Origin of the sequence: Mariniradius saccharolyticus AK6, from assembly GCF_000330725.2 — a bacterium.
In the GTDB taxonomy this organism is placed as follows: domain Bacteria; phylum Bacteroidota; class Bacteroidia; order Cytophagales; family Cyclobacteriaceae; genus Mariniradius; species Mariniradius saccharolyticus.
In genome coordinates this window covers 1-57,671 of sequence record NZ_AMZY02000003.1, presented here as the reverse complement: position 1 = coordinate 57,671, position 57,671 = coordinate 1, and the positions used below count along the sequence as shown (strand labels likewise).

50 protein-coding genes (1 of these 50 running past the window's edge) are annotated in these 57,671 nt (G+C 46.5%); 27 read left to right on the top strand and 23 right to left on the bottom strand.

Translation table 11 applies throughout. From position 1 onward, the window contains the following. The 3 genes from C943_RS01525 to C943_RS01515 all read left to right on the top strand — a co-directional run. Positions 1–1,827: the 3' portion of a cation-translocating P-type ATPase gene (locus C943_RS01525; RefSeq protein WP_008623590.1), read on the top strand. It extends 819 nt beyond the left edge of the window; 1,827 of the gene's 2,646 nt are visible here — the last part of the coding sequence; its start codon lies off the left edge, out of view; the stop codon is at positions 1,825–1,827. Between the two features lie 139 nt (positions 1,828–1,966). Beyond that, positions 1,967–4,105 (top strand): glycoside hydrolase family 97 protein, encoded by a 2,139-nt coding sequence (locus C943_RS01520; RefSeq protein WP_008623589.1) that lies wholly within the window; start codon positions 1,967–1,969, stop codon positions 4,103–4,105. Between the two features lie 175 nt (positions 4,106–4,280). Then, positions 4,281–5,795 (top strand): glycoside hydrolase family 32 protein, encoded by a 1,515-nt coding sequence (locus C943_RS01515; protein WP_008623587.1) that lies wholly within the window; start codon positions 4,281–4,283, stop codon positions 5,793–5,795. Positions 5,796–5,826: 31 nt separating this feature from the next. Here C943_RS01515 and C943_RS01510 read toward each other — a convergent pair whose 3' ends face one another. The 4 genes from C943_RS01510 to C943_RS01495 form a co-directional block, all read right to left on the bottom strand. After that, positions 5,827–8,676 carry a PD-(D/E)XK nuclease family protein gene (locus C943_RS01510; RefSeq protein WP_008623586.1) on the bottom strand — a complete coding sequence of 950 codons (2,850 nt, stop codon included), beginning with the start codon at positions 8,674–8,676 and terminating at the stop codon, positions 5,827–5,829. Positions 8,677–8,876: 200 nt separating this feature from the next. Continuing rightward, positions 8,877–9,383, bottom strand: coding sequence for a tellurite resistance TerB family protein (locus C943_RS01505; RefSeq protein ID WP_008623584.1), 507 nt, complete (start codon positions 9,381–9,383; stop codon positions 8,877–8,879). A 112-nt stretch (positions 9,384–9,495) separates the two neighbouring features. Next, positions 9,496–10,887: an MATE family efflux transporter gene (locus C943_RS01500; RefSeq protein WP_008623583.1), complete on the bottom strand. Its 1,392-nt coding sequence runs from the start codon at positions 10,885–10,887 to the stop codon at positions 9,496–9,498. A gap of 164 nt (positions 10,888–11,051) precedes the next feature. Then, positions 11,052–13,340 carry a patatin-like phospholipase family protein gene (locus tag C943_RS01495; protein WP_245545493.1) on the bottom strand — a complete coding sequence of 763 codons (2,289 nt, stop codon included), beginning with the start codon at positions 13,338–13,340 and terminating at the stop codon, positions 11,052–11,054. 189 nt (positions 13,341–13,529) lie between these two features. Here C943_RS01495 and C943_RS01490 point away from each other — a divergent pair, with 189 nt between their 5' ends. From C943_RS01490 to C943_RS01460, 7 genes are all read left to right on the top strand, one after another. Continuing rightward, positions 13,530–14,462 carry a cation diffusion facilitator family transporter gene (locus tag C943_RS01490; RefSeq protein WP_008623581.1) on the top strand — a complete coding sequence of 311 codons (933 nt, stop codon included), beginning with the start codon at positions 13,530–13,532 and terminating at the stop codon, positions 14,460–14,462. 216 nt (positions 14,463–14,678) lie between these two features. After that, complete coding sequence (locus C943_RS21230) at positions 14,679–15,290, top strand: LytR/AlgR family response regulator transcription factor (protein ID WP_008623580.1); 612 nt, start codon at positions 14,679–14,681, stop codon at positions 15,288–15,290. 66 nt (positions 15,291–15,356) lie between these two features. Further along, positions 15,357–16,568: a dioxygenase family protein gene (locus tag C943_RS01480; protein ID WP_008623579.1), complete on the top strand. Its 1,212-nt coding sequence runs from the start codon at positions 15,357–15,359 to the stop codon at positions 16,566–16,568. A gap of 144 nt (positions 16,569–16,712) precedes the next feature. Next, positions 16,713–17,435: a L,D-transpeptidase family protein gene (locus tag C943_RS01475; protein WP_008623577.1), complete on the top strand. Its 723-nt coding sequence runs from the start codon at positions 16,713–16,715 to the stop codon at positions 17,433–17,435. A 98-nt stretch (positions 17,436–17,533) separates the two neighbouring features. Next, complete coding sequence (locus C943_RS01470) at positions 17,534–19,600, top strand: M48 family metallopeptidase (RefSeq protein ID WP_008623575.1); 2,067 nt, start codon at positions 17,534–17,536, stop codon at positions 19,598–19,600. A 191-nt stretch (positions 19,601–19,791) separates the two neighbouring features. After that, complete coding sequence (locus tag C943_RS01465) at positions 19,792–20,346, top strand: hypothetical protein (RefSeq protein WP_008623574.1); 555 nt, start codon at positions 19,792–19,794, stop codon at positions 20,344–20,346. Positions 20,347–20,409: 63 nt separating this feature from the next. Beyond that, positions 20,410–20,907 (top strand): thermonuclease family protein, encoded by a 498-nt coding sequence (locus C943_RS01460; RefSeq protein ID WP_008623573.1) that lies wholly within the window; start codon positions 20,410–20,412, stop codon positions 20,905–20,907. 112 nt (positions 20,908–21,019) lie between these two features. On the opposite strand, the gene C943_RS01455 is transcribed toward C943_RS01460, so the two are convergent. After that, entirely contained in the window at positions 21,020–21,955 is a 936-nt protein-coding gene (locus tag C943_RS01455; protein WP_051069466.1) for a phytanoyl-CoA dioxygenase family protein, read from the bottom strand. A 60-nt stretch (positions 21,956–22,015) separates the two neighbouring features. On the opposite strand from C943_RS01455, the gene C943_RS01450 reads away from it, so the two are divergent. The 3 genes from C943_RS01450 to C943_RS01440 all read left to right on the top strand — a co-directional run bounded on the left by C943_RS01450 (position 22,016) and on the right by C943_RS01440 (position 25,452). Next, complete coding sequence (locus tag C943_RS01450) at positions 22,016–22,534, top strand: YdeI/OmpD-associated family protein (protein WP_008623571.1); 519 nt, start codon at positions 22,016–22,018, stop codon at positions 22,532–22,534. 21 nt (positions 22,535–22,555) lie between these two features. Further along, a complete protein-coding gene (locus tag C943_RS01445) occupies positions 22,556–23,818 on the top strand; it encodes a DUF819 family protein (protein WP_008623570.1) in 1,263 nt (420 codons plus the stop codon). A 74-nt stretch (positions 23,819–23,892) separates the two neighbouring features. Continuing rightward, positions 23,893–25,452 carry a glycoside hydrolase family 3 protein gene (locus tag C943_RS01440; RefSeq protein ID WP_008623569.1) on the top strand — a complete coding sequence of 520 codons (1,560 nt, stop codon included), beginning with the start codon at positions 23,893–23,895 and terminating at the stop codon, positions 25,450–25,452. Between the two features lie 59 nt (positions 25,453–25,511). Here the strand turns inward: C943_RS01440 and C943_RS01435 are convergent, their stop codons facing one another. Continuing rightward, a complete protein-coding gene (locus C943_RS01435) occupies positions 25,512–26,090 on the bottom strand; it encodes a DUF4136 domain-containing protein (RefSeq protein ID WP_040478706.1) in 579 nt (192 codons plus the stop codon). Positions 26,091–26,317: 227 nt separating this feature from the next. Between C943_RS01435 and C943_RS01430 the strand changes: the two genes are divergently transcribed. The 6 genes from C943_RS01430 to C943_RS01405 all read left to right on the top strand — a co-directional run bounded on the left by C943_RS01430 (position 26,318) and on the right by C943_RS01405 (position 31,995). Next, the gene (locus C943_RS01430; RefSeq protein WP_008623565.1) at positions 26,318–26,971 is read left to right on the top strand and encodes a metallophosphoesterase; all 654 of its coding nucleotides are present in this window, start codon (positions 26,318–26,320) and stop codon (positions 26,969–26,971) included. A gap of 161 nt (positions 26,972–27,132) precedes the next feature. Next, positions 27,133–27,897, top strand: a complete 765-nt coding sequence (locus C943_RS01425; RefSeq protein WP_008623563.1) for a sensor histidine kinase — start codon at positions 27,133–27,135, stop codon at positions 27,895–27,897. Next, positions 27,863–28,588, top strand: coding sequence for a LytR/AlgR family response regulator transcription factor (locus tag C943_RS01420; RefSeq protein ID WP_008623562.1), 726 nt, complete (start codon positions 27,863–27,865; stop codon positions 28,586–28,588). Before C943_RS01425 ends, C943_RS01420 begins: the two co-directional genes overlap by 35 nt. An 84-nt stretch (positions 28,589–28,672) precedes the next feature. After that, positions 28,673–29,101, top strand: coding sequence for a hypothetical protein (locus C943_RS01415; protein ID WP_051069460.1), 429 nt, complete (start codon positions 28,673–28,675; stop codon positions 29,099–29,101). A 204-nt stretch (positions 29,102–29,305) separates the two neighbouring features. Continuing rightward, positions 29,306–29,713 (top strand): hypothetical protein, encoded by a 408-nt coding sequence (locus C943_RS01410; protein ID WP_008623558.1) that lies wholly within the window; start codon positions 29,306–29,308, stop codon positions 29,711–29,713. Between the two features lie 5 nt (positions 29,714–29,718). Next, entirely contained in the window at positions 29,719–31,995 is a 2,277-nt protein-coding gene (locus tag C943_RS01405; RefSeq protein WP_008623557.1) for a cation:proton antiporter domain-containing protein, read from the top strand. A 9-nt stretch (positions 31,996–32,004) separates the two neighbouring features. Here the strand turns inward: C943_RS01405 and C943_RS21225 are convergent, their stop codons facing one another. The 7 genes from C943_RS21225 to C943_RS01365 form a co-directional block, all read right to left on the bottom strand. Next, complete coding sequence (locus tag C943_RS21225) at positions 32,005–32,511, bottom strand: DUF6609 family protein (RefSeq protein WP_008623555.1); 507 nt, start codon at positions 32,509–32,511, stop codon at positions 32,005–32,007. A gap of 1,152 nt (positions 32,512–33,663) precedes the next feature. Next, entirely contained in the window at positions 33,664–33,921 is a 258-nt protein-coding gene (locus C943_RS01390; protein WP_157198389.1) for a hypothetical protein, read from the bottom strand. A 308-nt stretch (positions 33,922–34,229) separates the two neighbouring features. Further along, positions 34,230–35,792, bottom strand: coding sequence for an ATP-binding cassette domain-containing protein (locus C943_RS01385; RefSeq protein WP_008623554.1), 1,563 nt, complete (start codon positions 35,790–35,792; stop codon positions 34,230–34,232). A 37-nt stretch (positions 35,793–35,829) separates the two neighbouring features. After that, a complete protein-coding gene (gene dtd, locus C943_RS01380) occupies positions 35,830–36,282 on the bottom strand; it encodes a D-aminoacyl-tRNA deacylase (RefSeq protein WP_008623553.1) in 453 nt (150 codons plus the stop codon). Between the two features lie 2 nt (positions 36,283–36,284). Further along, positions 36,285–37,001 (bottom strand): Rossmann-fold NAD(P)-binding domain-containing protein, encoded by a 717-nt coding sequence (locus tag C943_RS01375; protein WP_008623551.1) that lies wholly within the window; start codon positions 36,999–37,001, stop codon positions 36,285–36,287. Between the two features lie 20 nt (positions 37,002–37,021). Next, positions 37,022–37,438 (bottom strand): YkvA family protein, encoded by a 417-nt coding sequence (locus C943_RS01370; RefSeq protein WP_008623549.1) that lies wholly within the window; start codon positions 37,436–37,438, stop codon positions 37,022–37,024. Positions 37,439–37,444: 6 nt separating this feature from the next. Further along, entirely contained in the window at positions 37,445–37,966 is a 522-nt protein-coding gene (locus tag C943_RS01365; RefSeq protein ID WP_040478702.1) for a DUF7935 family protein, read from the bottom strand. 113 nt (positions 37,967–38,079) lie between these two features. Between C943_RS01365 and C943_RS01360 the strand changes: the two genes are divergently transcribed. Next, on the top strand, positions 38,080–38,409 hold the full coding sequence (locus tag C943_RS01360) for a HesB/IscA family protein (RefSeq protein ID WP_085988925.1): 330 nt from the start codon (positions 38,080–38,082) through the stop codon (positions 38,407–38,409). Between the two features lie 236 nt (positions 38,410–38,645). Here C943_RS01360 and C943_RS01355 read toward each other — a convergent pair whose 3' ends face one another. Together C943_RS01355 and C943_RS01350 are read right to left on the bottom strand one after the other, a co-directional pair. Continuing rightward, positions 38,646–39,101 carry a hypothetical protein gene (locus C943_RS01355; RefSeq protein WP_051069459.1) on the bottom strand — a complete coding sequence of 152 codons (456 nt, stop codon included), beginning with the start codon at positions 39,099–39,101 and terminating at the stop codon, positions 38,646–38,648. 40 nt (positions 39,102–39,141) lie between these two features. Further along, on the bottom strand, positions 39,142–40,248 hold the full coding sequence (locus C943_RS01350) for a ferredoxin--NADP reductase (protein ID WP_008623545.1): 1,107 nt from the start codon (positions 40,246–40,248) through the stop codon (positions 39,142–39,144). Positions 40,249–40,500: 252 nt separating this feature from the next. On the opposite strand from C943_RS01350, the gene purB reads away from it, so the two are divergent. Continuing rightward, positions 40,501–41,844: an adenylosuccinate lyase gene (purB, locus tag C943_RS01345; RefSeq protein WP_008623544.1), complete on the top strand. Its 1,344-nt coding sequence runs from the start codon at positions 40,501–40,503 to the stop codon at positions 41,842–41,844. Between the two features lie 159 nt (positions 41,845–42,003). Further along, positions 42,004–43,560, top strand: a complete 1,557-nt coding sequence (locus C943_RS01340) for a SulP family inorganic anion transporter (protein ID WP_008623541.1) — start codon at positions 42,004–42,006, stop codon at positions 43,558–43,560. Here C943_RS01340 and ctlX read toward each other — a convergent pair. The 7 genes from ctlX to C943_RS01305 form a co-directional block, all read right to left on the bottom strand. Beyond that, the gene (ctlX, locus tag C943_RS01335; RefSeq protein WP_008623539.1) at positions 43,552–44,487 is read right to left on the bottom strand and encodes a citrulline utilization hydrolase CtlX; all 936 of its coding nucleotides are present in this window, start codon (positions 44,485–44,487) and stop codon (positions 43,552–43,554) included. The two genes, C943_RS01340 and ctlX, sit on opposite strands and share 9 nt — an antisense overlap. Before the next feature lie 29 nt (positions 44,488–44,516). After that, the gene (locus C943_RS01330) at positions 44,517–45,422 is read right to left on the bottom strand and encodes a hypothetical protein (protein ID WP_008623538.1); all 906 of its coding nucleotides are present in this window, start codon (positions 45,420–45,422) and stop codon (positions 44,517–44,519) included. Between the two features lie 163 nt (positions 45,423–45,585). Beyond that, positions 45,586–46,584 carry a hypothetical protein gene (locus C943_RS01325; RefSeq protein WP_157198387.1) on the bottom strand — a complete coding sequence of 333 codons (999 nt, stop codon included), beginning with the start codon at positions 46,582–46,584 and terminating at the stop codon, positions 45,586–45,588. Between the two features lie 53 nt (positions 46,585–46,637). Next, a complete protein-coding gene (locus tag C943_RS01320) occupies positions 46,638–49,169 on the bottom strand; it encodes an ATP-dependent Clp protease ATP-binding subunit (protein ID WP_008623534.1) in 2,532 nt (843 codons plus the stop codon). Between the two features lie 66 nt (positions 49,170–49,235). Beyond that, the gene (locus tag C943_RS01315) at positions 49,236–49,877 is read right to left on the bottom strand and encodes a WbqC family protein (protein ID WP_008623533.1); all 642 of its coding nucleotides are present in this window, start codon (positions 49,875–49,877) and stop codon (positions 49,236–49,238) included. A gap of 28 nt (positions 49,878–49,905) precedes the next feature. Continuing rightward, the gene (locus C943_RS01310; RefSeq protein ID WP_040478591.1) at positions 49,906–50,535 is read right to left on the bottom strand and encodes an L-threonylcarbamoyladenylate synthase; all 630 of its coding nucleotides are present in this window, start codon (positions 50,533–50,535) and stop codon (positions 49,906–49,908) included. Between the two features lie 25 nt (positions 50,536–50,560). Continuing rightward, positions 50,561–50,974 (bottom strand): (deoxy)nucleoside triphosphate pyrophosphohydrolase, encoded by a 414-nt coding sequence (locus tag C943_RS01305; protein WP_040478588.1) that lies wholly within the window; start codon positions 50,972–50,974, stop codon positions 50,561–50,563. Positions 50,975–51,050: 76 nt separating this feature from the next. On the opposite strand from C943_RS01305, the gene mltG reads away from it, so the two are divergent. The 4 genes from mltG (at position 51,051) to pta (ending at position 55,646) form a co-directional block, all read left to right on the top strand. After that, a complete protein-coding gene (gene mltG, locus C943_RS01300) occupies positions 51,051–52,094 on the top strand; it encodes an endolytic transglycosylase MltG (protein ID WP_008623528.1) in 1,044 nt (347 codons plus the stop codon). A gap of 1 nt (position 52,095) precedes the next feature. Beyond that, positions 52,096–52,503, top strand: coding sequence for an acyl-CoA thioesterase (locus tag C943_RS01295; protein WP_008623527.1), 408 nt, complete (start codon positions 52,096–52,098; stop codon positions 52,501–52,503). Between the two features lie 13 nt (positions 52,504–52,516). Continuing rightward, positions 52,517–53,467 carry a YihY/virulence factor BrkB family protein gene (locus tag C943_RS01290; protein ID WP_008623526.1) on the top strand — a complete coding sequence of 317 codons (951 nt, stop codon included), beginning with the start codon at positions 52,517–52,519 and terminating at the stop codon, positions 53,465–53,467. Positions 53,468–53,549: 82 nt separating this feature from the next. Beyond that, a complete protein-coding gene (gene pta, locus C943_RS01285; protein ID WP_008623525.1) occupies positions 53,550–55,646 on the top strand; it encodes a phosphate acetyltransferase in 2,097 nt (698 codons plus the stop codon). Here the strand turns inward: pta and C943_RS01280 are convergent, their stop codons facing one another. Further along, positions 55,647–56,540 carry a flavin reductase family protein gene (locus C943_RS01280; protein WP_008623524.1) on the bottom strand — a complete coding sequence of 298 codons (894 nt, stop codon included), beginning with the start codon at positions 56,538–56,540 and terminating at the stop codon, positions 55,647–55,649. A 93-nt stretch (positions 56,541–56,633) separates the two neighbouring features. On the opposite strand from C943_RS01280, the gene C943_RS01275 reads away from it, so the two are divergent. Next, positions 56,634–57,494, top strand: coding sequence for an endonuclease/exonuclease/phosphatase family protein (locus tag C943_RS01275; protein WP_008623523.1), 861 nt, complete (start codon positions 56,634–56,636; stop codon positions 57,492–57,494). Positions 57,495–57,671 lie beyond the last annotated feature (177 nt).

Here is a 57,671-nt window from a genome sequence, read left to right as displayed (position 1 = left end):
TTGATGATATCCATCGCAGCCCTTGTCTCTGCGATTCCCGAGGGACTTCCCGCAGTCCTTTCCATCGTATTGGCGGTTGGATCCTTCAGAATGTCTAAGAAAAACGCCATCGTCCGCGAAATGACTGCTACGGAAACGCTAGGTTCGGTCACCACCATCGTCACGGACAAGACCGGTACCCTAACCCAAAATACGATGACAATCCGAAAGATTTGGGTTCCGGGCATCGAGGACATCGAGGTCGAGGGCGAAGGCTGGGAAAGCATCGGGGACTTCAGGGGCGAGGAAAAGGACATACTTGCACTGGAATCACTTTTTGAAATTGCTGCACATTGCCATAGTGCTTCGGTGCAACAACCTGAAGTCGGAACCTACCAAGTCACTGGAGATCCAACTGAGGCTGCCTTTTTGGTATTGGGAAACAAAGCAGGCAAAGACAAATTCCTTGAGATAATAGAAGATGTGGCTTTTAGCTCGGAGCTAAAATTTCGCTCTACCTTGGTGAAAAAGGAAGGTGAATCTCTGAGGTTTTATCTTGGAGCACCGGAGGCAATACTCGAAAGATGTACCCGCTCATTACAGCATGACGAAAGCTATCTGCCGCTTGAAGGGAAAGAGAAAGCGTCCATTTTGTCCAAAATCCAGTCCTGGTCAAAGGAAAGCTTCCGGGTACTTGCTTTGGCCAGAAAATCCGAAACAGAAAGGAATGTGGCACACCAGGGCTTGGACTTCGTAGGCTTGGCGGGTATGATTGATCCTCCAAGACCAGGCGTGCTGGAGGCGGTACAATCCTGCCATCGCGCAGGAATCCGGGTCATCATGGCCACAGGAGACCATGCCGACACCGCATTGGCCATCGGAAAAAAAGTCGGAATCGTACTGCCAGGCCGGGAACGGGTTTATTCGGAGTTGGAACTGGCGTCAATGGAAGGGGAAAATTTTGATATGGCTGTCAGCGAGGCTGATGTGTTTTCCCGCCTTTCCCCCAACATGAAGCTGCGGATCGCAAGGTCCCTACAAAAACAAGGTGAGCTTTTGGCGATGACCGGAGACGGAGTCAACGATGCCCCCGCACTCAAACAGGCAGATATAGGAATAGCCATGGGAATCATGGGTACGGATGTGGCCAAAGACGCCTCGATGATGGTGCTGGCGGATGACAATTTTTCCACCATTGTAAAAGCGGTGGAGCAAGGGCGAATCGTTTTCAACAATGCACGCAGAACCTCGTTTTTCCTTGCCTCTACCAATTTCGCGGAAATCTCCACCCTTATTTTGGCGATTTTGATGGGATTCCCCATGCCCCTGACAGCTACCCAAATCCTTTGGATCAATTTGGTGACGGACGGGTTCTGCGATAAGGCATTGGCCGCAGAACAGGGCCATGGAGCTGAACTCACTTCACCTCCGATCCCCCAAAGCGAGAAAATACTAAACCGCACCGTTTTGCCTTTTTTGATTATTAATGTGGTGATGATGACGGGCTTGGCACTCGCTGCGTTTTACATTTATTTCCCAATCAGTTTGGAAAAGGCCAGAACCATGGCATTCATTACGCTTGCATTCAGCCAACTTTTTAATGTCTTCAACATGCGGAACCTTACAGGCTCATCATTCAAGATTGGGCTATTTAGCAACAAATGGGTTAACTATGCACTTGCAATTTCGGTGTTGATACAAATCGTCATCATTGAAACGCCTTTGTCTTCGTTTTTTTCCTTCGAACCCGTAAATCTTTTTGATTTCCTTCTTTGGGTTGGCCTGTCGTCGTCAATATTCTGGGTGACAGAATTGTACAAACTCATCAGATTCAAAAAGGGCACGTAAAAATCCATCAGTTTGCGGCAAATCTTCTGCAATCCTGAATTTGTTGGTTTAAAAAGTGGATCATGGCAGGATTTGGAGGATAATGGCTTATTTTTGAAAGAACAATTCTTGCCAATTATTCAAACCAAAAGTTATAGAAATGAGAAGATATCTTTTTTTGACAGCCTTAGCTGTGTTTTTCAGTTGGACATTGATCGCCCAAACGCTCCTATCCCCAAACGGCAATCAAAAACTCACCTTCGAGCTTCAGAACGGGAAAGCGCTATACAGCCTTGAATACAAGGGAAAATCCGTTATCAAACCCAGTCTTTTGGGCTTTGAAATCAAAAACCAGCCAAGCCTTGCTGATGGATTTTCGGTCACGAAAACAGAACAATCGACTTTTGACGAGACTTGGGAGCCAGTATGGGGCGAAGAAAAAACCATCCGCAACCATTACAACGAAATGGCCGTGACGCTCACCCAAGCCTCTACAGGACGGGTACTTTTGGTACGGTTCAGACTTTTTGACGAAGGCTTGGGATTCAGGTACGAGTTTCCCTCTCAGGCTAAATTGGCGCATTTCGTCATTAGTGACGAGCTCACCCAATTTGCCATGACAGGCGACCACAAGGCTTTTTGGATCGCGGGGGATTATGATACGCAGGAATACGACTATACGGAATCTCGGCTTTCGGAAATCCGCGGATTGATGGAAAAAGCGGTCACCGCGAACCTGGCGCAGCTTCCTTTTTCCAACACCGGGGTACAAACTTCCCTCCAAATGAAAACCGATGAGGGACTTTATATCAATCTCCACGAGGCCGCATTGATCAACTATTCGACAATGCACCTTAATCTCGATGACAAGAATTTCATCTTCCAATCCTGGCTGACACCGGGCGCCAACGGTGAAAAAGTCTATCTCCAAACGCCCGCCAAAACCCCTTGGCGCACCATCATCGTCAGTGATGACGCTCGTGATATCCTTGCTTCCCGCATGACTTACAACCTCAACGATCCGAGCAAAATAGAAGACACCTCTTGGATAAAGCCGATGAAATACGTCGGCGTTTGGTGGGAAATGATCACTGGGAAAAGTTCTTGGGCATACACAGATGAATTTCCGGCGGTGGAAATCGGCGTGACCGACTTCTCCAAAGCCAAACCCAACGGCAAGCATGGCGCCAATACCGCCAATGTCAAGCGACATATTGATTTCGCAGCCAAGCATGGATTTGACGGCGTTTTGGTCGAAGGTTGGAATGTGGGATGGGAAGACTGGTTTGGCAATTCCAAGGATTTTGTCTTCGACTTCCTCACACCCTATCCCGACTTTGACCTTGAGGGAATCCGCGACTACGCCAAAAGCAAAGGCGTGCAAATGATCATGCACCACGAAACCTCGTCCTCGGTTCGCAATTATGAAAGACACATGGATCGGGCTTATCAATTTATGAATGAGCACGGCTATCCGGCGGTGAAGAGTGGCTATGTGGGCTCCATTTTGCCCCGTGGCGACAACCACTACAGCCAGTGGATTGTCAACCATTATCAATATGCGATCGAAAAAGCCGCCGAGTATAAGATCATGGTCAATGCCCATGAAGCCGTCAGACCAACGGGAATCGCGAGAACCTGGCCAAACCTCATCGCCAACGAATCCGCCCGTGGAACCGAATACCAGGCTTTTGGTGGCAGCAAGGCAAACCACGTGACGGTGCTTCCCTTTACCCGCCAACTCGGGGGGCCGATGGACTACACACCGGGTATCTTTGAAATGGATATCAGCAAGATCAATCCGAATAACAATTCTTGGGTCAATTCCACAATTGCCAATCAGCTAGCACTTTATGTGACGATGTACAGCCCCTTGCAAATGGCTGCCGATTTACCCGAACATTATGAGCGATTCTCCGATGCCTTCCAATTTATCAAGGACGTAGCCATCGATTGGGAAATCAGCAAATACCTCGAGGCCGAACCGGGCTATTATTTGACCATTGCCCGGAAAGCCAAGGGAACCGGGGAATGGTTTGTCGGCAATGTCAATGGCTATGAGAAGCGGAATTCTACTATAGGTTTCGACTTTTTGGAAGCTGGAAAGACTTATGTCGCGACCATTTATGCGGATGCTGCAGACGCACATTTCCGCAACAATCCCCAAGCCTATACCATCCGCAAAGTTGTGGTAACTTCCAAATCCAAGCTTTCCCAGGCTTCCGCACCGGGCGGTGGCTACGCCATCAGCATCCGCGAAGCCAGCAAGGAAGAGACCAAGGGACTGAAGAAGTTGTGATTCAATTGGAGGAAAATGACTTAGAATCTCTGCTTGGAGGATAGATATTAAAGAAGATGATAGAACCACAAAAGGAACAAAAGACCTGAGTCATCGAAATTCATTTGTTTTCTTTTGCCTCTTTTGTGGTTGAAAAAAAATGGAATCGAACTGAATAACACTCAAATCATTTCAAATGGCACGTTGTAACTTTATGGGTACGCTGTTGGTGGGCATTGCCATGCTTTTTTCTTTTTCATGTTCCGAAAAGCCAACTGAACAAACAGATACGTCTGCCGCATACTCCGAGCTATTTCGCCCGCAGTTCCATTTTTCGCCACCTGCCAATTGGATGAATGACCCCAATGGCATGGTGTATTGGGACGGAGAGTACCATCTCTTCTACCAGTACTACCCCGACAGCACTGTTTGGGGACCGATGCATTGGGGACACGCGGTTTCCAAGGACTTGGTCCATTGGGAAAACTTGCCGGTGGCCTTGGTGCCGGATTCCTTGGGATACATATTCTCCGGTTCGGCTGTGATGGATTTGGAAAATACGAGCGGGCTCGGTAGCAAGGAGAATCCGGCGATGGTTGCCTTGTACACCTACCACGATCCGATTGGGGAGAAAAACGGCACTATCGACTTCCAGACCCAAGGCCTTGCCTACAGCCTCGACCGGGGAAGGACATGGACCAAGTATGCAGGCAATCCCGTCTTGAAAAACCCCGGCATCAGGGATTTCCGCGATCCAAAAGTCACTTGGTACCAGCCCGCCACAGGTCCCGGAAAATGGATCATGGCTTTGGCTGCACAGGACCGTATCCAATTCTATTCCTCGCCAAACCTGCTGGATTGGTCGCTCGAAAGTGAATTCAATCCCCCTTGGGCAGCCTACGGCGGCGTTTGGGAATGCCCTGACCTTTTCCCAATCCGGAGTGATGCTGGAAAAGACAAATGGATTTTGTTGGTTTCGATCAATCCCGGCGGACCGCAAGGAGGATCGGCAACGCAGTATTTTGTGGGGGATTTTGATGGGAAGAATTTCAATCCGAACACGGACAAAACACTTTGGCTTGACCACGGTGCAGACAATTACGCCGGCGTCACTTGGTCCAATATCCCTGAATCCGATGGACGACGGCTGTTTATCGGCTGGATGAGCAATTGGCAATACGCCCAAATCGTCCCGACACATCCTTGGCGCTCGGCGATGACGCTGCCAAGAAGCTTGGTTTTGGCCGAGAAAGAGGGAAATTTCCAACTACACTCCCAGCCTGCCCAAGAACTGGAATCACTGAGAACCAAAACGACAAAAATTTCCGGGCCACAAATAACATTTGAGGAGCCCTTGGTCGAACTTGAACTTAATCCCGAAGCGGGCGATTTCACAGTTACCTTCAGCAACCAAGCCGGGGAATCGGTCAAATTGGGAAAAAGTGGCGACAACTTTTTCTTCGACCGCTCAGCTTCTGGAAAGACGGATTTCCATGCCGAATTTGGCAAGGTGCATCAATTGCCACTGGAAGGAATCCAAATCCAATCCTTACGAGTCTTTATCGATCAATCTTCGATTGAAGTATTTATCAACGGTGGAGAGCGGGTGATTACGGAATTGGTATTTCCCAAGGAACCCTACACCCAATTGGCGCTTGAGGGATTCAAAGCGGATCAGGAAATTCATTACTTGAGTCGAATTTGGAAGTAATCAAAGAGGCAACCGCCTGAATGATAGTTTTCTATCTCCCACAAATCACCTTATAAGGACAGTATTCACACTTTTTCACGATTTCGGTTTGGGAAAATGGAACGGACGGATCAAACAATTCCTCGAGTGTTTCCCTTAGCCCTATCTCATATTCTTGCGAAAAACCGCTGTAATCTTGGACTTCCTCGTATTGAGCGCGACCAATCTTTAGCTGCAGGTATGGATTAAAGTTCTCTTCAAAAATCTGCCGAAAATTGAAGAGCGCGGGTTTGAGTGGAGAGGTGTTTTCCGAATTGGTGGATTGGTACAGGAGCCCATAAAACAGCGTTTGGAATGCCGCTTTGTTGCGCTTTTCCGCTCCTCGGTCAAAGAGACTCTCGATACCCGAAAATGATTTCTCGTCGTTTCCTGACTTGTAATCGATCAAACGAATGATCTCCCCTTTCCGGTCCACCCGGTCGATGAAGCCTTTGAGTGCAACGAACCTCCCATCCTCCAAGGCCACCGAAGCCTGATATTTTTTCTCCATCGTCAACAAAGTAAATGGCGCATCTACCTCGTCCAAATCCAATATACGCTCAAGGTACTTCTGCATTACATCCCTGACGATAGCGAGTTGTCCACTTAGTTTGGTATCAGCATGCTCGTCCAATCGGTAGAACTTCCGAATGCCCTTTTCAACCGCCGGGAAGACCCAGTTCTTCTTCAAGTCTTCAAAATCACCGGGCTCCAACGTATCCCTTTTCTTCCGCTCGATGAATCCCCCATACAAAAACTCCATACTGTAATGGGCTATGTTTCCAAACACGGAAGCGTCCACCTCCTCACTGATTTCCTCTTTTTCTTTGATCCCCGCAATTTCCTGAAAATAAAACCTCAGCCGACATTCCAAATACGCGTTGAGCACGGAAGGAGAAAAAGCCCGTTCCGACTTCCCATCTGCACCGAGCAGAAACTTCTCCAAAGCCCGCAGGGTATCGGGAGTTTTTTCGATTGAAATTTCCTTGGTTTTATTTACGCCCACGGGGATAAACACCGTCTGCTCCTGGATATCAGCCTGCATTTCGGTTTCCATTTGGAGGATGTAGCGACTTTTCTCCCCCGCCTTTCCTTGGTCAGCATTGGTGCAGTACAACATATGGACTTCCTGTGCCCGGTGGAGAAGCCGATAAAAGGTATAGGCATAGATGGCGTCATTTTGCTCCTGCACGGGCAAGCCAAACGCTCTACGCAGATTAAATGGGATCATGGAATTGATGCCGCCAGATGGGGGGAAACTCCCCTCGTTCATATTGCAGATGATCAATCGCTTGAAATCCAGGTTCCGTGACTCGAGCACGCCCATGACTTGCAAGCCCTCCAAAGGTTCGCCTTCAAATGGCAACTTGACCTCTTGAAAAACCTGTCTAAAGAGTCGGATAAACAATTCCCTGTCCAAATCCAAGGCACCCTGCCCTTCGAATACTTCTTTGAGCCGATTGAGTTGCCGAAAGCTCTGGTACAGGTAAGAGCGCTGTAGGGAATCATCTTTCATGCCTTCCGCAAGGGACTGAATAACCTGTGAGAGATAAGAAAACAAATCCTTTGAAGCGACTTGTTGGAACAACAGCCTAAAAAATGGACCTCCCTCGTGTAAGACCCGCTGCGGGATATAAATGAGATTTTGCTCGACCATCTGTTGGAAAAGATCCTCGACAAACACTTGGTTTTGTTCCTTCAGATAAGGTGCTGCGAGGAGATTCCTTAACGGATTATGATAGAAAAACACCTCACCCTCAACAAGCCTGATATACCGCTGCAATTCCAATACAGACTCCAAAAACGCATATACCGGCGAGTTTTTGACCGGGTAGCCCATCGTCACGTTCACTTTTTGGACTTGTGGCGGCAGGGCATGAAGCAAGGGAAAAAGCAAACCCTCATCCGGCAATATGACAACCGTCTGCTCCCAATTTTCTTCAGGTCCGAGTTGTTCCAAAATGGCTCCTACGACATTTGCCTGGCTAGTTTTCAGGGGTGTCGCGTACACTTTGACCATATGCTTCCTCCCACCGATAAATTTTGGCAGTTCTTTGGGAAAGGTCGGTCCAAAAATCCTGTCGTTACGATAATCCCGAAAAAACAAACCTGCTTCCTGCCTTTCATCCTCCACATAATAGTGGTCCACATCCCAAAAAATCCTGGCCCCAAAACTGGACACGAAATGCTTCACCAATTTTTCCTCAGTTCGGGTAAAGGCATTGAAACCTATAAAAACAAAATGCTTATCAGGTCGCTCCAGCTTTTCCAGGTCTTCTGCCACCTGCCGATAAATCCGTCCCGAATAGGTCAAACCCGACAGTTCCAAGGCACTTTGAAAAGACTGGTAAAGCGGCCCGAGCAACTGCCAAAATTTGAGGAATTTCTCCTGATGCTTGCGGTCCTGTCGTTCGAATGAACGCCAAAACTGCCTAATCAACTCGATCTGGGCTGGACTCAGGTACCCCAGATCAGATTCCAGTTCCTTGAGTTCGGAAAGCTGATGGTACAATTTTCCCGCATCGACCATAAACTGGTCAAGGTCGTTGAAATCCTTCAGGATCATTTCGCCCCAAAAATAAAATCGGTCAAATGACTCGGGTTGGGGATGGATGTTTTGGTAAACCCGATAAAGCTCAAAAATCAATGTCAAATCATCCGCCGGTCTCTTTCCCGCCAATTGGAAAAATAAGTCCTCGATCGTTTTCACCTGTGGCATCCAAGTGGGCTTATCTATTAACTGGCCCAAATGCTGCGTGAAAAACAATCCCGCGCGTCTGTTGGGCAGGACAAGGACCAAGTTGTGCAGGTCCTTGTAATCCCTTAGAATGGCGGAAGCGGTTTCCTTCAAAAAACTTTCCATGAGTGTCGATGCTGTTAGAATTTAAATCAAAGGAATTTCTCCCGATCATAAAAATCAATGACAAAAGATGTCGTGGAAAAAATGGCAGACAAGGAAATCAAGTTTGGACCAAAACCAAAAAATCTGAAGAAACCCGAGGCACAGGCGTTCTTGATACATGAAAAAAGCCCCTCGGTTCGGATCAAAGGGGCTTTCGGTATTTATTCCAGTTTGATAAATTCCTTGAAGTAGGTTTGGAGTTTTTTGTATTCTTCATCATCGATCTTACCATCTTCCAATACAGATTCTATGATGCCATAGATTTCGTCAAAAGGCTTGGTGGTCCTGATTGGTGCATTATCCGAAAGCCATTGTTTCAGCATGTGGAGCTCGTATTTGTTGATATCCCCGTCGGCCATGATTCCATAGCAAATCCCTTGTAAGAAATGAAGATCGGCCTTCAAGTCCACCGACAAGTTGAAGTAATACTCATACTTATTTAGGATTTGCTTCATTTCGCCGATTTCTTCAGACGTCACTTTTCCATCGGAGACGATTTTCAGGATCTTCTTATGAAAAAGACCAAAAACTTTCTTTTCCTCAGCAAGCTGCTGATGTGTCTGGCACCAAGATTTCAGCGCTTGGAACTCATTGGAACTGATCCTTCCGTCGGCCGAAATGCCTTCGAGCAGGCCTTTGAGATTGTTGTATGCGGTTTTATCTGCCATCTTTTTGAGAAAAATTGATCTATTTAAAACTAGGAATAAATGCTTCAAATTCAAAAAACATGTTTTCTCCTGTCACTGGATTTCGGCACTGTTTACCAAACCAATCGACCGCCTAAACACTGACCAACTTCCAATTGCCTTTTCTGAATACAACAGTACTGACTACCGCATGGAGCGAATGGCTGACTGCTATCGCGGTAAAGACGCCATTTGCCCCCAGTCCAAGCGTCTTGGCCAACACGTAGGCAAAGGGAATCTGAAATCCCCAAAGTACCGCCAAATTGATGATCGTGGGGGTTTTGGTATCGCCAGCACCATTGAGCGATTGACTCATGACCATCCCAAATCCAAAAAACACATAGCCCAAGCAAATGATCGTCAAGCCCATCCTACCGACGTCGATGACGTCAGCTTGTTGGTTAAAAATGGAAATGAAGAATCCGGCACCCCCAATAAATACCACGGAGCAAAGCCCCAGAAATCCCGCAGCCAACTTGGCAGAAAACCAAGCAGAACGTTCTGCTTTTCCGGGTTGCAAAGCACCGAGATTTTGCCCTACCAAGGTCGCAGCGGCATTGGAAAGTCCCCAAGCAGGAAGCAAAGCAAAGATGATGATACGAACCGCAATCGTATATCCCGCAAGCGCCACGGAGCCAGAGTCAGAAATAATCCGCATCAGGAAGATCCATGACGCCGATTCGATGAGAAATTGACCCATTCCACCAGAAGCAATCTTGAGAATTGACCATACCGTGGCAAGTTCGAGTTTGAGGGATTCCCAATAGAACTTGATCACCGAGCCGCCGTTGAACAAGACGATAAACTGGAAAACTACACCCACACCCCTGCCTGTGGTGGTTGCCCACGCAGCGCCCTCCAATCCCATTGCTGGGATCGGACCAACTCCGAAGATCAATATCGGATCCAACACCATATTGACACCGTTGGCGATCCAAAGCGCCTTCATGGCGACTGCCGCATTGCCAGCACCCCTGAAGATACCGTTGATAAGAAAAAGCAACATTACAAACACATTGCCACCAAAAATGATCTGCGTATAGCGATAGCCGGATTCAATCACCTCAGGCTCTCCGCCCATCAGACTCAGCAAAGTCCTGGCTTGCCAAACTCCCAATCCCGCGATGGCAATAGCGAATATAGAGCATACCAAAATGGCCTGAAATGCGGATGTAGAAGCCTCTTTGGGCTTTTTTTCTCCAATCCGCCTTGCGACTATAGCCGTGGCCGCCATACTGAGGCCCATCGCAATGGAATAAATAATCGTCAATACGGACTCAGTCAACCCAACCGTAGCCACCGCATGCACACCGAGTTTTCCAACAAAGAAGATATCCACCACTGCAAAAAGCGACTCCATCGCCATCTCCAAGATCATGGGAATGGAAAGATAAAAAATCGCTTTTTTGATGCTGATTTGGGTAAAATCCTCCTCAAAGCCGCTAACGGCCAATTTGAAATGCTTTATGAATGATTTGATTGTCATGGAAATGAAGGTGTAGCCTCAAAAAAGGCAAGTGAAACAATGGTCCGCGAATGGTTAATTCGGAACTTAAATGAGCGAGGTAAAATCGAAGACCTTCATAACCCCACAAAAGTCTGGGAAATTGTCAAAATATGCAATACAAACATGGCTGATTTTCAATCGGATCAGCGATCCGCAAAATTGAAGGAGTAGCCTACCGAAAGATAGAAACGCACATTCTTGTCCACGGTATTGGTACTGATACCACCCGTAATTGGGCCTAGCAAGGTCTTGAGCGTGATATCAGCCCCATACCCAAACAGGGCGTTGTCACCCAATTGGTCGAAAAATGCGGTCCCCCATTGCTCCAACGGGACGTGGTCGCTGAAGCTGGCAAGATTGAACCCCGTTCGGAAGTAAACCGTGGGTAAAGCCACATATTGCAGCTCAGCGCCGATTTTGCCAATATTCGCAGCATTGAATTCCCGATAATTCAAACCCCATACTCTGGTATCATTGAATCGAATCCGCTGATGTCCACCCGCGGAGAAATTGCTGAATATCTTGTTTTCGCTTTCACCTGACACGGTCAGACCCGTGGCCAGAGTCGGGACCACCTGAAATTTCCGGCTCAGGGGGAAATACTTGATATATTTGAAATAGAACGTCATGTACGGGCCGGGGGTAATTGAGTTGACCAAGGTCGGGATCAATTCAGCGGGAATAGGCAAAGTGCCTATTTCGGTGTCGAGGAAAAGCGTGTCAACTCCCTCGTTCAAGTTGAGGCTAAATTTGTTCCCAAATTGAAACATGGGTTCCACAATAGACTCAGCGCCCCTTGTCGCATAATTTCGGTCGTTGAGGGAGTTGCGGTAATACATGAAGCGAACACCCCAAAAGTTCCGAGCCGCATTTTTCACATCTTCGGGCGTGCGGACATTGAACCTAGAGCTGGACTTCTCATTTTCGTTCATCAAACCAATCACAAAAGTCTCTTTCAAAGATTGGGTGGACATGATATTTGCAAGAATCCTGCGTTCGCGGTTGATATTCTGGTCCACACTACGTCCATTTTCAAATACCGGGATTTCCTGGTTGAGGTATTCATAGCGAAGAAAGAGCGCATACTTCTTTTTCATCCCAAAGTACTTGTAGTAATCGAGTCTCAGTTTCGGATTTTCGGAGATATCCCCGACGACTACGGTTCGGGACGATTTTCCGATAAGATCGCGCATGGTCAGATTGAGTACCAATCCCACAGAAAACTCATTGTCGTAGTGGAAAGAGGCAAAAAGGAGATTCTTGGGTTTTTCGCGTGTCCTGATTTGCAGGATATGCGAATCGTCCTCCTGTTTTATCAGGCTGTAATCGACTTTGTAAAATCCATTGATACCAAAAACACGGGATATGCCATCCCGCACTTGGTTTCTAGTAACGATGTCTCCCTCTTCAATGCCAAGCTTCGAGGTGATCAGGAGATCAGAAAAAAGCTTGTTCCCACTTACTTCGATTTTTGAAACATGTATCGGTTCGACCTCCAAGCCAATTCCAAGTGTAGGTCGATTGATACCCAAGCTATCGGCCAGGGCTTTGAATCTTTCGTAGTACTGCTGACCCGCCGCATCCCCAAGGCGCAGTATTTCATCATATTTTCCAAAACTCCCTGTGGAATTATTCTTCAAATCCGGTTTGATGTAGATGTCCGTATTTTTGATGTTATCTATCAACTTGCTATAGGACTTGGACATGGCAATCTGCATCAAAATCGCCGCGAATGACCCCAATTCCTTTGGGTCAATAAAATCTTCATCACTGACATTCACGCCGATGACGATATCCGCACCCATTTCCCTGACCACATCGACTGGAAAATTATTGACGACTCCACCATCGACAGCTAGCGTACTGTCCATATCAAAGGGCGTGAAAAACGTCGGAATCGCCAAACTTGCCCTCAATGCATCCTGCAGAGAACCACTTTTGATGACAATACCTTCGCCGTTTCTGACGTCAGTTGCGATACAACGGAAGGGGATCGGGAGGCTGTCAAAGTTCCTTATTTCGTTGGCCGGCCAAGTGTAATAATGCAGCGTCTCGGCAAGCTTTTGCCCCTCTATCAATCCGGACGGAAAACCCACCTTGGTTCCTACCACCGGTAATTCCACGATATAGCGGTTGTAGTATTCCTTTTCCTCAAAGGAAATATCATTGAACCCGACCCGATTGGACACGATCAGCTCCCAATCGGAGCTCCGGATGATGGCCTCCAATTCGTCCGCGCTGTAGCCAAGCGCATACATCCCACCGATGACCGAACCCATACTCGTCCCTACGATATAGTCGGGGCGGATCCCCGCTTTTTCCATATAGCGCAATACGCCCACGTGTGCCATGCCCTTTGCACCACCGCCGCTGAGAACCAAACCTATTTTTGGCTCCTTCCCTTTTGTCCCCTGGGCCAAAACATTGGACATGCTGAATAAAATCAATAAGGAAACAAGCTGAAAAACAAACTTTATTTTGGAGTAAATCATAAAAAGGACGCCAGGGATAGTTCAATTTGAAAATTCACTGAAAAAACAGAATTATCCAAAAGGAATCGGCATGCCAAGTAGCCAATCTGCGGAATTTTTTCTAAAATCAACATTCATTTCGCTCTATATATGTCCAACAACAACGTGTCCACCACAAACCACAGTAAAGAAAACAGCCTACTCCGAATATCGGTCTTTGGTGCACTCTTTTTTGCTGTGTTGGCGGTCGTATGGGGTGTGGTCGTCAACTCCAAGATCATCCTGTTCGATGGTATTTACTCCCTGATAAGCGTGGGGCTTTCCTCTATCTCACTGATTACAGCGAGCTACATGCAAAAACAGGACTTTGAGCGCTTTCCCTACGGAAAGGAAATGATCGAGCCGATTATCATTTTGGGAAAGTTCCTTGTCATCACGATCCTTTGTCTCTTCTCGTTCTTCTCGGGATTTTCGACTTTCATTTCCGGAGGGCAAGAAGTCAACGCTGGTTCGGGCGTGGTTTATGCCTTTATTGCCACCGTCGGGTGCTACTTGGTGTATCTTTTTCTCAAGAAAAAAAGTAACTCCTCCGCCTCCGGTCTCGTGGAAGCCGAATCACAGCAATGGCTGATGGATACTTTCCTAAGCTTGGCGGTGTTCGCTGGATTTATGTTGTCTTTCGGGCTTGAGTTTACACCATTTGTAGGATATCAGCCGTACATGGACCCCATCATGGTCATGCTTGTCTCGGCCTATTTCCTCAAAGTCCCGATCCTAAACATGGGAAGGCAGATACGGGAGCTTGTCGACATGGCTGCCGATGACAAATACTATGACCTTTGCGACGAGATAGTCGAGGGCGTGGAAAAGAAATACAAATTTCAGGAATCATTCCTCCGTGTTTCCAAGTCGGGTCCAAAGTTGTTTATCGAGATCGACTTCGTTGTGTCTCCGGATGGCTGGCAACCGACACTGGCAGAACAAGATCAAATTAGAGAGGAAATCCTGTCCCAAATGAAGCCCATCAGCCTCAAAAAGTGGCTCAACGTGGCTTTTACCGGAGATCGGAAGTGGGCGGTGTAGTGTTTGGAACCGATTGAATGTAAATCTACATTGAGCATTTACCGCAGCATATCGAAATCAAAAAAGACTTTAGCTTTTGCGGTCCCAATTTTCATATGCATCCTCCTAACCCTCTCCTTCGACTATTGGGAGTCGAGATTTCAGCGACACTCCTACTATTTTTCGGAGTCATTCCTGTTCAGTAGTTTTTGGTGGCTCTTTATTCCGTTTTGGATTTTGCAGTTTCGCTTCGCAAAAAATGAAAACTTCCCGCTTTGGATACTCGGCCCAATTTTGGGACATGCGTTTGCCTACCCCACTTTGATTTGGTTGATTTCGGCCGTTTTCTTTCCACAAGCTTTTCCGTATTGGCAATCGTTCCAATACGGTGTTTTGGAATATTACTTTGCGCTTTTGGCACTATACTCATTGCCAATCGGCTTTTTTCTTTTTTGGGAAAAGAGAAAACAGCTCAAAATCGATCTGCCGGTGGTCGAATATCCCGCTTCCTTGGTCGTAAAGGAAGGTGAAAGCTATGTACATATTGACACCAGACAAATTGCCTACCTCTCTGCCAATCCCCCATATACCAATATCCATGTGGGCGAAAAGAAATACCTCTTGTCCGAAACCTTGAAATCCCTATCCGGCAAGTTGGATCCCAATTTCTTTCTACGCATCCACAAGTCGACGATAGTCAATCTAACCTTTGTAAAGTCCCATCAATCAAGGCAAAATGGTGACTATGACGTCTCACTCAAGGATGGCACAATGCTCCGCCTCAGTCGCAACTATGTAAGGGGATTTAAAGGTAAGCTGGAATCCACCCCACAGGATACCGCATCCTAGCATCGTGTTGCCGTATTTATTTTGTTTTTTACTGCGAATGGGCGCTTTTTTCTAGAAAAAAACAAAATGAGAAATTGCATAGCCTTCTTAGCAAACCTATTTCTGCCATTCATAATCATCGGCTGCCAAGCCCAACAAAACCAGCATCAAACTTCATCCACGCAAACTGAAAATCCAATCGACATTGTCGGGGGCGGCTGCGATGGCTGCGAACTGATGTACATCGGCATGCCAGAAAACATCAACGCCGTCGATACCAGTGCAGGTTGGTATGAAAAAGGCCAAAAGTTGCTTGTGACGGGCACGGTTTTCCAAATTGACGGAAAAACGCCCGCACCAGATATCATCCTCTACTATTGGCATACGGACAAGGATGGCTATTATTCCCCCGGTAAAGGAATGCATCCAAAAGCCAAAGAGCACGGCCATCTCCGGGGATGGGTCAAGACCGATGCAAATGGGCACTACGCGATCTACACCCTGCGTCCAGCCCCCTATCCCAACGAAAACCTGCCGGCGCATATCCATCTGTCGATCCGGGAACCGGATGTGGCCAACGCGTATTATCCTGACGACATCGTCTTTGATGACGATGCCTTGCTGCTGCCTGCTTTGAAAAAGAATCCCCCGGAAAATCGATGCGGAAGCGGTATCGTCCGAGTCTTGATAGACGGGGATTTGCAAGTTGCGGAACATGACCTAGTCTTGGGCCTCAACGTTCCGAACTATCCCAAAAAGCCCGCCGCTGAAAAACAATCGGGTCTCAATATAGGCGAGGACCAACCGTCCTTCATTCCTTTCCATGCATACGGGCCGGACAAAGGCAGCCAAGCATGCCCCGTCTGCAAATACGGGCGGTACCATGGTATCCTCTATTTCGTGGGGGAAAACCCAAATTGGGAGGATATCAAAAAATGGCTGCAATTCCTCGAAATGGAAAGCATCCGCCGGCAACATTATCTCAAAGCCTACTTTGTCTATGGAAACCCTCATTCATTCGACAAAAATACCAGACAAACCGAGCTTGAAAACCTCGGCAAGGAACTCGGACTCCAAAAAACAGCCCTGACATTCGTACCTTCATTCTCTGATGCGGCTACCGAAGCCCATTTGAACCAAATCAATCCAGCCGTTTCCAACACCTTTGTGATTTACAAAAACCGCAGCATCGTTGACAAGTTCATCGATCTCTCCCCCACACCAGAAAATTTCCAACTGCTTTCAGCCGTGCTGGACAAGACCAAGGGCGCCTATTTCGAACTGGAGGGAATTCATTGATGGATTAAATCCAATTTATCAAGCAACAGCCGTCGAGAGCGCCGGAAGGGACCGATTACGGGATTAATTTTTAGTCGGAAAAGATTGTGGGCAGAGGACGAGGATTTTAAATTTGAAAGTATCCCATTTACTAATCACCCTTCCATGAAAAGTTATGCTTTTTCGATTGGAATTGTTTTGCTCGCAGCAGGGGCCTTTTGGCATTACGGGCGGGCGCTCTGGCATCCGTTTCTCAAAAAATATTCAAAAATGGAAACTGTAGAATCCATCAAAACGCGGTATGAAACCGACGTATGGCAACGCCTTGAGCCTTCGCTCTCCCAAATCGCCATCAAAGATTGGCCGGAAAAGTTGGTCTTGATCGGCATGAAAGAGGAGCGGATACTCGAGGTCTGGACTGAAAAAGCGGGAAAATGGATCCAGATCAAAACGTATCCTTTTACGGCCTTCAGCGGAAAATTGGGTCCAAAACTGCGTGAGGGCGACCGACAGATTCCGGAAGGCCTATATGAAATCGAATACCTCAACCCCAACAGCACTTACCACCTTTCCCTGAAAGTCAACTACCCCAACGCTTTTGACCTGCGCATGGCGGAGTCCGATGGACGCAGCAATTTGGGCGGCGATATATTCATCCATGGCAAATTCGTCACCATCGGCTGCATCCCTATCGGCGACGTGGCAATCGAGGAAGTGTTTCTCATGGCCGCAAATGCGCGCAAAGGGAAAATCGAAGTGATCATCGCCCCAAGGGATTTCCGGAAAGGCGAGGATTTTCCTGAGATCGAGGAGGTAGGATGGACAACACAGCTCTATCCCGTAATCGCCGATAAACTTCAGCAATTCCAGGTGCTGGACCCCCATTGAATCTTTTTACCAAAATCTAAAATTTAGAAACTCATTTTTTAGGAATAGTCAAATTCGCCTCTTATTTTGGAAAACTAATTCTACCCATTCCAAGCACCATGCATTCCATCGACATCCCGGTTTCGGCAGCCTTCAAGGTACAGACCACCAAGGCCGTTCTAGCTATTGTGGTTTTTCTGGTTTCTTACACGATCCTTTTCCTTTTCGCCATTGGTCTGGCCGGCATTTGTGTGTACGCCGGACTCGCAATCATCGTGTCCCATCCAAGCTTTCTCACAATCGTCTTGGGACTGGGGCTGGGCAGTTTGGGAGTTTTTGTGCTGATATTCCTGATGAAGTTCCTCTTCAGCAGTAAAAAATTTGACCGCTCCCATTTGGTGGAAATCCAACGAGCTGATCATCCGGAACTCTTTGGAATGATCGATGAAATCGTCCAAAAAGTAGGCACCAATTTCCCAAAGAAGGTCTACCTCTCTGCGGATGTAAATGCGAGTGTATTCTACGATTCCAACTTCTGGAGCATGTTTCTCCCAATCCAAAAAAATCTCCAAATCGGTCTGGGTTTGGTCAATTCACTGACAAAGTCCGAACTGAAAGCCGTCTTGGCACACGAATTTGGGCACTTTTCCCAAAAATCCATGAAAGTGGGCAGCTATGTTTACCATGTCAACCAAGTGATCTTTAACCTGCTTTTTGAAAATGACGGCTATGAGAAAATGATAGAAAGATGGGGTAACATCAGCGGATACTTCAGCATCTTCAACTTCCTAGCCGTGAAGATTGTGAAAGGCATCCAGTGGATTCTCGGAAAACTTTACGGTTTGGTCAACAAAACCTACATGGGACTCTCCCGGGAAATGGAATTCCATGCCGACCAAATCGCAGCGCTTGTTGCTGGTTCGCAACCAATGGCCAGTGCGCTCATGCGGATTTCATTGGCGGACAGTTCGCTAGGGGCTGTTTTCTCCCTCTACGACCTGAAGAAAAACGATCATATCGTAAGCAAAAACGTATTCCCGGAGCAAACAAGGGTGATGAATTTTCTGGCCGAAAAAAACCAAGTCCCCATCAAGGCGGGATTTCCACAGGTGGCACTCGAAGAATGGAACCGCCTGAATCGATCCAAGTTGGTCGTCAAGGACCAATGGGCGTCGCACCCGAGTACCGAGGACCGTGTGGAAGAAATCGAAAAGACAAATGCCAAACCAGGGCAAGTGGACTACCAGCCTGCCAATGGCCTATTCAGGAATGTCCAGCAGCTTCAGCAGCAACTCACACAAAAAGTATTTGAAGGGTTTGTGGATAACAATAAACAGGTATTCCTTTCGGCGGAGGATTTTTGGATGTCGTATCAAGAGGATTACTCCCAAAACTCCTACCCAGAGCTATTTCTTGGCTATTATGACCACCACAATCCGACGGTGATCGATCCGGATTCATTGCCGCACAAAGAAGGTAAACAGGATTTTGAGTCGCTTTTTGGGCAAGAAATTTTGGAAATAGCCAAAGAGAAGTCGGCGATGGAAAATGACCTCGTAACGCTTGGCCACATCAAGGATGGTAACATCGAGCTTAAAACCTTTGACTATGATGGCAGAAAATATCAGAAAAAGGATGCAGACGCACTGATCGATGAGTTGAGGAGGAGGATAGATGAAGCGACTTTGAAACTCGAAGAAAACGACAAAAAAATCTACGCCCATTGTTTGGCAAAAGAGCTTGGTACAGGTGAAGAACCGAAGTTTGCGACCTACTATAGGGAATACACAGATTATGAAAGAGGCTACGCCGAGAAGTTTGACGTTTTTGCCCAAGTAAGCAATGCGGTACAATTTGTCAATGTCACGACACCATTTGAACAGATTCAGTCCAACTTCAGAAGCATGATGCCGCTGGAAGAATCCCTGAAAAAGGAGATTACCTGGTTATTGGACTTGGAAATCATGGTAAAAGAGATCAACCCGGAACACAGGGAATCGCTCAACAGGTTTGCGACGGGAAAATGGACCTATTTCACGGGCAGTGCCTACCAAGAATCCCAGTTGAATCTGCTTTTCGAATCCATGAACCTTTATGCCCAATATCTGTACAGGGGTCATTTTCTCTTGAAAAAGAGGCTATTGATGAAAATGGAATGTCTTGAGTTGAATAGGAACCCGGCATGACAACCAATTTGTATAAATATGTCATCGTAACAGTTCTGCTAGTCAGCCAATCAGCTTTTGGTCAAGGCATCCAAGTGGATACCCTAGTGTTAGAATCAAGTGAAAAGGCAGAAGGCTTTTCTGGAAAAACACTAAAATTTCCGCTAGTTCGCGCGGGGAACCTAGCCCTTGATTCTTTAATAAGCCGAGACTTGGTAAATCGACTGACTTCCAACGAGGATCAAAACGAATCCCTCGATTCGGCGCTGATCAAATGGACGAGTAATGGCATCGTCGACCTTGACTTTGAGGTCACCTACAACAATCATGGAATCCTTTCGCTGAATATGGGTATCGAATGGTGCAACGCCTATTGTGACTATTGGAGGGAATACTTCAACTATTCCACAAATTCCGGCAAATGGCTTCCAATAGATGAGGTCATCGATATTTCGGGAGAATTGGGCCTAAAGATTCAAAGAGACAAAGATTCCCAATACCAATACCACATCGATGAACTCGGAAAACTCTTGAAGGAGGGAGAAATTGGTAAAGAGGAGCACGACGAAATCTTGGAGAGATTTGTCGAATGTGACAGAAATTTCATGCCAGAGTCATTTTCCATCCAAAATGATACACTCAAGATCGTGGAAACATGTTGGCTTCATCATAGCTTCAAACCGCTGATACCGACGATCGAAATGAAATATACATTTGAAGAAATTCAGAGCTACCTGAAAATTCGCAGATTGCTCAGCCCTGATTAGAACCATACAGCAGGCAAAGCTTTATTTTGCGGATCAGTCTTTAAATCGCTCACCCACTCGATCATGTCGGAAGATTACCCTTTAAGGTCTCGGTCAATCAAAGTCAGTTCCTCGATTTGGCTTATCGTTCTCCTATTATTTTCTTTCTCAGTCTCCGCCCAATTCCTCCCGGTCACCAAAGTTGTCGACGGGGATACGTTTTGGGTCAAAAGGTCCAATGGAAAAGAGGAAAAAATCCGCCTGATCGGTATCGATGCACCTGAATCCCGGAAAACGGGCAACAAAGATGTCGGCTACTACGGCAAAGAAGCAAAAGCCTATCTCGAAAAGCTCCTCCTCGGCAAATCCGTCCGCCTCGAGTATGACGTCAGCAGGACCGATCGGTACAAACGAACTCTGGCCTACGCCTACCTGCAAAACGGCACGTTCCTCAACGAACACCTCATCCGGGAAGGCTATGCGATGACACTCACCGTCCCGCCCAACGTGAAATACGCCGAGCGCTTTGCCAAGCTCCAAGCCGAAGCCCGTCAAAAAAAGAAAGGACTGTGGGGGAAATGATCAAAAAGCTGGGTATAACACTACCCCATCCCTTATCCCCAAGCTACCATGCTCATTCTAAATTCATAATTATAAATTCATAATTCTCAATTTCTCTTCCTTCCTCCTTTCCCTAAGGCTCCCAGTCCTCCAAACCCAACAACTTCTTCCCCAAATCACTCAATTCCGCCACGGGAAAACGCTTTTCCCGCTGCATGGGATCGCCGGGGAAGGCATATCCTTTCAGCGCTTCCCGGTTTTGCCAGCTTTGGATGCGCCAATCCCGAAGCGCTTGATTCTCGGGTTCGGCGGGCATCATGGAGATGTATTGGGCAATCCGCACCTTGTCTGGGCTCCTGTTTTCGCGTATGCCATGGGGTAGTTGGGAGTGAAAAATCAATAAGTCTCCGGCTTGCAGCGGCACCTTTGTCAACCTTTGGCCGCTCACATCGGGCTGGAAATATTTCCAATCCGCAGGCTGCGTTTCGCGCCAAGACTCAAAATCCCGGTAGATCTCCGGGATGCACTGGAAGCCTCCCATGTTTTCATCGAGTTGGTCATTGAGCGCTAAGACTCCCTGCACATTTTGTGGCTTCGTCACAGGGTCATAGTCCCAATGGATAAAGCCCTTGTATTGGTAATCCTTGCGAATCGGAAAATTCAAATTGGCGCGGTCGATGGTAACCCAAAGCTTCTCCGTCCCCCAAATGTCCGCAAAGGCCGCATGGACCTTCGGATTCTGCCTGTTGTCCCAAAGGTATTGGTGATGGTATACCTCCACCATTCCCGTATTGACCAATTCCGACATTTCCATGTCCGGGACAGTTTTTCGATACCAGGTATCTGGGTTTTTCGGATCCTTGCCTTCATAATCCCACAAAAAATCCGCCGTTCGAGCGGCCTGTTTTTTCGGAATTACGCCAGGGATGACCACATACCCATTTTCCTTCCAAAAATCCCAATCCTCCTTTTGCAGCAAACGCAAAAAACCGGCTTGGCTTCTATCCAAAAAACCGGAATTGCTACTTTTTGAAATCGAATAATTGGAGTCGGGGCTATTTGGGTTCATGGGTTTTGGGTTTTTTATATTCCTGAAAATAAGCGAAATTCCAGCATTTCCGTCCAAAACATGCAGCAATTTCAATCGACTCTGGAAAATTTCAACACAAAACTCTGGCAATACCATGTGCCTGTCCCAGACGAGATCGCTGAGAGCTTGATAGAAGGCGACAACAAGCGGGTGATTTGCCACCTCGCCCAAAAGGTAAAATTCCCTGCTGCGTTGATGAAGACCAAAGAATACTGGTTTGTCCTCGTCAATAAGGGCAACCGTGAAAAGGCCGGAATCGAAGAAGGACAGAAAGTCGAGGTTGCATTGGAAAAAGACCATTCTGAATACGGACATGAAATGCCCGAGGAACTCCAGGTACTTCTGGACCAGGATGAAAAGGGCAGTGCACACTTTTTTGCCTTGACCAAAGGAAAACAGCGCGCGTTGATTTATCTTGTTGGAAAGGTCAAGAACAGCAATTCACGCCTCAACAAGTCCTTGGCGATCATTGAACACCTCAAGGAAGCGCAAGGCAAGCTTGATTTCCGGAAACTCAACGAAAAGATCAAATATTTCAACAACCTGAACTTTGGCTAATCCCTCCATACCGACACCCCTATGGGCATCCTGCTGATTACCCTGCTTCTTTTCTACGTCCTCATGCCAATGGGGATATTGTATACTTGCCGCCGCTGGTCATTTCTTGACAAACTCGGGCCGGTCATCATCGCCTACATCATCGGCATTATTTTGGGAAACGTAGGCATTCTGCCCAGTATGGGCAATTATCTCCATGAACAAATGGTCAACAGACCCGATCTTGGCCTTCCCGAAGTAAAGGAAATGTTGGAAACGGGTACGGTCACGGAGTCGGAAGTGTTGGCATTTAGGATTTACAAACTGAAGGACATTCTCATCAGCATCAGCATTTTGTTGGCAATTCCATTGATGCTGTTTTCAACCAACATCCGTCAATGGAAAGAGATGGCCGGGAAAGCGGTTGTTTCACTGTTTTTGGGACTTTTTTCCATCATCGCTGTGGTCACGGCCGGTTACTTTATTTTCAGGGGCTCAGGATTGCACGAGCTTTGGAAGATATCCGGCTTGTTGGTCGGTGTATATACGGGCGGCACGCCTAATCTCGCCGCACTCAAACTAATACTCGACGTGGACTCGGACACCTACATTTTGGTACACACATACGATTTACTGGTTGGTATTGCCTACCTTTCATTTGTACTTTCATTGGGTCCGGTGTGGTTTAGGCGAATTTTGCCGCCGTTTCCATCAAAACTGATCCCAGTGGCTGTAACCCCTACCGATAAGACGACATCCTTCTTTTCTGTCTTGGAGAAAAATTCCCTGCTTCCGCTCCTGAAAGCTGTCGGAATATCCGTCTTGATTGTTGCGCTCGGCGTGGGCCTCGGGGAATTGGTCCCCAAAAACGTCCAAATGGCGGTTATCGTCCTCGGAATCACGAGTTTGGGCATTTTGGCATCCTTTATCCGGTCGATCAACAAGATCGAAAACACCTTCGAAACCGGCATGTACCTGATCCTGATCTTTAGCATGGTCGTCGCATCAATGGCAGACATCAGGAACCTGACGAGCATTTCTTTTGCCCTTTTGGGCTATATCGCATTGGCGGTTTTTGGTTCGCTGTTGATCCACCTGCTGCTTTCGAGATTGTTCAAAATCGATGCTGATACAGCTTTGATCACCTCCGTGGCCTTGGTTTGTTCGCCGCCCTTTGTCCCGCTTGCGGCCGCTTCCATGAAAAACAGGCAAATCCTCATTTCCGGCATCAGCATTGGCATCATTGGCTATGCGGTCGGCAATTACCTGGGATTCTTGCTGGCGAATGTGTTGCAGCAGTTTTGATTTTCGTTTTTTGTTTTCCAAATAGATTGTCGATCACAAAAACATTCCCTTGATTCGAACTCTGAAATATTCCCATGGATCAAAAGCACAAAATCGCCCAACTCTTTTCCCCTGCCGCCTTTATCCACGATACGGAGGAAAATATCCAAGCCATGGAGGCTTTGGTAAGAGGGCAAAAAATCGGAGGCATCACCTTTTTCCATAGCCGCCACAGCGCCGCCGCCAACTTTGAAAAGCGCCAAGAAACGCTTTCCTACGAAAACACGCTGGAAAAACTACAGGCGCTGATCACACGCTACCAAAAAGTGGCAGAAATCCCGTTGCTGATCAGCATCGACGCGGAGTTTGGGCTGGCGATGCGTGTCGAAAAGACCCCGCAGTACCCCTACGCCATCAGCTTGGGGGCCATGCCAATCGAATCGGAGGACTTGGTCGAGGAAATGGGTTATCGGATTGGGAAAGACCTGCGCCAATGCGGCATCCATGTCAATTTCGCCCCGGTCGCGGACATCAATACCAACCCCAAAAATCCCGTCATCGGTTACCGTTCTTTTGGCACGGATCGCGAAAAAGTCAGCCGATTTGCCTTGGCCTATTACAGGGGATTGAGAAAAGCGGGGATCGAGGGCAGTTTCAAGCATTTTCCAGGCCATGGTGACACAGATGTAGACTCACACCTTGGCATGCCCGTCATCCAAAAGTCGAGAGAACAGTTGATGCAGGAAGAGATATTCCCCTTTTTGCAAGGAATCAAAGCAGGTGTTGGGATGGTCATGGTCGGGCACTTGGCTGCGCCGGCATTGACCCAAGGAAAAAACATTCCCGCGTCCATCAGCCGTGAAATCATTACAGATTTTCTGAAAACCGAATTGGGATTCAATGGCATCGTGGTCTCCGATGCGCTGAATATGAAGGCGATCAGCAACATGTTTCCGAGACCGGGTGAACTGGAATGGAAGGCTTTCGAAGCCGGAAACGACCTGCTTTGCTTTTCAGAAAATGTACGGGAAGGCATTGATTTGATCGCCCAACACGCGCATCCCGCAGAAATCGAGGCAAGCTTCGAAAAGATCATGACCCTAAAAAAGAAATTGGGCCTTTATGACGAAAAACCAATCACAAGCATTGACTTTGAATGGGAAGATTACCGGGCATTTTTGGAACGATTAGCTCCGCAATTCCTGAGCGTAGTCGTGGACAAGGGCCTTCAATTGAGCGGTAAAATGGCCAAACTTTCAATACAAGAACCCGATCAAAACCTCTTCTTCAAAACCATCGACGCACACTCTCCCTGTCCAACATTCACCTTGGACGATAGCGAAATGGACATTGCAAATGAATTGGAGAAATATGATTGGGTGCTCGCCAGCCTGTTTGTGCCCTCCGCCAAACCTGTCAACAACTTTGGGCTGGATCTTCATGTTTTGGATAGGCTTTCAACAATCGCTTCCAAGAAACCATGCGTGCTCTACCTTTTTGGCAATCCACTTTCCCTTCCGAAAATCCCAAACCATTCCGATTTCCACAAGATCGTCTGCGCCTTCCAACAGTTCCCCGCATGCCAAAACGCCGCCGCACAGCATTTTCTTGGTCAAATCCAAGCACAAGGTTCTTGGAAACAAAAGCAGTATTGAAAAAAAAAAAGGGGGATGGCTTTGCTACCATCCCCAAATACATTGCAAACTGAATCCTGCTAATTCCGAGTCAGAACCTTGAATTGGTCCATCACCCGATACGTAGCTTTGGTGATTTCGGTATTCACCTCGGGCGACATGAAATCAAAGCTCGCCGCCGTATATCCCTGCCAAATCGTGTTGCCACGCTTGTTGTCAATCACGTAAATCACCAACATGCCGCTATTGTCCGTGAACTTCACGCGGTTATAGTTCTCGTCTTTTTCACGCTGTTCGCGTTCTTCCTCTTCAGTAAGTTCGACGTACTCGCTCCTTCTTTGCAGCCAGTAATCAAAATTTGGCTGATCATACCCCCTGTATTTAACCGTGTCGGTAAAGATCTTGTAATTGATCAACAAGTCGGGTTTTTCACTGTTTTCCCGGAAACCCTGGGAACCTAGTCGATTGGAGATCGTCTTTTCGATGGTCTGATAATAGGCACTTGACTCGGGGAAAGGGTTGTTGACAAAACCGAAAGTTTTGTACCGTTTGAAATTACCGGAATAATTAAAGTCAAATTCGGCAACATAGTCTTTTTGGCTCATGCAGGCCATGCTTAGGGCCACAAGCAGGGCAAAGGAAAAGATTCGATTTTTCATATTCAACAACTTTAGAGACTGTTTGGCACGTTTCAGTAATTGGGGAAAAACAATTTTGGAATCCCACGACTTCGGGAAAACCTATCGTTGACCAAAAATGTTTTTCAGGTGTAGAAATTTGAACATCAGCCTATTATAGTCAATTTATCGACTCGGGTCAAGCAATTTGAAGGATTCGTTTGTGAGAATTAACAAGCCCCCGATCCGGGAAAAAATCAAAACCAAAAATGGACCTATTTATCGTCGGCGACGTGCACGGTTGCCTGAACACATTTATCAAACTTCTGGAAAAATGGAATCCCCGAGAGGAGATTTTGATCCAGTTGGGTGACCTCGTGGACAGGGGCAACCATTCTCCAGCTGTGCTGCGCCTTGCGTTTGAACTCGAGCAAAACTTTCGGGCTGAAACGGTTTTCCTCAAGGGCAACCACGAACTCATGATGCAGGAGTATCTCTCCGACCCCGTAGCCGGAAAAAACTGGCTGAACAATGGCGGCAGTCAGACACTTTTCCAATTTGACCAAGTGGGTGTGGACCCGGACCATTATTCCAATTGGATTCTCAACCTGCCCCTGTATTGGGAAAACGAACACCTCTTTATCTCCCATGCGGGCATATCGGATTTTGCCACGCTTGATGACCCGCGGCATCCCGACGGACTACTGTGGAACCGCAAACCGCTCCGCGATATCGGCAAGCTGCAGGTCATCGGCCATACGCCACGCTGGAACGGAGAGCCACAGTTTTTCCCCGAATCCAAAGCTTGGAACATCGACACTTGTGCTTATGGCGGCATCTGCCTCAGCGCCCTCCGCCTATCCGAAACCGGGCAATTCAAGGAAATCATTTCAGTGCCGACGGATGAACGGGATGTGGGGTGAATGAAGCATGCAGACCCCCGATTTTTTTTAAAAAGCTAGAAAACAAAGCTGTCAATTTTAGCAGTCCGTACCGGGAATGCCATTAATGCGACCAACGAAGCGCCTATCCCCGAAAAGCAATCCCGCAGACTTTCAGTTTAAAAAATTAACTTTGCGCCTGCATGGCAACTATTCTCGACAGATATGGCAGCGTTTTGATGGTTTTGATTGGCTTATTGATGTTATTGGCGGTAATCTACCTGCTGTATAGACTCCAAAAGGCCGAAACCAACCGAAGGGCCGTGGAGGCGAAGTACTTGCGATTAGAAAGCGAGATTTCCAAACTGGAGCTGCAGACGATCGAATCAAGGCTCAACCCACATCTTTTCAAGAATATCCTCAATTCGATTCAATCACACGCTTATCAGACCTATTTCGCCCTCGACAAGCTCGCAAACGTGTTGGACTACATCCTCTATGAGAGTAGGAACAGGTTTGTGTCTCCAAAAGAAGAAATTGACTTTGCCCTGAACCTGATAGAGATCAACAAAATAAAGCTAAGCCCCTTGTTTGAATTGAAGGTGAAGACCAAAGTCGACGAGTTTGATCCTTTGTTTGAACAACGCCTTCTTGCCCCATTGATTTCTGTAGATTTGATAGAAAATGCCTTCAAGCATGCGGATCTTCAGCGTGCGGAAGCATTTATCACTGTAGTCATTGAGTTTCGGGAAAGTGTATTCTCCTTGACCGTTTCCAACAAGATGTCCACCAAAAAGCCCATGAAAAAAGAAAAAGCAGGATTTGGAGTGGAAGCACTGGAACAGCGCTTGAAAATAATATATCCCGACAAGTTCAAACTAGACCGATTTGTAGAAGATGACGTTTACATTGCACAGCTAAAGATCAATCTACTTGAACACAAAGATCAGGTGCCTGCTTCTAGATGATGAGCTTCCCGGACTCACCTACCTTAAGATGCTCTGCGAACAATTGGAAGATCTGGAGGTAGTCAAGGCCTTTGACGACCCCGTCCAGTTTGCCGCTGAAGCCCCCAGGCTTGTTTATGATTTCTGCATTCTGGACATTGAAATGCCCGGGATGAACGGGCTGCAGGTCGCCAATTTACTTCATGGAAAGCCTGTAGTTTTTGCGACCGCCTATAAGGAATACGCGGCGGAAGCATTCGACCTGCATGCGGTGGACTACATAAGAAAACCGATCAAATTGGACCGGTTGAAGCAAGCAATCGACAAGGTAAGGCGCTCTCTTGAAAGCGCCCAGGACCAAAATCGGAAAACCTTCTTTCATCTCAACACAAACAAGGGCAAGGCGATCCTATTTTTTGACTCAATTGCCTATATCAAGACCTCTGAAATCGAAAGTCGGGATAAGGTCGCCCGGCTTTTTGATGGCGAGGAGTTTGTGCTGAAGAATATCACCTTTGAGAAATTGGCGGAAATGTTGCCGAATGCGGGTTTTTGCAGAATCAACAAAAAAGAGATGCTCGCGATCAAGGCGGTCAAGGTGTTTTCCTTCGACGAGATTACGACCACCCTGCTTTCGGACCTTGGCACGCCTATCAAATTGGCGCTCACAGAAGGTTATAGAAATGAATTCCTGCAAAAAGTCACGATCTGATTGGTTCCAAAATTTTTCAGGCTCATTCCAATTTTCAAGTGTTTCGATTCAGGATGGCATTTTTGATCCCAAATTCTTTGGAAATTGAGGATTCAAAAGGTCATTGTCATGGATGCGCACATCAAAGTTCAGTCTGTCTGGGATTCAGGCAAATCCGGGTTTTCCTCCTTGCGTATATTCGGACATGCCTATGATTCCACGGATAAAAAAATCCCAACACCCAAGGTGATTGCCAGGAAATGCGATGGGGTTTTTGTTGGAGGTTCACTGATCAAATCCTTGATATTCTCCACCGAAATTGCACCCATAGAGAATAATGATGCCGAAGGTATGCTGGCTTTTTATCCATTTGTTTCTCCAGCCAAAATTACGAAGGCGACGATCGACTTTTCGGGTAATCCGGTCATTAGTGGTGAAGGGGGTTTGCCTTACCCAAGGCAGGATTTCGATGGAAATGGCAATCATGGTCGAGCAATTAGGTGCTACAACATTCATTTTAAACCAGCCATTTAACAGTAAAAACATAAAAAGGATCAAACAAAAAATCAACATTCCGATCATTTCCAGTGTGTCGATAAAAAATTGTTCGTTCAGGGACCGCGTAAATGTCGGACCGGCCGCAATCACATGAGTCGGGAAAAGTGCTAAAGTGTTGATTTTGAAAAAACCAAGACCAATTAATCAAAACCAAAACCCTCCCCGGGGCTTCCAACAATTATGCGGAATCTAAAAAACGCACTTGTTTTTTCATTTTTGATCTTAACGACAACCGCCCTTGCCCAAGAGGACAAGGTGCGGGTTGCATTGTACGATGGCGTAGTCATCGCAGGCTACGTGGATCAGGGCGGGTTCACCAATTTTACCGGGCCAAACATCAACGCAACATTCGGGAATTCCAAGTTCATCTTGGGTGCATTACCCTCCCTACGCTACAAGAGAGACGATTCAACACCAAGAAATGCCTTTGTGACCCCAAATTTGGGGATAGGCTTTACCTATAGCTATAAGATTTGGGCCATTCAAATCCCCTTGTATTACAATTCGAAAACGGCAACGGAAAATGGGAGATGGCACATGGGCTTGGGACTTGGATTAAGGTTAAATGAGTTGAACAAAAAGGAGTAAACAAGATGCAAAGGTTCAAAAACAGTTTGTTTTACGTCGGAATCATCGGTGGATTTACGGCATTGATGTATTGGATCGTGCTCTTGGGTGCAAAACTGGAGGATGGCAGAAACATTGTCATCAAGGAAACCGGCCGTACGCAATGGCAGGAATTCTTGGAATCCATCGCACATAACCTGTACCACCCCTTGGCGATATTGCTGGCGCAGATCGTGACGATCATCCTGGCTGCCCGTTTTTTTGGATGGATCTGCAAAAAGATCGGTCAGCCAACGGTCATTGGCGAAATCATCGCAGGGATTGTCTTGGGGCCCTCATTGGTGGGTATGTATTCCCCCGAATTTTCCGCCACACTTTTTCCTCCACAATCGATGGGCAACCTGCAATTTCTCAGCCAGATAGGCCTGATACTTTTCATGTTTGTCGTGGGAATGGAACTGGATGTCAAAATCCTCAAAAACAAAGCCCATGACGCCGTGGTCATCAGCCATGCGAGCATCATCATTCCATTTGCCCTGGGGATGGGATTGGCCTATTTCATCTATGAGTCGTTTGCGCCCCTCGGGGTTCAATTCACTTCTTTTGGGCTATTTTTGGGTATTGCCATGAGTATCACGGCATTCCCGGTGTTGGCGCGGATAGTCCAAGAACGCGGCCTGCACAAAACCCGCCTGGGAACAGTCGCGATCACCTGTGCGGCTGCGGACGATGTCACCGCTTGGTGCCTTTTGGCCGCGGTAATTGCCGTCGTAAAGGCAGGTTCGTCCTTGAGTGCGCTCTACATCATCGCATTGGCCGCGCTTTATGTGCTGCTCATGATCAAGGTCGTTCGGCCTTTTTTGACACGCATCGGAAACCTGTTCTATACCAAGGAAAGGCTAAGCAAGCCCATCGTCGCGATTTTCTTTTTGACACTGATCCTTTCAGCCTATGCTACCGAGGTGATAGGCATCCATGCCCTGTTTGGCGCATTTATGGCAGGGGCGATTATGCCCGAAAACATCAAATTCCGAAACATCTTTATCGAGAAAGTGGAGGATGTAGCACTCGTCCTACTGCTTCCCTTGTTTTTTGTGTTCACTGGCTTGCGTACCGAAATCGGCCTGCTCAATGACCCCTACCTTTGGCAGGTTACGGGCTTGATCATTTTGGTAGCCGTCATCGGGAAATTTGCCGGTAGTGCCATCGCGGCGAGGTTTGTCGGGCAGAATTGGAAGGACAGTCTCACGATCGGGGCCTTGATGAATACGCGAGGACTGATGGAATTGGTCGTCTTGAATATCGGGTACGATCTTGGCGTACTCACCCCCGAGATTTTTGCGATGATGGTCATCATGGCCTTGGTCACCACCTTCATGACTGGGCCAGCGCTTGACCTCATCAACCGCGCATTCCGATCTACCCAGCCCGAAGTTCCGCAGGCGGTCATCCAAATGAGCAAATTCAAGATATTGGTATCCTTTGGCAACCCCGAGCGCGGAAAATCGCTGTTGAGATTGGCGAACTGCTTTATTCGAAAACTCAATGGCAATGCCACTGTGACGGTGATGCACCTTTCTCCGACAAATGAACTGCACCATTTCAATGTGGCAGCCTACGAAAAGGAGAGCTTTGCTCCCATCATTGAGGAGTCAGAGCACCTCAACCAAAAAGTCACCACCCTTTTTAAGGAATCGAACGACATTGATTCGGATATCATCGAGGTCGCCAATCAGGGAGACTACGACCTGATGTTGATCGGCTTAGGGCAATCAATTTTCGAAGGTAGCCTCCTTGGAAAAATTTTGGGCTTTACCACCCGTGTCATCAACCCTGAAAAGCTGTTGAACCAGGTCACGGGTAGGGAAAGTCTGTTCGAACATTCTCCCTTTGATGAACGCACACGGGGTATCGTGACAAAAAGCAAAGTACCTGTAGGCATCCTGGTAGATCGGGATTTCTCGACCGCCGATACCGTCTTTATTCCTGTGTTTTCAGAAACCGACACTTCCTTGATCCAGTTTGCCCAGAAACTCATCAACAATGCAGGGGCACAGGTCACCATCCTGGATGTGGCGGGATGCATCAAAAACCAACCTGAACTGAAGGAAAAAATCAGGGCAATAGAACAAAAAGCACCGAACCACATCCAATTGCTCAACGAAAGGGTCATCGACAAAGAATTCCTCTCCAAGCAGAGCCTGATGATGGTCAGTATCGAAAGCTGGAAAAAACTGGTAGATTCCAAAAGTCTTTGGCTCACCGATATCCCCTCTACTTTGATCCTAAAGGCAAGCAGCTAGCTCAATATCTTACATGGCGTAAATCCAGACCATCATTCCCCCAAAAAAGACCTTCAGTCCACTGTCGACTAGGCCAAAGGGAAGGATTGGCCGGTGTCGGTTTCTAAGTGCCAACAGCGCATTGAGCGTACAACCCAGCGCAAGAAACCCTGCCAAAGGCCCCAAGATCAATACCATCGGTACAAAATGTAGTCCAACCACCAACAGTATCATAGCATCCTGTACCCGCTCGTCCGGATACTCTCTACTGACCCAGATGATGCCAATGACTTCCAGCAAAAAAGCACCCGAATAAACTGCAATGTCAATCGGACGGATCATTCCCAAATGGTCGAAAAGCCAGTACCCAATCACGGCACCAAAGGCAGCTATTCCAAACGAAAGGCCCATCCATAACCCGTAATACCTTGGAAAACACCAAACGAGTACAAAACCCAGACCGATACCAATCAAGAAAAGACCTGCCGCACCGATGGTGGGATACTCAGACCAGTTGACTTGTACAAGTGTGTCCATAACAAGCTAGTTTACTTTGTGATAAAGATAATTTTTCAAATAAAATAGATCAAAAAGAAGCATCCAAACTGGTGTGTAATTCAAGGAAATCATTTCCGTGCCGACGGATGAACGGGATGTGGGGTGAGAGGATGGCAAGAAAGGAATTAGCGATTTCATGAATTCGATATCCTTTAGTGTCGACTATCAGACTTTATCAAAAACCAAACAGGTGGTAAAAAAAGCCGACGTGATTCTCCTTCGAACCAACATGAGTCAATAAAAAGCCGACATGAGTCACCTCGGAATCAACTAAGGTTGTTTATTCGGGAACAGAAGAAAAAAATCCAATTTTATGCCTTACTAGTACGCCAAACATCACCCGAGTGTGAAGATGCGCCTAGAGTCTTATTAACTCTATTCCTTCATGTAGCACATACTATTAAAAAATCAATTTATTAAGCCGAGAACGAATTGCACCGGGCGACCTGCCAAAAATATCACTCAGCTCTTTAATCGTTCTTCCCCTGTGGAACAGATAGACCAATCTTTTATCCGCTTCAGTTGACCATGGCTCCTATGCATGTCGGCCAGAATTTCTTGATCCTGGTAACTTTGCAGGATCTCTTTCTTGATTTCTCGAAGGCCTCGTTTTACTTCGAAAGAAAAAACTAAATATCCACAGTTTTATTTTCCCAAATGAACCAGCATTTCGATTGAATAATGGAATTGAAAAACCAGTACCTCCCCACCAAGAACTGAGTCTAACTCCACTTTTCCCAAAAGTTAAGGGACCGATCCTAATTCTTGTTCTCATTTCTCAGCTACTCGGTAAGATTGATTTGATGGGGACAACGCAGAAAAACAATAAACACCAAGACTATCCTTGGCGAATTTAGGCTTTTTGCGGTGCCTGGACGGAAATTGCAATTACAAGCTTATATCAACAACAATTGGCAATAACCCGCTAGTACTTGTATTAAATACAATGCCTAACAAAATTAATCACAAATTCATAATCGTAGAACAAGCCAGCCACATCCGCGGAAAAAATAAGGATATGCTAAGTGTCTTCGCCGTTCTACGCCCTACTTGAGGAGAAATGCAACCCAAATTCACTTTTTGATTCAACTGAAACAAAAGACTTAAAAATCTTTAAGCAAAACAAATGCGTCAATTAACGCACCTGATTAAGATAAACAACAAAACAATGATGGCCGCAATTGCTAAGTACCCTCGATTTGTATCTGCTTGATCTTTTTGATTCGGAATTAATTTTCTAAGTGAATTTTGATATTCGTCTTCTGTAATCAAATTAGCATCCCTTGAAATTTTCAATTTCATCGCCGTCTCAGTGTTTTTTTCAGAGAGTGATACAACTATAGCACCAATCAAGGGACTGAAAATCATAGAAACAATCAAGGCTACCAAAAATCCGATTTTCCTACTTTTCCCGTAGTATGCAATGATAAAGGACAGCACTATCCAAAGAATAGGGTATACCATATAATGAAGTTATTATGGAGGAATTGATTTCAAATTTTAATAAAAACCATTTTCTAACAATTTTCAAAACGTTTTTGCTCCAATGGTCCTTGCAAAAAAATAATCGTTTTCATCGAAGCCGCATTAAACACTCTTCACGCCTTATCAATTACAATAAACCTGTAATAATTTACCTCTGGACGTAATCACTCATCTTTTCGCATGATTGAAATTTTCAATTCCGAACTCCTATTTTAATAATCCTTAGCACCCCGCCAAACTCCAAATTTGCCCGAACCTTGCCGCCCCCTCAAAAAACTTCCCTTCACCCTCCCACTTTCCAGCACGAGTACCTTGTCCACGCAGTCGGGGACGTCTTCCTCGTAATGGCTGACATAGACCAAAGCCAGCGGCAAAATCCCACAAATCGCATCCAACAGCTGTCGGAATACCCGTCGTTGCAATTCATCCATGCCTTGGGCAGCCTCATCGAGTACCAGCAGCTTGGGCTTTTTGATCACCGCCCGCGCCAATAGCACAAAGCGCTGCTGCTCGAGCGAAAGCTGGCCAAAGAGCTTATTGGCACGATCTGCCAATCCCAAAAACTCCAGCCATTCCATTCCCAATTGTTCTTGTGCGGGAGATGGCTTCCGAAACAGGCCCATCGTATCAAAAAAACCGGAAAGTAGGACCTTCATCACGGTCTGGTTGCTGGGGAAAAACCGCGCCAACTCCGGTGCAACAAATCCAAGTTGCCTCTTGATATCCCAGATACTTTCGCCTGTTCCCCTTTTCCGTCCAAAAAGCCAGATATCATTGGCATAGGCTTGGGGATTTTCTCCCAAAATCAAACTCAGCAGCGTGGATTTCCCGGCACCGTTGGCGCCACGCAGCAACCAATGTTCACCGCTTCGCACGGTCCAAGTCACGCTATCCAGGATCTTTTGCCCGGCATAACTGACCTCTACCCCCTCCAAGCGGATGATTTCCTCGGAACTTGCGGGAGAATTGGGCGAAATCAGCTTTCGAAGCAAGTCGTTGGTAGGACCATTCAGGGGATTATTCGCCGCATGGGTCGGTACAAAGTCCACGGCTTTCAGCTGTTTCTCGATCTGCCTGCTGCCAAGGATCGCGACGTCGGTAATGCCTTCGGGAATCTCATCGCTATGCGTACTCATGATGACGTGGATGCCTGAGGCGATGATTTTGTTCAAAACCCTTGGGAAATCCTTTCTCGCATCCACATCCAATCCAGTCAGCGGTTGGTCTAGGAGCAACAAACGGGGATTTTTCAGCAACGCCAAAGCAATCGCCAAGCGACGGGTTTCGCCATTGGAAAGCTTCAGGAGGGATTTATCTGCCAAATAGTCAAGACGCATCAAATCCAAGACCTTTTCCAAATTCCAAAATCCTGGGAGCCTCGTTTCGCTTTGGTGCAGGTATTCCCGCACGGAAAGCGCGTCCTCCGAGTCCATGGAATTGAACCGCTGCTGATAGTAGAAATTCTGAAGGTTGGATTTGTTGCGGAAGGGGTATTGCTGCGAAACGATGGCGATCAAATCCCGGAACGAATGGACTTTGCCCGCAGCTTGCATGGCGGCATGGTAATCAGCGGCAAATAGTCGGGTTACTTCTCCCGCCGTCACCATCGCCCGGCCGAGGATGGTTTCCAAAAAAACCGTCATCTGCAAACCAGTCTGTCCGATAATCGCCCAATGCTGCCCGCGTTTCCACTCGAAATCCAAGGACTCGAACACCACCTTGTCCATTTTTCGGACGGTGGCCTGATGGATGCTGACCAATGGCGCGTCGTTCAATACTGTTTTGGTTTTTTACAATGTTAGAAATCTGAATCTAAACACGGTTTTTGGAATCGATGATGATCGTGACAGGACCGTCATTGACCAAAGCGACCTTCATATCAGCCCCGAATTCTCCCGTTTGAATACTTTTTCCAAGTTCCTTTTCGGTCGCCAAAATAAACTTCTCATACATCGGAATGGCAAAATCCGGCTTGGCGGCCTTGATATAGGTAGGCCTGTTTCCCTTTTTGGTACTTGCATGCAGCGTAAACTGGCTGATCAACAAAATATCACCTCCGGCTTCGAGGATGCTTTTGTTCATGGCGCCGTTTTCATCGGGAAACACGCGGAGATTTACCAGCTTTTTGCTCAGCCAATCGATGTCCTCTTGGGTATCGGCATCCTCGATGCCCAAAAGCACCATCAGACCCACGCCGATTTCACCTTTCACTTTGCCATCGATGCGGACGGAGGATTCGGAAACGCGCTGAATGACGACAATCATGGTCAGAATTTTTGCATGTCTTTGGAAGGCACCACTTCTACCTTGGCCGACTTGGTAGCGAGCGCATAGGAAATCATAGCCTTCGCCACTTGGTGGTCGTAAATGGGTCGGTACTTGGGGGCCAATTTCAGCCAAACCATCGGCTTGGTGACAATCTTGGCGACTTCTTCCCCAAACCTGAACTCTTTCCTGTTTCCCAACAGTAAGGAAGGTTGGAAAAGCCCTAAGTAATCGAATGGAATGAGCTTGAGGTCCTCCTCCACTTCGCCTTTGACTTGGTTGTAAAAAATCGAAGATGCCGGATTGGCACCCATAGCAGAGACATACAGGAACTTGGAAGCGCCCAAAGTATGGGTCCATTGGGCGAACAAGACCACGTAGTCATGGTCGATTTCCCGAAATTTTTCTTTGGAACCAGCGACTTTGATGGTGGTACCGAGTGAACAAAACGCGTGTATCTCAGCACTTCTAGTCCTGATTGCCTCCCAAATCGGGAAGAAAACTCCTCCCAAATCCTCGGCGCGGAGTTTGGATTCCAAGTCCCAGTGCTGGATTTTGGAGAAATCCCCTTCGACCTGAACGAGCTTGTCATGCTTGAGGGCCAGTTTCCGGCGGCCTACGGAGATGACATAGTCGTAATCGGTATTTTTGAGCAATTGGTGCAGCAGCTGCATCCCAATCAAACCCGATGTTCCTGCCAAGAAAGCGATTCTCTTCATAGTGTGGGGGTTGAAAATTGTTACTTCGTTGCCTGTTTTTCCCATGCGAGAAAATCATCCACTTCATGTTTGATGGCATGGAAAACGGCCAAGATCACCGAAAGATCGTCCGTAAACCCTAAGCCAGGCAGGAAATCGGGAATCACGTCAATTGGCGAAAGGAAATACACCAATCCCAATACCATCAATACAAGCGACTTGGCCGATACCTTGTGACTGCCGTTCATATGGGCTTGGATCATCCTTTTGAAAATCTTGACTGGTTCGATGACCGCCTGCACCTTGGGATGGTGGGCCAACCGATCCAACTTCTCGGCTACATTCTTCAACAGCTTGCGAAGCTTGCTCTCCTCGCCTGCGATCTCCTGTGCTTTCTTGAGGTAGAGCATTTTGGCCCGATCCAAGAAGCCCTCTTTCTTTTCGTCCAGATTTTCCATCAGCCTTTAGAAAAACACCCTGATTTCAGATTTCACTTCCTTGAGCGCCATTTGGATCGCGTCATTTTTCTGGTCAAGGGAGATTTGGAAAATCCTCCTGGCCAGTTCGATGCCACGCGCCTCCTCGGGCATGTCCTGCATCGCCGTGTTGATGATGGTCACTACACTTTCGACCGCGCGCCGCACACCTTCCCAAGTCTCGTCAGAGAAGTATACTTGCTGGGAAAGGTTATGGTTGAACTCCTCGCGGACTTCGTGAAGGAGTTGCCCGTAGAATTCCCTTGCCGAATACTCTGGATTGTTGATCCGACGGACCAGATTGTTGGGTGTGATGCGCTCCAACAGCAGGCAAAGCCTCTCCCCTGCCTGAATCCTCAGCGGGGTGATGATCTGATTGTTGGCTGTTTTGAGTTCAACGGCCATCTTTTCCCGCTCCTTTTTCATGAAAGACATGATGGTCAGGTACATGCCATAGATGACCAATCCCGCGGGCAATACGATCTTCAACAAATCAGCTAAAAACTCCATAATCATTCGAATTTGTTTCGAATATCTGAAAATATCCCCATCAAAAAACTTCGCGAATGGATATTTTTGCTCCGAAAAATGAACCAGCCGCAGCAATTTTCCATTTTGGCAATATGATGATTCCCATTCAAATCACCGAAAAAGCCCAATCCGAAATCCGGTACATCATGGCCAACAAAAATATCCCTACCGACTACGCGCTCCGGGTCGGTGTAAAGGGAGGTGGCTGCGGGGGCATGTCCTACCTACTCGGATTTGACAAGGCCAAGGCGGGCGACGAGCAGTTCGAAATCGGCGGCATTCCTGTGCTGATAGAAAAAAAGCACCTGATGTTCCTCATGGGTATGCAGGTGGACTTTGTGGATGAAGCCGAGGCAAGGGGCTTTACCTTCTTGAATCCGGAAATTCCCAAGCGGCATGATGTGGCGAGCGGTGAGGTTTGAGATTGGGGGAAGTTGTGAAAAGTACCAGGTACAAAGTACAAAGAATCGCGCGGTTGAAATTTGCTGATTTCTAGTTTGCTACAATTTCCTCCCCTTCCAACTTTATTGAGTGACTGTCAATAAACCAATCGTCAGACCTGCGCTGCATACTGTAACTGACCTCTGCCAACTCACAATGGGCAATAAATTGAATAAACAGGTCTAAAAAAAATCCTATAAACTTAAGGACAACCGCACTACCCCTTCCTCCGCAAATCCATCACCGCTTCCTTTTCTTCTCCTTTTAGCTTTAGGATGCGAACCACTCGGTGGGGCGAAGGTTTTGCGATCGACAGCATTACAAGAGTAATGGCAAAAGTCACCGTGAAGATCGCATGGTCGAAAAGCAACAATCCTGCTGCCGACAAAATCGCCGATGCAAACAAAATCCAAAACCTCAGCAACGTCTTTTGTCCATAGGCCACCATGCGCTCTTCCAATGACAAGTCCTGATTTAGAATATCCTTAATTGCAGTACGGATAAAGTACCATTGGAACAGCAGCAGTATCGTCAACATCCCCAACAAGAAAGATTCCCACCAGCTTGACAATTCCGGCAGGTTGATTTCAAATAGCCGCCGCTGTGAATACAAGTACACAAACCCAAAAACAGGCAACGGAAGAATGATGAGCAAAAGAACCTTTTGCTCCATCGATTCATAGATTTTTCTCAAATTGGGATATTCCAAAGCCTTATTCGATGATGATTTTGATATTGTCACTTGCGGGTTTGGAGGAACAGCAGAGGATGTAGCCTTGTGCGATTTCACTTGGGCTCAATCCCGCGTCTTCGATCATATCGACTTTACCGGAAACCAAACGGCCACGGCAAGCGGTGCAAAGGCCGCTTTGGCAACTGTAGGGCATATCCAAATCCTTATCCAAACCAGCCTCCAAAATTGTCTTTCCGGCAGGTACATCAAAGTGATGGGTTTTTCCTTCCAATACCACCTCTATATCCCTTGTCAATGCCGGTGCCAACTGGCCGGAAGCCTGCATGGATTTCTCCTTCGCATCAAGGTCAGTGTAGAAACTTTCCTTGTGGATACGCTCCGGATTTTCCTTGCGTTCCGCCAGCAAGTCCAAGGCGATTTCCATCATGCCTTCGGGCCCACACAGAAAAAAGTGCGTGGCCTCTGCGTTTTTGTCAATTGCTGAATCAAAATATTTGCTCAAAACGGTATGGTTGAGACGGCCTTTGGGTCCGGTCCACGAAGCGGAGGGCTTTGAAAGCTGGTGGGTAACCTGAAATCTTGGCCCGTATTGCGCCTCCAAGTTTTCGAGTGCTTTTTTGAAAATAATCCCTTCTTCTGATCGGCTGCAAAACAAAAGACTTACTTTGGATTGGGGCTCGTTGATCAACAGGGATTTGGCGATGCCCATGATCGGCGTGATACCGCTGCCGCCGGCAATCATGACAAGCTGACGGGCGTTTTTGGAATGAAAATCCAAGGTGAAATTACCCAAGGGCTTCATGATATTGATCGTCTTGCCAGGGCGAATATGGTCATTGAGATAGTTGGAGACCAGTCCTTTGTCGACACGCTTGACGGTAATGCCGGGATGTGGATCGACAAAAGGCGATGTACAAAGGCTATAGGACCGTCGTACTTCCTTCCCTTCGATCTCAAGAATCACGGTCAAGTATTGCCCAGGCTTGTAGTCCAGATAAGGTTCTGGTTGCTCAAAATATATCGTCACCGTATCGGGAGTTTCCTTCACCACCTCGCGTACTTTGAGCGATAGGTACTGGTCTCCCTTTTTTGGTTCGTCTTTCTTTTTCTTGAATAAATTAAACATGATCTCGCGTTGTTTTGTACTGCCGATCCGATTTAGCTGCCGCAAAAATAAGCAAGGACTTTAGAATTGCGGGCAAAGAATCTGGGTTTATCGGGATTCGTCAACTCCTAAACAGCAAAGCGCCCGTAAAGTTTCCCAACGAATTACTTCCTAAATATGATTTTGTCCCAATACTTCGCAAATGTCCGAGATGACTTCGGGAAATTCGGCCTTTAGGGCTAACTTGCGCCCTTTATATCGCATACTCTCCCTATGAACCTGAACCTTCTGACCGCAGTCAGTTCCGTCGACGGCCGATATGGCAACAAAACACAGAACCTCCGGGCTTATTTTTCCGAATTTGCCCTGATCAGGTATCGCGTCCATGTCGAGGTGGAATATTTTATTGCCCTTTGCCAACTCCCTGTGCCGCAACTGGCATCGTTTGACAAAAATATTTTCCCAAAACTGCGGGAAATCGTGGCCAATTTCTCGCTAGAGGATGCAGAATCCATCAAGGAAACCGAGAAAACCACCAACCACGATGTGAAAGCGGTAGAGTATTTTTTAAAGGAAAAATTCGATGGATTGGGATTGGAAGCTTACAAGGAATTCATCCACTTTGGACTTACTTCCCAAGATATCAACAACACGTCCATCCCGCTCATGCTGAAGGATGGGCTTCAGGCGGTTATTTTGCCAGCTTTATTACAGGTCAAGGAAAAACTGGCCAGTCAATCTGAAGCTTGGAAAGACATTCCCATGCTTGCGAAAACCCACGGACAGCCTGCTTCTCCGACACGATTGGGGAAAGAAATTGAGGTCTTTGTCGTCCGTCTGGAAAAGCAGCTGGATCTATTGGCGCAGGTGCCGTATTCGGCAAAGTTTGGCGGGGCAACGGGAAACATGAACGCACACTTCGTGGCCTATCCAAACACCGACTGGAACGGATTTTCTGAGCATTTTGTGAGAGATTACCTAGGGCTGGTAAGAAGCTACCCTACCACCCAAATCGAGCATTATGATAATCTGGCGGCACTATTCGACGCATGGAAAAGGATCAACACGATTTTGCTTGATCTCTCCAAAGACGTCTGGCAATATGTGGCGATGAACTATTTCAAACAGAAAATCAAAGCGGGTGAAATCGGTTCTTCCGCCATGCCCCACAAGGTAAATCCGATCGATTTTGAAAATGCAGAGGGAAACCTAGGGATTGCCAATGCGCTTTTGGAACATCTCGCCGCAAAGCTTCCAATCAGCAGACTGCAGCGGGACCTCACGGACAGTACGGTACTGCGCGTTGTCGGGGTACCGTTTGCCCATATGCTTATTGCTTTTGATTCACTGATCAAAGGGCTTGGAAAATTGGAGCTTAACCAAGCTGCCATCGACGCTGATTTGGAAGAAAACTGGGCGGTCGTGGCCGAAGCAATCCAAACGATTCTTAGACGTGAGGGATTCCCAAAACCATACGAAGCACTAAAGGAACTCACCAGGACGAATGAGAAAATCACGCAAAGCTCGATCCACAGGTTCATCGAATCACTGGATGTTTCAGAGCAAATCAAACAAGAACTCAAAAGAATTACACCTTTCAACTATACTGGAAGGTAGCATATTAAAAACCATTCGTTGGGGAAGTTACCCATCAGATAAAAATACGGGCTGATTTGGTGTTTTTCACCTCAGCCCATTTTTTTTGTTCCGATATCCGTCAAAAATTATATTTTAGGGAAAGCAAATTGAATTTAGACCGAAACCAAACCCAAATCCATGACCAAAAGCGTTTTTTCACACCTCAGCAATGACCTTCCCGCCGGCCTGGTAGTCTTTCTCGTCGCCTTGCCACTTTGCTTGGGAATCGCATTGGCTTCAGGAGCGCCGTTGTTTTCGGGGATTATTGCGGGTGTCATTGGAGGTATTGTGATTGGCTCACTTTCAGGCTCGCACACTTCTGTGTCCGGTCCGGCTGCAGGACTTACAGTGATCGTATTGAATGCGATCACGGAACTCGGTGCTTTCAATATTTTTCTTTTGGCGGTGGTATTGGCAGGGATTATTCAGATAGTTTTGGGCGTACTGAAAGCTGGCGTGATCGGATACTATTTCCCTACCTCGGTAATCAAGGGCATGCTGGCCGGGATCGGCATAATCCTCATCATCAAGCAGATTCCTTATGCTTTTGGAGTGAATGAGACGAAAGATCTCGATAAATACATTCCATTTGTCAATGACCTGGATGCGGTTATGGCTCTCAAAAATCTGGGGAATCAACTTGATGTTGGCGCCATTATCATTTCTGCAGTATCAATCGGGATTCTGGTACTTTGGGATCAGCCAATCATCAAGAAAGCCAGATTTTCAAAAGTGATCCCAGGCCCTTTGGTAGTGGTACTTCTCGGTATTGGTATCAACAAATTCTTCAAGTTTGTCATCCCAAGCCTTTACCTCAATGTCGAGGACAAAGTGATCCTGCCAAGAATCAGCTCTGTTGGGGAATTCAGCTCATTATTCATGATGCCGGATTTCTCTCAAATTCTGAACGCAGATGTTTGGCTGGCCGCAGTCACAATAGGAATAATTGCCAGCTTGGAGACGCTCCTAAGTTTGGAAGCAGCGGACAAAATTGACCCATTGAAGCGTATTTCACCGCCAAACCGAGAATTGCTTGCACAGGGCACCGGCAATATTATCAATGGGCTGATTGGCGGATTACCAGTTACAGCCGTCATCGTAAGGAGTTCCGCAAACGTGACAGCAGGAAGCCGAACAAAGCTGTCGGCGATTTTCCATGGATTTTTGCTTTTTGCTTCGGTAATTTTCATTCCAGGATTGTTGAACCTAATCCCCCTTGCCTGTCTCGCGGCGGTTTTGATTATGGTGGGATACAAGCTCGCGAAGGTTTCTCTTTTCCGTACCCAAGCCAAGCTTGGCTGGGATCAATTCCTCCCGTTTATCATCACGATATTGGGAATTGTGCTCTTCGACCTGTTGATAGGAATCGGTTTGGGGATGGGCGTGGCGATGGTATTTATCCTTCTCAGGAATTTCCAAAATTCCTATTTGTTGGAGGAAAGCAAAGAAGAACAAGGGGATACCGTCCGAATCGTGCTTTCGGAGGAAGTAAGCTTTTTGAACAAAGGTGCCTTGATCAAGGCCTTGGACGACATCCCCGATGGGAAGCATGTCATCATCGACGGCTCCAATTCAAAAGTGATAGATTACGATGTTTTGGAAGTGATCGAAAACTTCAAGACGAATGCCGCCACAAAGAACATCGAAGTGGATACCATCAAAATCCGCTCGGTCAAGGTCGGAGGATTACACTGAGGGGAGAAAAATCTCGGCCATCATGCAACGTGCACTCCCGCCGCCAATTTTCTCTATCGTCGGTATCTTTGGGACAATGATTTTGGTGTACTTGGCTATTGCATTCCTTTGGGCATCTGCGAGGGATTGGAAAGCTGCATCCGACATCACGGTGAATTTCTCCCGTTTTGGGTTCTTCACTTCCAGCATGTTCCCCGCAAACTGAAACTTTTGTTTTGCTGAAATTGGAATCAGTTTCTTGCCTGTCTTTTCGAGATACACCTGTACTTTGAGCCTTTCTGAGGCTGGGGAAATACTATCCAAACACACGATCGCAATATCTGTCCCCACATGCATCATGACGTTGGTGTGGTAGATTGGGGAACTTTTGCCATCAATGATTTGCGAAGCGGTGAAATCGACAACCTCAAAATCCATCAACCTGCCAAAATATTCCAAGGGAACCGGATGCGTGCGTTCTGACTTGGAGGCGTACGCAATGTGGTTGACACGATCGAGGATTAGACTCCCGGTACCCTCAAGGTATTGATTGTCTTTTTCGAAAAAGCTCAAGTCGATGATTTCGTTGACCTTGAAGCCATTGTTGATCAACCATTCGATAATGTCCTTTCTCCGCTCAAGGCGGCGGTTAGGGGAAAACATTGGATACAAGATGATTTTCCCATCCTCATGTGTACTGAACCAATTGTTTGGAAAAATGGCGTCAGTCTTCCTTGGTTCGGCCGTGTCGTCGATTACCAAAACCCTGACACCATGCTCCCGAAGCAGTCTCACAAATCCATCGAACTCCTCCTGCGCAAGCCGGTTGATCTCCGCGGAGTCACGGCCATCATTTTGTTGGTAAAAATTGTTTTCCGCCGTTTCTGGATTAAACCCAAAATTGGCTGGCCTAACCATGAGGATTGTGGAAGTTGTCTGCTGATACATGGATGTAAAATTAGAAGATTGGAGGCAATCTACTTCCTGTCATAGCGATACAGAATAGGCCTAATCCTAAATCTTTTCTCGCTAAGCGTTAAGTAACTTTTGCCATTGGGGTGAAAAGCGATGGCTTCTCCTTGGGGTTCGGGTCTGTAGGGCAAAAGCAAAGGCGGCCTAGAAAGAACGTCGGGAATGCTTTCTCCCTCCATTCTTTTCCAATAATACACACTGAAATAGTTCCTAATTAGAATTTCACTTCCGTCGACAGAAATATCCCCACCAGTCGCCATGGTAAAGGGAAGCTCCATGACTTTTTCGAGCATGGCTTCCTTTTGTTCGAAAGCGTCAATCCCAACTTGGTAAAGGGTGCTGAGGCTGTCCCTTTTTGTTAGAATGTAGAATGTCCTTGAAACAGGGTCAAGCATGAGCGTCTCTGCATCCCTTGCCCCGTCGGGATATTTGAGCTTCAAGACTTCAGGTTCTATTCGCTGCTCTCCACCGAGGGAATCCGGTTCGGCGATTCTAAGGATTCTGATGGATTTCCATTGCCCACGGTTGTCCCCAATCTCGCCCACATAAATGTAGCTGCGCTGTGGATCCGGACCAGGGCCCACTGCAATATCCTCCCAATCCCTATTATACACGTCCTTTAGCCGAATTGTGCCGAGGTCATTTCCCAACGTGTCGAAGATATACAGGCGTGGACTGCTTCCGCTGTCGTTGTGCCCATAAATGACGCCATCGTACCGAAGCGAAAACGCCATACCGCTCGCCTCCTTTAGCTTTTTGTTTTCCAAAGGGCCGACCGCCACCTGATTCCCAAAGACAGTTTGGTCAAACTCCCGCTTATCGAGAAAAAAAACATCAGGATAAGGGACGTTCAATGCAATCCAAGCAGGAAAAAACACCAGAATAAGTAAAACTTTAAGTAAATGATCCATCAAGTGGGATTGTTCCGATAGCGAGGCAAAAATCGGGATTAATTAAGCCGCGCAAAGTTAAGTTTTGTTAATGTCTTGAGCTAACTCTTGTTTCATAAAACACAAGACGAAAAGATATGCATTTAGTTCCTCGAAGAACGAGCTTTGGAAAAATCCGGCCGAGCTATTTTTTTAAGTAGAAATATAAATCGGGAACCTTATCGTTAGCTTTTTCACTCAGGGTGAAATATCCTCCATCAGGATGAAAACAAAACGCTTCGCCCTGTGGCTCGCGCTGGTATGGAAGGAGTCCCGGGGTACCCGCCAACATATCCACAAACGACTGGTTGGGCTGTCGCGTCCAGTAAAATATTCGGTCATAGGTCTTTATCGCAACCTGCAATCCATCCTTTGAAACCGATCCCGCCGTAATGAACGTAAAGGGAAAAGTCCCGACGTCCACTGGTGTGTTTTGTCCAGAAGACTTTTGTGGAAAGGGTATTTCATACACCTTGGCGAGGAAATCCCGCTTGGTCACCAGATAGATATTTTTCGTGAGCGGATCTATCAGCAAACATTCAACGTCATGATTTTTTGCTGGGTATTTGAAGTCAATCTTGTCGATACCCTTGGAAATAGATATGTTTTTGCCCCGCTGCTGTTCGGCAAATTTCGGCTCTTCAAACCTTAGGATAGCATAATCGCCATATTTCTGCTCATTGTCACCAGTCTCGGCAATATAGATATAGCTTTTTCCGGCAATTGGACCTGGACCGATTTCCATGTCTTCCCAATCCCGATTGGAAAACCCAGCCAGAGTGTAAGATGCGACGGTCTCGGAATTGGAAGCATCCAGCAGGTAAATAGTCGCACCATCCCCAGAATCCTGGTGAACCCAAATGAATCCGGGATTGGTAATACTAAAGGACATTCCTGAAACCTCGTCCAAATCCACCGTGCCAAGACTTTTAGGGATTTCGACATAAGCAGTCGAGATACTCAAATCCTGAACTTTGTATTCCGATTTAAAGGGAATAACGCTCGTTGGGTCGGGCATTTCGGTCTCCGACTTATTTTGGCAAGAAGCGGTGCTGATATTAAAAAGCAGCACCAATCCAAAGGACCAAGCGAATAGGAACTGACTGAATTTCGAAAGATTGATTTTGCCTCGATGCTTCATCATGTATCAATAAAAAAGCGGCATCGCTGCCGCTTTCAATTTCAAGATTTGGGCCACTAGCCCGCCTTTTCCTTTTTGTCAACTGTGATTGTCAACTGATCTCCCTCTCCAAGGTAATCCGCCAAAATCACGTCGCCCTCTGACAATTCCCCTTTCAAAATCTCCTCGGCAAGCGCATCTTCCAAATATTTTTGGATTGCACGGTTCAATGGTCTCGCGCCATATTGCTGGTCGTAACCCTTCTCGGCGAGGAAATCCTTCGCTTTGTCGGTGAGCTGGATGGAGTATCCCATGTCTGTAATTCTGGAAAACAACTTCTTGAGGCTGATTTCGATGATCTTATGGATATGTTCTTTGTCTAGGGAATTGAACACAACGACATCATCCAATCTGTTCAAGAATTCTGGGCTAAACGCCTTTTTCAGCGCGCTTTGAATCGTGGATTTCATCACATCGTCCATGCTGGTTTGCTTGGACTTGGAGGCAAACCCGATTCCCGCACCAAAGTCCTTCAAATCTCTGACACCAATATTGGAAGTCATGATGATGATCGTGTTCCTGAAATCCACTCTTCTTCCCAATCCGTCTGTGAGAATCCCATCGTCCAATACCTGCAATAGAATGTTGAACACATCCGGGTGGGCTTTTTCTATTTCGTCCAAAAGAACGACGGAATAAGGCTTTCTTCTAACTTTCTCAGTCAATTGACCGCCTTCCTCATATCCCACATATCCGGGAGGCGCTCCTACCAATCTGGAAACGCTGAATTTCTCCATGTATTCAGACATATCGATTCGAACGAGCGAATCCTCTTTGTCAAAAAGGTATGTCGCAAGGGTTTTGGCCAATTCAGTCTTACCGACACCGGTTGGGCCTAGGAATATGAATGAACCGATCGGTTTTTTAGGATCCTTCAACCCCACCCTGGTCCTTTGGATTGCCTTGGTCAATTTCTTGATGGCCTCTTCCTGTCCAATCACTTTGGACTGGAGTTCCTCGTTCATATTGAGGAGTTTGATTCCCTCATTTTGGGCAATACGCTTTGCAGGAATGCCAGTCATCATGGCGATCACCTCAGCAACGTTGTCTTCCTCGACCATGTAACGCTTTGTTCTGCTTTCCTCCTCCCATTTGGCTTTCGCGTTTTCGAGTTGCTCCAGCAGTTTCTTTTCCTTATCCCGCAACTGGGCAGCCTCTTCGTATTTTTGGCTTTTGACAACCCTGTTTTTCTCGATCTTGATCTTCTCTACATCCTCTTCTAGCTTGAGGATTTCTTCCGGGACATGGATATTGTTGATATGCACCCTGGCCCCGGCCTCATCCAAGATATCGATGGCCTTGTCGGGAAGGAATCGATCGGAAATGTATCGATCGGACAGCTTCACGCAGGCCTCAATCGCTTCAGGCGTATAGATCACATTGTGGTGATCTTCATATTTATCCTTGATGTTGTTGAGAATCTGGATGGTTTCCTCCGGTGATGTGGCATCTACCATGACCATCTGGAACCTCCTGGCCAGCGCGCCGTCCTTTTCGATGTACTGTCTGTATTCGTCCAGCGTGGTCGCTCCGATGCATTGGATTTCGCCCCTTGCCAAAGCGGGTTTGAACATATTGGAAGCGTCCAGAGAACCACTTGCGCCACCTGCACCCACGATCGTATGCAATTCGTCAATAAACAGGATCACATTGGGAGACTTCTCAAGCTCGTTCATGACGGCTTTCATCCGCTCCTCAAATTGCCCCCTGTATTTGGTACCGGCTACCAACGAGGCCAAATCCAAGGTCACTACGCGCTTGTTGAACAATACGCGGGACACTTTTTTCTGGACAATCCTCAAGGCCAAACCTTCGGCAATCGCCGTCTTTCCAACTCCAGGCTCTCCAATAAGTATCGGGTTGTTTTTCTTTCTTCTGGAAAGGATCTGTGCAACCCTTTCGATTTCCTTTTCGCGACCAATGATAGGATCGAGTTTATCTTCCTCGGCCATTTTCGTTAGATCACGACCAAAATTGTCCAATACCGGCGTTCTGGATTTTTCGCTTGTACCACTCTTTGCAGAACTGGAAGAACTTCCCGAGGAGGAACCAAACAACTTGGACCCATCTTCATCCGGATCGTCAGCCTCTGCCTTTGCCTTGGGCGCAGAGTCGGTTTGGAACTCAAGCATTTCCTTCACAGCATCATAAGTCGTGTCAAACTTGTGCAAAATCTGAGTAGCGATATTGTCTTCGTCACGCAGAATCGAAAGCAACAAATGCTCGGTTCCGATCAGTTGGCTCTTGAATATTTTGGCCTCCAAATAGGTGATTTTGAGGACTTTTTCTGATTGCCTGGTAAGCGGAATGTTTGCGAGATTTTTGACATTGTGCGTAGCCGTACCTTTCACGGCTCTTTCTATTGAGTTGCGCAGCTCATCGAGCGGCACTCCCAATTTCTTCAAGATGGAAACAGCGACGCCTTCCCCCTCACGGATCATGCCCAGCAAGAGGTGCTCTGTACCAATGTAATCATGCCCCAACCTGAGAGCTTCCTCTCGGCTTAGGGAGATCACCTCTTTGACCCTGTTTGAAAATTTTGCTTCCATGCAATTCCTTTCTAGTTTTTCTTCTATTTCAGTAATAATGTTACCGAATTTGTTTTAAAAACACAATCAAAAGACTGATTGTTCATTTATTTTTTTTGAGAGATTCAGAACCACTTTTGACTCAGGACCTTTGCAAAACAACAAATCCAGCACGCTTAGGTTGGGCTCAAAGTCCCTGCCAAACATCTGGCTGTAGGGTACCTCTGTCATGAACAAACGAGCCGAAAAATCGGCCTTCGGATCGCAAATCCCACCCAAACCGTCAATATGCGCTACCGCTTCGAGGTTTTCCATTTCCTGGAGGGAAATATTAAGGCCTAGCAGTTTCAGACAAACTGTCAGTAGTTCCCAATTCATATCCCACAAAAACGTCAGGTCCTTATCAAACACAGCCTCAAAATACGGAAAGTAAAACTCAAAAAACGGTGCCTTCCCATAGCCACTCTGAATTCCCCGCAAATGAACGTTTTTCCATTTTTGGGAATAGTCGATCCTCATATCCTTGTAGGGCATCTTCTTTCGGCCAGAATGGATCGGGACAGTAAGCGTATCGACTTTGTTTGCGAGCAGAATCCGAGCACGATTTCGATAGGTTTGCTTTTGATAGGGTGCACTCGGATCGAAAGCAAGACGCTCAAAACCCGATACAGCCACAAAGAACTCAATCGGCGGCAGGTACATCAATTCAGAAAGGGCCGCACGGTTCATTTTTAAATCAATTTTGAATGATAGGATATCAAAGTATTTCGTCAACTGGACCAAGACCTTCCCGCACGACTTCAATATCATCTCCTGTACAATCCAAGATCGTAGAGGCGACATTGTTTCCATAACCACCATCTATGACCACATCCACAAGATCCCGGAATTTCTCAAAAATCAGTTCCGGGTCAGTACTGTATTCGATCACATCATCATCATCCCTGATGGAAGTGGTCAAAATGGGAGAACCCAATTCCTTGACCAACAAACGTGGGATAGCGTGGTCGGGAACGCGAATACCTACAGTCTTTTTGTTGCTGTTGAGGATTTTGGGCACGTTGTTGTTAGCCTCCAAAATGAAGGTGTAAGGCCCGGGAAGTGCCTTTTTCATGATCTTGAAGACAGGCGTGCTTAGTGCCCTTGTGTACTCGGAAATATTGCTGAGGTCGTAGCAGATAAAGGAAAAATTGTGGTGCTTAGGCTTTATTCCCTTGATCCTTGCAATCCGCTCGATCGCGCGCTGGTTGTGGATGTCACAGCCCATCCCATACACCGTGTCTGTTGGATAGATGATAATGCCACCATCTCTCAAAATGTCCACAATCCTGCTGACCTTTCTCATGTCAGGATTTTCCGGGTATAACTTGATAAATTCGGCAGCCATTTTTTCAATTTTTAGATGGACAAAATCAATCAACTCGTCTATGTCTGTACCATTTAATAAACTCATCAACAATTGGAACATCCGCGTCCGCCCAATCCAATCCAACCAGTTCATTCACTCCCAACCAAATTACTGCTTGGTGTTCCACGGGATCGGGATTTCCGTCTACAATTCTTGCCAGAAAAGGGATGAGTTCAATCTGTTTTCCCTCTGAATACCTGTGAAAATTACTCCTGAATCCCTGCAAAACCTCAATTTCGATACCTAATTCTTCGCTTAATTCTCGCTTCAGGGCATGCTCCGGTTTTTCTCCCGGTTCAATTTTGCCGCCAGGAAATTCCCACTTGTGAGGCAGAGACATTGTGGCACTTCGTTGTGCGCAGAGTATCTTGTCATTGTCCACCAAAATCGCGCAGCACACTTTGATAGTTTCTCCCATGGAGTACAAAGATGCATTTCCCTTGAACAAAAATCTCTATTTTTGCCGTTAACGCTTCAAAATTCCTCAGGAAAAAATGCTCCAAGACAAAAAACTGAAAATTTACCTAGTCGCCGTCATTACGATTTCTGTCTTGTTGGTTTCCTTCACGTTCTATTTCTACCAAGCTTTTTTTAGCCCAAATGCCCTGACTGACAAGGAAGAAAATTATGTCCTGAAGATCCACAGCAACAGTACTTTCCGGATGGTTTCTGATTCACTGTTGGAAAATGGAGTAATCAACGATGTGGTGACTTTCAGCTTTGTAGCAAAAGTCCTTAATTACCAAGAAGCCGTCAAGCCTGGATTGTATACGATCCCACCAAAGACCAGCAACCTGAACCTGATACGCCTTTTACGGTCGGGAAGGCAAACTCCAGTACGGCTGACATTCAACAATGTGCGCACAAAATCCGACCTCGCAGAAAAAATTACCAGCAATCTTGAAATTTCTGAAGAACAATTCTTGGAGCTACTGACGGACTCGGTTTATATCAGGAAATTTGGGTTCGAGGAAGAGACGATCATGGCAATGTTTATCCCCAACACATACGAGGTGTGGTGGAACACCAGTGCAGAAGGCCTCTTTGACCGAATGCATCAGGAATACACCAAATTTTGGACGGAACCGAGGAAAAAGAAAGCCGAGCAACTTGGACTTAGTCCATTGGAAGTGTCAACGCTTGCTTCAATCGTGCAGGCCGAAACCCAAAAAGCGGATGAAAGACCCAAGGTAGCGGGAGTGTACCTCAATCGTTTAAGGATAAGAATGCCCTTGCAGGCGGACCCGACTTTGGTGTTTGCGGTGGGTGATTTTGGACTGAAGCGCGTGCTCAATGTCCACAAGGAGATAGATAGTCCTTACAATACCTACAAAAACATTGGCTTGCCTCCAGGTCCAATTAACCTACCGGAAATCTCTGCATTGGACGCGGTATTGAATGCCGAGAGTCACCAATATCTTTACTTCTGCGCGAAAGATGATTTTTCCGGATACCATGCGTTTGCAAGCAACTACGATGAGCATATGCGGAATGCCAGAAGGTATCAGGCCGCATTGAACCAAGCCAAAATCTTCTAAGATGTTTACCTCGGAGACACAAATACGGGTCAGATACGCCGAAACAGATCAAATGGGCTATGTCTATTATGGCAATTACGCCATGTATTTTGAAGTCGCGAGGGTGGAATCACTGCGCGCGGCGGGATTTTCCTACAAGCAAATGGAAGACGATGGGGTCATCATGCCCGTCCTGGAGTTGCATACCCAATTTGTGAGACCGGGAAAATATGATGAACTGCTCACCATTAGGACGACGATTCCCGAGATGCCCGGTATCAGGATAAGATTTGACTATGAGGTAGTTAACGAAAAAGACGAAACCATCACCAAAGGTTGGACGACATTGACCTTCCTGAAAAAAGACTCCCATAGACCCTGCAGACCTCCCCAATATTTGCTAGATTTATTACAACCATATTTTCCGTGAGGGACATTTTTGAGTGAAAAGAAGAATCCGTCTGTTTTCTATCCAATTTACGCGGCAAGCCAAATTGCTCAGGAAATTTCACCTGCGTGACCCTCGGATCAATCTTTACGATGTGGGCAGGATCTTTATGGGGCAAATGCGCAAAGATGAAATCACCGAACGAGCCGGTGCGATGGCTTTTAGTTTTACAATCGCCCTCTTTCCGCTGCTCCTCTTTCTGTTGAACATGATACCCTATATCGGGCTTTTTTTCCCCGATGTGACCACCCAAAATATCCTGATGTTTGTAGCGGAGTATATTCCGAAGTCCATTTATCAGGAAGCGGAAACAACCATCATGGACATTGTCAGCAAACCGCGACAAAGCTTATTGTCATTGGGTTTCTTCCTGGCACTTTTCCTCGCCACCAATGGAGTGGTGTCAATGATGAACGCATTCAATGCGGTATACCGGACAAAGGAAAACCGGACTTTTCTCGTCACTCGACTTATTGCTGTCAGCATTGTGATGATGCTTGTCCTCGCAATCTGCGGGGCTGTAGTGGTGATGATCCTGGGGAGCAGCATACTCTATCGGATTTCGGAATGGGAGATCGTATCGGGAGGACTCTATATATTCATGCTGACGGTTTTTAGGTTCCTCGTATTGTTGTCTGTATTCATGATAACGGTAGCCTTTATTTTTCGCTTTGCTCCAGCCGTGCATGACAAATGGCGGTTTTTTTCTGCGGGTTCGATTACCGCAGGCGTTCTAATCACGTTCGGGTTCTACTTATTCTCTTTTTACCTGAATAATTTCGCGACCTACAACAAACTTTACGGATCTATTGGAGCCATGATCGCCGTCATGTTGTGGCTGTTTATCACATCCCTAATAGTCTTGGTTAGTTTTGAGATAAATGTAAGCCTAGACAAAGCTGCTGAAATCCATTTGCCGAAAAAGAGAGTAAACCAAGTCGATTGACCTGATTTTTGTCATAATAATTCGGTATATTCATCAGGTTTGGAGTTTTTCCCATTATCTAAATTTGTAAAAAATTACTCTCATGGAAACCAATAAAAGCATTTTTATTGCCACGACGCAGCCCTTTAGCGGAAAATCAATCATCGCCCTTGGTCTTGTGGATATGCTACTCGCCAAATCCCACAACATCGGATACTTCAAGCCGATTGTAAACCACGCACCCGATGTCAAAAAGGACGCACACATTGAGACGCTGATAAAGCATTTTAAGCTTCCAATCCAATACAACAACACCTACGCATTCACAAAAGAGGCCGCCAATCAGTTGGTTGAAAATGGACTCCAAGGAGAAATTATTGACACCATCATCAGCAAATACAAAAGTCTTGAAGAGAAGTATGATTTCACTGTGATAGAAGGGAGTGATTTTTTGGGTGAGGGTACTGCGTTTGAATTTGACGGCAACGTCATGATTGCCAAGAATTTGGGCACGCCCGTCATGATTGTCTTATCAGGAGAAGGCAAGACCGCTTCCCAAATTGCCACCGCGGCGAATGTCACGATCAATAGCTTCAAAAGCCGAAAGGTAAAAGTGATCGCCGTCGTAATCAACAAGGTGGAGACAAGTCAATTGGATGAGGTTAGGGCCGTCGTTAGTACGCAGGTGAAAAAGGACATCATCTGCACGGTAATACCTACCATCAAAGAATTGAAAAGCCCCTCAATGAAGGAAATCAAAGACCATTTGGGTGCGGATGTCTTGTTTGGCGGCGACTATCTAGCCAATCCGGTGGACCACTTCATCTTTGGAGCGATGCAGATTTCAAACTTTTTGAACCATATACGTGCCAACGTACTGATCGTAACTCCTGGTGACCGAGCAGATATTATAATGGCATCCCTTCAAGCCAACCAATCCAAAAACTATCCCAAGATAGCGGGTATAGTACTCACGGGCGGATTTGAAATCGCAGATTCTGTAATCAAACTTATCAAAGGTGCGGATATAAGGGTCCCGATATTACGGGTAGAAGAACCCTCATTCTACGCTGCAACCAAAGTAGCTTCCATCCATTCAAGGATTACACCCGAAAGCATCGAAAAAATTCACATTGCAACGGACACATTCCGGAAATATATCGATGTAGATCGTTTGGAAAAAGAACTGGTCAAATTCAATTCGTCAGGAATCACCCCAAGGATGTTTCAGTATCAGCTTGTTTCTTGGGCAAGAAACAAGAAAAAACACATTGTACTTCCCGAAGGCATAGATGAAAGAATCCTAAAGGCAGCCGACAGACTTGTCAGACAAGGAATTGTTAATGTCACGCTTTTGGGCAACTTAAATGACATCACGGGCACAATCAACCGCTTGGGTCTCCAACTCACCCAAGATAATTGTCAAATCATTGATCCTCATGATTCGATCTTTTTTGAGGATTATGCCCAAACCTTATTTGAACTAAGAAAAGGAAAAAATATGCCACTTGAAGTCGCTCGGGACTTGATGACCGACGTATCCTATTTCGGCACGATGATGGTCCACAAGGGACATGCGGATGGTATGGTATCCGGTGCAATGCATACAACGGCGCATACGATCCGGCCAGCTCTGCAGTTCATCAAGACCAAACCGGGTATATCGCTGGTTTCATCCATATTTTTCATGTGTTTGCCCGACCGTGTGACGGTATTTGGAGATTGCGCAATCAACATCAATCCAACTGCAGAAGAACTCGCAGAGATCGCTATTTCCTCGGCTGATACAGCTACAAAGTTTGGAATTGAACCCCGGGTTGCAATGCTTTCTTATTCATCAGGCGCTTCTGGTACCGGCGAAGACGTTGAAAAAGTCCGCACTGCCACGGAACTTGTGCGGCAAAATCGTAAAGACATCAAAGTCGAAGGGCCCATCCAATATGATGCCGCTGTGGACCCACTCACTGGAAAACAAAAAATGCCAGATTCAGAGGTTGCTGGCCAAGCTTCTGTGTTGATTTTCCCCGATCTCAACACAGGAAACAACACCTACAAAGCTGTTCAAAGAGAAACAGGAGCAATTGCAATAGGTCCGATGCTACAAGGATTAAATAAGCCGGTGAATGACCTGAGCCGTGGTTGTACTGTCGATGATATTTTCAATACTGTCGTCATCACGGCGATTCAGGCCCAAGAATAGTCAGTGTCGTTGGAGTAATATCAGCCAAGCCTGATGTACGTCGCCAGCCTCCAGAACCTCCTTTGCGAATTGGTGAAGGTGAAAGTAAAAGCTTTCGGGATCATTCTTAAACCTTGCTTTCATCTCCACGATTTCGGGGCTTTGTGAAAATTCCAAAATTTCGGCTTCTGCAGGCAATGCTTCTGCATTCCCAAGCCTACCGAGGTTGTTACCTGTCAAAACCGGGCTGTTTCGAATGATTTCTGGGATTTGATCTACACCAATCCCTCGATTTCTGATTGGTTTTGGGATTTCAAACAATGCTTGCCCATTGGCCCTACAGTACCAGTCCCCGCCCATTCTGGCGACTGCATCCAGTCTAAATGGATCAACCTGACCCTTTTCGTTCAGGATGGATTCTGAAAAATGCATCAAAAGCACCTCACAAATCACAAGATTGGCAGAACCTCCCCCGGCACCCACCGGAAGGACCTGAAGCACTCTACATTCGAAAGAAACAGGTGATTCTTTTACCCTTGGCGGCCTTACCAGTCTCGATTTTTCCTCCCTGAAACCCGACTTGACAAATTCATTGACGCCCTTTTCATATTCCGTACTCGCAAGAGACATCTGCTCCACCATCGAATAATTCACCATATTGATGACCACTTCAGGTATTTCAAGCACATTATCCAAACTGTGCTTTGCTGTATTGTCTCTCACCCTTCGGGCAGGAGAAAAGACCAAAACCGGGGGATTTGTGCCAAAGACGTTGAAAAAACTAAATGGGCTCAGATTTACGTTGCCATTACTGTCAATTGTACTTGCAAAGGCGATTGGACGGGGAGCCACGGTGCCCAGCAAATAACTGTGGAACTCTGCTATTGAAACATCTTTTGGGTCTATTGTCAACATATTCTGGAAATTCTTGAGGAACTAAATCTTTTGACCGGTGGTGCTGTAACACTGCCTGAATTGGCTAAATTACAATCAAAAACAATAATTGAAATGAAAAGTTATTCATCGAGCGAGCTGGCTATTTTGATATTCATTTTTGTGATTATGGCTGTAGGTACATCAGAGTCATTTGGACAAAATCTCAAAATCGCCACATACAACATTCGCTTTGATAACCCAAACGATACCGGCAATCTTTGGAAAGACCGATCCCCACATCTGTTCAATTTACTCCGATTCCACGAAATCGAGCTTCTCGGGACGCAGGAAGGATTGTATCACCAGCTAGAAGACATCAAAACTGCGATCGGATTCGAATATATCGGTGTAGGCAGGGATAAAGGTGGAAAGGAAGGAGAATTCTCCGCCGTTTTTTATAATCCAGAAATACTCAGCTTGCTTGACCAGGGAACGTTTTGGCTTTCCGAAACTCCCGATGCGCCCTCAAAGGGATGGGATGCGGCATTAAACAGAGTCTGTACATGGGGAAAATTCAAAACTAGGAAGAGGAAAACCTTTTTTGTTTTTAATATCCACTACGATCATATTGGTCAAAAAGCAAGAGAAGAGAGCAGCAAGTTGGTAATTCAAAGAATTAAAGAGATTAACACCGATAATCTTCCTGTAATCTTGATGGGCGATTTCAATGTGACGCCGGATAACCCTGCTTATGAAACGGTAATTCAAAATTCCAATTTAAAAGATAGTAGGCTAATTTCGAATATCCCCTCGATTGGAAATCAAGGCACTTTCAACGGTTTCAATTGGGAAAAAATCCCAGAGGGAATCATTGATCATATTTTTGTGAGTCCAAATATAATTGTCCACCGGCATGGCATCCTTACCGACAATTATGGAAAAAAATACCCTTCTGACCATTTCCCCATTTTCACCGAGCTAAGCTGGAAGTGAAAGAAGTCTAAAACTCAATATCACAAGAGGCCATCATTTTTTGCAAATTGGTCTTTGTCTTCATCGCAAAACGAATTCTAATCTCGGAGAAATCGGAAAGCTTCATGATTTTTGATGTAGAGTCCAATCCAAAAAAACTTCACCCATATAAAAAGCAAAAAGCCAGCAGAGATTGCT

What these genes read in the sequence shown, in the direction of transcription:
- ctlX (WP_008623539.1), bottom strand. Translation starts at nt 44,487, where the DNA reads ATGTATCAGCAGACAACTTCCACAATCCTCATGGTTAGGCCAGCCAAT.
- C943_RS01310 (WP_040478591.1), bottom strand. Translation starts at nt 50,535, where the DNA reads ATGGCTGCCGAATTTATCAAGTTATACCCGGAAAATCCTGACATGAGA.
- C943_RS01475 (WP_008623577.1), top strand. Translation starts at nt 16,713, where the DNA reads ATGAAAAGTTATGCTTTTTCGATTGGAATTGTTTTGCTCGCAGCAGGG.
- C943_RS01520 (WP_008623589.1), top strand. Translation starts at nt 1,967, where the DNA reads ATGAGAAGATATCTTTTTTTGACAGCCTTAGCTGTGTTTTTCAGTTGG.
- C943_RS01355 (WP_051069459.1), bottom strand. Translation starts at nt 39,101, where the DNA reads ATGGAGCAAAAGGTTCTTTTGCTCATCATTCTTCCGTTGCCTGTTTTT.
- C943_RS01320 (WP_008623534.1), bottom strand. Translation starts at nt 49,169, where the DNA reads ATGGAAGCAAAATTTTCAAACAGGGTCAAAGAGGTGATCTCCCTAAGC.
- C943_RS01275 (WP_008623523.1), top strand. Translation starts at nt 56,634, where the DNA reads ATGAAAAGTTATTCATCGAGCGAGCTGGCTATTTTGATATTCATTTTT.
- C943_RS01490 (WP_008623581.1), top strand. Translation starts at nt 13,530, where the DNA reads ATGTCCAACAACAACGTGTCCACCACAAACCACAGTAAAGAAAACAGC.
- purB (WP_008623544.1), top strand. Translation starts at nt 40,501, where the DNA reads ATGAACCTGAACCTTCTGACCGCAGTCAGTTCCGTCGACGGCCGATAT.
- C943_RS01305 (WP_040478588.1), bottom strand. Translation starts at nt 50,974, where the DNA reads ATGGGAGAAACTATCAAAGTGTGCTGCGCGATTTTGGTGGACAATGAC.
- C943_RS01410 (WP_008623558.1), top strand. Translation starts at nt 29,306, where the DNA reads ATGCGGAATCTAAAAAACGCACTTGTTTTTTCATTTTTGATCTTAACG.
- C943_RS01445 (WP_008623570.1), top strand. Translation starts at nt 22,556, where the DNA reads ATGGGCATCCTGCTGATTACCCTGCTTCTTTTCTACGTCCTCATGCCA.
- C943_RS01505 (WP_008623584.1), bottom strand. Translation starts at nt 9,383, where the DNA reads ATGGCAGATAAAACCGCATACAACAATCTCAAAGGCCTGCTCGAAGGC.
- C943_RS01360 (WP_085988925.1), top strand. Translation starts at nt 38,080, where the DNA reads ATGATGATTCCCATTCAAATCACCGAAAAAGCCCAATCCGAAATCCGG.
- C943_RS01315 (WP_008623533.1), bottom strand. Translation starts at nt 49,877, where the DNA reads ATGAACCGTGCGGCCCTTTCTGAATTGATGTACCTGCCGCCGATTGAG.
- C943_RS01515 (WP_008623587.1), top strand. Translation starts at nt 4,281, where the DNA reads ATGGCACGTTGTAACTTTATGGGTACGCTGTTGGTGGGCATTGCCATG.
- C943_RS01370 (WP_008623549.1), bottom strand. Translation starts at nt 37,438, where the DNA reads ATGGAAAATCTGGACGAAAAGAAAGAGGGCTTCTTGGATCGGGCCAAA.
- C943_RS01435 (WP_040478706.1), bottom strand. Translation starts at nt 26,090, where the DNA reads ATGAAAAATCGAATCTTTTCCTTTGCCCTGCTTGTGGCCCTAAGCATG.
- C943_RS01430 (WP_008623565.1), top strand. Translation starts at nt 26,318, where the DNA reads ATGGACCTATTTATCGTCGGCGACGTGCACGGTTGCCTGAACACATTT.
- C943_RS01510 (WP_008623586.1), bottom strand. Translation starts at nt 8,676, where the DNA reads ATGGAAAGTTTTTTGAAGGAAACCGCTTCCGCCATTCTAAGGGATTAC.
- C943_RS01425 (WP_008623563.1), top strand. Translation starts at nt 27,133, where the DNA reads ATGGCAACTATTCTCGACAGATATGGCAGCGTTTTGATGGTTTTGATT.
- C943_RS01480 (WP_008623579.1), top strand. Translation starts at nt 15,357, where the DNA reads ATGAGAAATTGCATAGCCTTCTTAGCAAACCTATTTCTGCCATTCATA.
- C943_RS01280 (WP_008623524.1), bottom strand. Translation starts at nt 56,540, where the DNA reads ATGTTGACAATAGACCCAAAAGATGTTTCAATAGCAGAGTTCCACAGT.
- C943_RS01450 (WP_008623571.1), top strand. Translation starts at nt 22,016, where the DNA reads ATGCAGCAATTTCAATCGACTCTGGAAAATTTCAACACAAAACTCTGG.
- C943_RS01375 (WP_008623551.1), bottom strand. Translation starts at nt 37,001, where the DNA reads ATGAAGAGAATCGCTTTCTTGGCAGGAACATCGGGTTTGATTGGGATG.
- mltG (WP_008623528.1), top strand. Translation starts at nt 51,051, where the DNA reads ATGCTCCAAGACAAAAAACTGAAAATTTACCTAGTCGCCGTCATTACG.
- C943_RS01470 (WP_008623575.1), top strand. Translation starts at nt 17,534, where the DNA reads ATGCATTCCATCGACATCCCGGTTTCGGCAGCCTTCAAGGTACAGACC.
- C943_RS01500 (WP_008623583.1), bottom strand. Translation starts at nt 10,887, where the DNA reads ATGACAATCAAATCATTCATAAAGCATTTCAAATTGGCCGTTAGCGGC.
- C943_RS01440 (WP_008623569.1), top strand. Translation starts at nt 23,893, where the DNA reads ATGGATCAAAAGCACAAAATCGCCCAACTCTTTTCCCCTGCCGCCTTT.
- C943_RS01295 (WP_008623527.1), top strand. Translation starts at nt 52,096, where the DNA reads ATGTTTACCTCGGAGACACAAATACGGGTCAGATACGCCGAAACAGAT.
- C943_RS01330 (WP_008623538.1), bottom strand. Translation starts at nt 45,422, where the DNA reads ATGGATCATTTACTTAAAGTTTTACTTATTCTGGTGTTTTTTCCTGCT.
- C943_RS01405 (WP_008623557.1), top strand. Translation starts at nt 29,719, where the DNA reads ATGCAAAGGTTCAAAAACAGTTTGTTTTACGTCGGAATCATCGGTGGA.
- C943_RS01455 (WP_051069466.1), bottom strand. Translation starts at nt 21,955, where the DNA reads ATGAACCCAAATAGCCCCGACTCCAATTATTCGATTTCAAAAAGTAGC.
- pta (WP_008623525.1), top strand. Translation starts at nt 53,550, where the DNA reads ATGGAAACCAATAAAAGCATTTTTATTGCCACGACGCAGCCCTTTAGC.
- dtd (WP_008623553.1), bottom strand. Translation starts at nt 36,282, where the DNA reads ATGATTGTCGTCATTCAGCGCGTTTCCGAATCCTCCGTCCGCATCGAT.
- C943_RS01365 (WP_040478702.1), bottom strand. Translation starts at nt 37,966, where the DNA reads ATGGAGTTTTTAGCTGATTTGTTGAAGATCGTATTGCCCGCGGGATTG.
- C943_RS01340 (WP_008623541.1), top strand. Translation starts at nt 42,004, where the DNA reads ATGACCAAAAGCGTTTTTTCACACCTCAGCAATGACCTTCCCGCCGGC.
- C943_RS01495 (WP_245545493.1), bottom strand. Translation starts at nt 13,340, where the DNA reads ATGTCCAATGTTTTGGCCCAGGGGACAAAAGGGAAGGAGCCAAAAATA.
- C943_RS01460 (WP_008623573.1), top strand. Translation starts at nt 20,410, where the DNA reads ATGTCGGAAGATTACCCTTTAAGGTCTCGGTCAATCAAAGTCAGTTCC.
- C943_RS21225 (WP_008623555.1), bottom strand. Translation starts at nt 32,511, where the DNA reads ATGGACACACTTGTACAAGTCAACTGGTCTGAGTATCCCACCATCGGT.
- C943_RS01350 (WP_008623545.1), bottom strand. Translation starts at nt 40,248, where the DNA reads ATGTTTAATTTATTCAAGAAAAAGAAAGACGAACCAAAAAAGGGAGAC.
- C943_RS01325 (WP_157198387.1), bottom strand. Translation starts at nt 46,584, where the DNA reads ATGATGAAGCATCGAGGCAAAATCAATCTTTCGAAATTCAGTCAGTTC.